The organism is Pseudomonas sp. DW-iso3, assembly GCF_058725305.1.
In genome coordinates this window covers 4467-59125 of sequence record NZ_JBZXDZ010000005.1, presented here as the reverse complement: position 1 = coordinate 59125, position 54659 = coordinate 4467, and the positions used below count along the sequence as shown (strand labels likewise).

Annotated in this window: 56 protein-coding genes, 4 tRNA genes and 1 pseudogene (1 of these 61 only partly in view); 18 read left to right on the top strand and 43 right to left on the bottom strand. The window is 59.6% G+C overall.

The features are described from left to right. From pheS to thrS, 5 genes are all read right to left on the bottom strand, one after another. A protein-coding gene (pheS, locus tag AC4PS7_RS15185) for a phenylalanine--tRNA ligase subunit alpha (protein ID WP_010209123.1) crosses the window boundary here: on the bottom strand, positions 1 to 557 show its 5' portion. It extends 460 nt beyond the left edge of the window; only the first 557 of its 1017 coding nucleotides appear in the window; it begins with the start codon at positions 555 to 557; its stop codon lies beyond the left edge, outside the window. Positions 558 to 665: 108 nt separating this feature from the next. Then, a complete protein-coding gene (gene rplT, locus AC4PS7_RS15180) occupies positions 666 to 1022 on the bottom strand; it encodes a 50S ribosomal protein L20 (protein WP_002553161.1) in 357 nt (118 codons plus the stop codon). 30 nt (positions 1023 to 1052) lie between these two features. Beyond that, entirely contained in the window at positions 1053 to 1247 is a 195-nt protein-coding gene (gene rpmI / locus AC4PS7_RS15175) for a 50S ribosomal protein L35 (protein WP_002553160.1), read from the bottom strand. Positions 1248 to 1307: 60 nt separating this feature from the next. Further along, positions 1308 to 1859, bottom strand: a complete 552-nt coding sequence (infC, locus tag AC4PS7_RS15170) for a translation initiation factor IF-3 (protein ID WP_169850653.1) — start codon at positions 1857 to 1859, stop codon at positions 1308 to 1310. Further along, positions 1859 to 3781, bottom strand: a complete 1923-nt coding sequence (thrS, locus tag AC4PS7_RS15165; RefSeq protein ID WP_492179543.1) for a threonine--tRNA ligase — start codon at positions 3779 to 3781, stop codon at positions 1859 to 1861. The genes infC and thrS overlap by 1 nt, the downstream gene beginning before the upstream one ends. A gap of 367 nt (positions 3782 to 4148) precedes the next feature. Between thrS and AC4PS7_RS15160 the strand changes: the two genes are divergently transcribed. Together AC4PS7_RS15160 and AC4PS7_RS15155 are read left to right on the top strand one after the other, a co-directional pair. Next, positions 4149 to 4463: a hypothetical protein gene (locus AC4PS7_RS15160; protein ID WP_010209119.1), complete on the top strand. Its 315-nt coding sequence runs from the start codon at positions 4149 to 4151 to the stop codon at positions 4461 to 4463. Between the two features lie 289 nt (positions 4464 to 4752). After that, positions 4753 to 4965 (top strand): cold-shock protein, encoded by a 213-nt coding sequence (locus tag AC4PS7_RS15155; RefSeq protein WP_003234260.1) that lies wholly within the window; start codon positions 4753 to 4755, stop codon positions 4963 to 4965. A 73-nt stretch (positions 4966 to 5038) separates the two neighbouring features. On the opposite strand, the gene AC4PS7_RS15150 is transcribed toward AC4PS7_RS15155, so the two are convergent. Both AC4PS7_RS15150 and AC4PS7_RS15145 read right to left on the bottom strand, forming a co-directional pair. After that, positions 5039 to 5356 (bottom strand): I78 family peptidase inhibitor, encoded by a 318-nt coding sequence (locus tag AC4PS7_RS15150; RefSeq protein WP_010209117.1) that lies wholly within the window; start codon positions 5354 to 5356, stop codon positions 5039 to 5041. Positions 5357 to 5500: 144 nt separating this feature from the next. Beyond that, positions 5501 to 5809 carry a hypothetical protein gene (locus tag AC4PS7_RS15145; protein ID WP_029529088.1) on the bottom strand — a complete coding sequence of 103 codons (309 nt, stop codon included), beginning with the start codon at positions 5807 to 5809 and terminating at the stop codon, positions 5501 to 5503. A 170-nt stretch (positions 5810 to 5979) separates the two neighbouring features. Here AC4PS7_RS15145 and AC4PS7_RS15140 point away from each other — a divergent pair, with 170 nt between their 5' ends. Further along, positions 5980 to 6192: a hypothetical protein gene (locus AC4PS7_RS15140; RefSeq protein ID WP_010209115.1), complete on the top strand. Its 213-nt coding sequence runs from the start codon at positions 5980 to 5982 to the stop codon at positions 6190 to 6192. A 33-nt stretch (positions 6193 to 6225) separates the two neighbouring features. Here AC4PS7_RS15140 and AC4PS7_RS15135 read toward each other — a convergent pair whose 3' ends face one another. The 7 genes from AC4PS7_RS15135 to AC4PS7_RS15105 are packed head-to-tail and all read right to left on the bottom strand — an operon-like array spanning position 6226 to position 13189. Further along, positions 6226 to 7254, bottom strand: a complete 1029-nt coding sequence (locus tag AC4PS7_RS15135; RefSeq protein WP_021491189.1) for a nucleoside hydrolase — start codon at positions 7252 to 7254, stop codon at positions 6226 to 6228. A 25-nt stretch (positions 7255 to 7279) separates the two neighbouring features. Beyond that, a complete protein-coding gene (gene rbsD, locus AC4PS7_RS15130; RefSeq protein WP_010209113.1) occupies positions 7280 to 7684 on the bottom strand; it encodes a D-ribose pyranase in 405 nt (134 codons plus the stop codon). Further along, positions 7681 to 8598, bottom strand: a complete 918-nt coding sequence (gene rbsK, locus AC4PS7_RS15125) for a ribokinase (RefSeq protein ID WP_010209111.1) — start codon at positions 8596 to 8598, stop codon at positions 7681 to 7683. Before rbsK ends, rbsD begins: the two co-directional genes overlap by 4 nt. 23 nt (positions 8599 to 8621) lie before the next feature. After that, positions 8622 to 9644: a LacI family DNA-binding transcriptional regulator gene (locus tag AC4PS7_RS15120; RefSeq protein WP_010209108.1), complete on the bottom strand. Its 1023-nt coding sequence runs from the start codon at positions 9642 to 9644 to the stop codon at positions 8622 to 8624. A gap of 3 nt (positions 9645 to 9647) precedes the next feature. Next, positions 9648 to 10625, bottom strand: coding sequence for an ABC transporter permease (locus tag AC4PS7_RS15115; RefSeq protein WP_010209107.1), 978 nt, complete (start codon positions 10623 to 10625; stop codon positions 9648 to 9650). Further along, on the bottom strand, positions 10622 to 12175 hold the full coding sequence (locus tag AC4PS7_RS15110; RefSeq protein WP_010209105.1) for a sugar ABC transporter ATP-binding protein: 1554 nt from the start codon (positions 12173 to 12175) through the stop codon (positions 10622 to 10624). Before AC4PS7_RS15110 ends, AC4PS7_RS15115 begins: the two co-directional genes overlap by 4 nt. A gap of 57 nt (positions 12176 to 12232) precedes the next feature. Further along, positions 12233 to 13189 carry a sugar ABC transporter substrate-binding protein gene (locus AC4PS7_RS15105; protein ID WP_010209103.1) on the bottom strand — a complete coding sequence of 319 codons (957 nt, stop codon included), beginning with the start codon at positions 13187 to 13189 and terminating at the stop codon, positions 12233 to 12235. Positions 13190 to 13742: 553 nt separating this feature from the next. Between AC4PS7_RS15105 and AC4PS7_RS15100 the strand changes: the two genes are divergently transcribed. The 3 genes from AC4PS7_RS15100 to AC4PS7_RS15090 all read left to right on the top strand — a co-directional run bounded on the left by AC4PS7_RS15100 (position 13743) and on the right by AC4PS7_RS15090 (position 15948). Continuing rightward, positions 13743 to 14831, top strand: coding sequence for an asparaginase (locus AC4PS7_RS15100; RefSeq protein WP_010209102.1), 1089 nt, complete (start codon positions 13743 to 13745; stop codon positions 14829 to 14831). A gap of 171 nt (positions 14832 to 15002) precedes the next feature. Continuing rightward, a complete protein-coding gene (locus AC4PS7_RS15095; protein ID WP_010209101.1) occupies positions 15003 to 15254 on the top strand; it encodes a DUF1654 domain-containing protein in 252 nt (83 codons plus the stop codon). Between the two features lie 4 nt (positions 15255 to 15258). Next, positions 15259 to 15948: an endonuclease gene (locus tag AC4PS7_RS15090; RefSeq protein WP_492179542.1), complete on the top strand. Its 690-nt coding sequence runs from the start codon at positions 15259 to 15261 to the stop codon at positions 15946 to 15948. A gap of 30 nt (positions 15949 to 15978) precedes the next feature. Here the strand turns inward: AC4PS7_RS15090 and AC4PS7_RS15085 are convergent, their stop codons facing one another. Further along, positions 15979 to 16344 carry an SPOR domain-containing protein gene (locus AC4PS7_RS15085; protein ID WP_021491190.1) on the bottom strand — a complete coding sequence of 122 codons (366 nt, stop codon included), beginning with the start codon at positions 16342 to 16344 and terminating at the stop codon, positions 15979 to 15981. Positions 16345 to 16606: 262 nt separating this feature from the next. Between AC4PS7_RS15085 and csrA the strand changes: the two genes are divergently transcribed. The 3 genes from csrA (at position 16607) to AC4PS7_RS15070 (ending at position 17641) form a co-directional block, all read left to right on the top strand. Further along, the gene (gene csrA / locus AC4PS7_RS15080; protein ID WP_003192511.1) at positions 16607 to 16801 is read left to right on the top strand and encodes a carbon storage regulator CsrA; all 195 of its coding nucleotides are present in this window, start codon (positions 16607 to 16609) and stop codon (positions 16799 to 16801) included. A 211-nt stretch (positions 16802 to 17012) separates the two neighbouring features. Further along, entirely contained in the window at positions 17013 to 17252 is a 240-nt protein-coding gene (locus AC4PS7_RS15075) for a hypothetical protein (RefSeq protein ID WP_029529087.1), read from the top strand. Between the two features lie 95 nt (positions 17253 to 17347). Continuing rightward, entirely contained in the window at positions 17348 to 17641 is a 294-nt protein-coding gene (locus AC4PS7_RS15070) for a DUF1652 domain-containing protein (RefSeq protein WP_010209097.1), read from the top strand. Positions 17642 to 17660: 19 nt separating this feature from the next. On the opposite strand, the gene AC4PS7_RS15065 is transcribed toward AC4PS7_RS15070, so the two are convergent. Further along, the gene (locus AC4PS7_RS15065) at positions 17661 to 18338 is read right to left on the bottom strand and encodes an HAD family hydrolase (RefSeq protein ID WP_044287547.1); all 678 of its coding nucleotides are present in this window, start codon (positions 18336 to 18338) and stop codon (positions 17661 to 17663) included. Between the two features lie 207 nt (positions 18339 to 18545). Here AC4PS7_RS15065 and AC4PS7_RS15060 point away from each other — a divergent pair, with 207 nt between their 5' ends. The 5 genes from AC4PS7_RS15060 to AC4PS7_RS15040 all read left to right on the top strand — a co-directional run bounded on the left by AC4PS7_RS15060 (position 18546) and on the right by AC4PS7_RS15040 (position 22135). Further along, complete coding sequence (locus AC4PS7_RS15060; RefSeq protein ID WP_042571791.1) at positions 18546 to 19316, top strand: alpha/beta fold hydrolase; 771 nt, start codon at positions 18546 to 18548, stop codon at positions 19314 to 19316. A 111-nt stretch (positions 19317 to 19427) separates the two neighbouring features. Then, positions 19428 to 19673, top strand: coding sequence for a DUF2790 domain-containing protein (locus AC4PS7_RS15055; protein WP_045791833.1), 246 nt, complete (start codon positions 19428 to 19430; stop codon positions 19671 to 19673). A gap of 42 nt (positions 19674 to 19715) precedes the next feature. After that, positions 19716 to 20387 (top strand): heavy metal response regulator transcription factor, encoded by a 672-nt coding sequence (locus tag AC4PS7_RS15050; RefSeq protein WP_010209090.1) that lies wholly within the window; start codon positions 19716 to 19718, stop codon positions 20385 to 20387. Next, the gene (locus tag AC4PS7_RS15045) at positions 20384 to 21784 is read left to right on the top strand and encodes a heavy metal sensor histidine kinase (protein WP_042571792.1); all 1401 of its coding nucleotides are present in this window, start codon (positions 20384 to 20386) and stop codon (positions 21782 to 21784) included. The genes AC4PS7_RS15050 and AC4PS7_RS15045 overlap by 4 nt, the downstream gene beginning before the upstream one ends. 126 nt (positions 21785 to 21910) lie before the next feature. Then, positions 21911 to 22135 (top strand): hypothetical protein, encoded by a 225-nt coding sequence (locus AC4PS7_RS15040; RefSeq protein ID WP_042571793.1) that lies wholly within the window; start codon positions 21911 to 21913, stop codon positions 22133 to 22135. Positions 22136 to 22150: 15 nt separating this feature from the next. Here AC4PS7_RS15040 and pcp read toward each other — a convergent pair whose 3' ends face one another. Genes pcp through AC4PS7_RS15025 form a run of 3 tightly spaced genes read right to left on the bottom strand, consistent with a single transcriptional unit; the run spans position 22151 to position 24463 of the window. After that, positions 22151 to 22792: a pyroglutamyl-peptidase I gene (gene pcp, locus AC4PS7_RS15035; RefSeq protein WP_047540622.1), complete on the bottom strand. Its 642-nt coding sequence runs from the start codon at positions 22790 to 22792 to the stop codon at positions 22151 to 22153. A 7-nt stretch (positions 22793 to 22799) separates the two neighbouring features. Further along, a complete protein-coding gene (locus AC4PS7_RS15030) occupies positions 22800 to 23750 on the bottom strand; it encodes a DUF979 domain-containing protein (RefSeq protein WP_042571795.1) in 951 nt (316 codons plus the stop codon). Continuing rightward, positions 23747 to 24463: a DUF969 domain-containing protein gene (locus AC4PS7_RS15025; protein ID WP_010209084.1), complete on the bottom strand. Its 717-nt coding sequence runs from the start codon at positions 24461 to 24463 to the stop codon at positions 23747 to 23749. Before AC4PS7_RS15025 ends, AC4PS7_RS15030 begins: the two co-directional genes overlap by 4 nt. A gap of 303 nt (positions 24464 to 24766) precedes the next feature. On the opposite strand from AC4PS7_RS15025, the gene AC4PS7_RS15020 reads away from it, so the two are divergent. Further along, positions 24767 to 24928 (top strand): hypothetical protein, encoded by a 162-nt coding sequence (locus AC4PS7_RS15020; protein WP_156149811.1) that lies wholly within the window; start codon positions 24767 to 24769, stop codon positions 24926 to 24928. Here AC4PS7_RS15020 and AC4PS7_RS15015 read toward each other — a convergent pair. Both AC4PS7_RS15015 and AC4PS7_RS15010 read right to left on the bottom strand, forming a co-directional pair. After that, positions 24925 to 25386, bottom strand: a complete 462-nt coding sequence (locus AC4PS7_RS15015; protein ID WP_010209082.1) for an anti-virulence regulator CigR family protein — start codon at positions 25384 to 25386, stop codon at positions 24925 to 24927. The two genes, AC4PS7_RS15020 and AC4PS7_RS15015, sit on opposite strands and share 4 nt — an antisense overlap. 258 nt (positions 25387 to 25644) lie before the next feature. Then, a tRNA-Val gene (locus tag AC4PS7_RS15010) sits at positions 25645 to 25721 on the bottom strand. Positions 25722 to 25905: 184 nt separating this feature from the next. Between AC4PS7_RS15010 and AC4PS7_RS15005 the strand changes: the two genes are divergently transcribed. Continuing rightward, the gene (locus AC4PS7_RS15005; protein WP_010209080.1) at positions 25906 to 27189 is read left to right on the top strand and encodes an NAD(P)/FAD-dependent oxidoreductase; all 1284 of its coding nucleotides are present in this window, start codon (positions 25906 to 25908) and stop codon (positions 27187 to 27189) included. Positions 27190 to 27386: 197 nt separating this feature from the next. On the opposite strand, the gene AC4PS7_RS15000 is transcribed toward AC4PS7_RS15005, so the two are convergent. The 19 genes from AC4PS7_RS15000 to leuC form a co-directional block, all read right to left on the bottom strand. After that, positions 27387 to 27463, bottom strand: a tRNA-Asp gene (locus tag AC4PS7_RS15000). A gap of 105 nt (positions 27464 to 27568) precedes the next feature. Continuing rightward, a tRNA-Asp gene (locus AC4PS7_RS14995) sits at positions 27569 to 27645 on the bottom strand. 55 nt (positions 27646 to 27700) lie between these two features. After that, positions 27701 to 27776, bottom strand: a tRNA-Val gene (locus tag AC4PS7_RS14990). 107 nt (positions 27777 to 27883) lie between these two features. Continuing rightward, positions 27884 to 28648, bottom strand: coding sequence for an SDR family oxidoreductase (locus AC4PS7_RS14985; RefSeq protein WP_010209079.1), 765 nt, complete (start codon positions 28646 to 28648; stop codon positions 27884 to 27886). An 11-nt stretch (positions 28649 to 28659) separates the two neighbouring features. Further along, complete coding sequence (locus AC4PS7_RS14980; protein ID WP_010566994.1) at positions 28660 to 29871, bottom strand: O-succinylhomoserine sulfhydrylase; 1212 nt, start codon at positions 29869 to 29871, stop codon at positions 28660 to 28662. Between the two features lie 65 nt (positions 29872 to 29936). Further along, a complete protein-coding gene (gene purF, locus AC4PS7_RS14975) occupies positions 29937 to 31442 on the bottom strand; it encodes an amidophosphoribosyltransferase (RefSeq protein ID WP_021491193.1) in 1506 nt (501 codons plus the stop codon). Positions 31443 to 31483: 41 nt separating this feature from the next. Beyond that, positions 31484 to 32041: a CvpA family protein gene (locus tag AC4PS7_RS14970; RefSeq protein ID WP_003192538.1), complete on the bottom strand. Its 558-nt coding sequence runs from the start codon at positions 32039 to 32041 to the stop codon at positions 31484 to 31486. Positions 32042 to 32298: 257 nt separating this feature from the next. Next, the gene (locus AC4PS7_RS14965) at positions 32299 to 32961 is read right to left on the bottom strand and encodes an SPOR domain-containing protein (RefSeq protein ID WP_010209072.1); all 663 of its coding nucleotides are present in this window, start codon (positions 32959 to 32961) and stop codon (positions 32299 to 32301) included. Then, positions 32945 to 34252 (bottom strand): bifunctional tetrahydrofolate synthase/dihydrofolate synthase, encoded by a 1308-nt coding sequence (gene folC, locus AC4PS7_RS14960; RefSeq protein WP_492179541.1) that lies wholly within the window; start codon positions 34250 to 34252, stop codon positions 32945 to 32947. The genes AC4PS7_RS14965 and folC overlap by 17 nt, the downstream gene beginning before the upstream one ends. Next, positions 34249 to 35169 (bottom strand): acetyl-CoA carboxylase, carboxyltransferase subunit beta, encoded by a 921-nt coding sequence (gene accD, locus AC4PS7_RS14955; protein ID WP_010209070.1) that lies wholly within the window; start codon positions 35167 to 35169, stop codon positions 34249 to 34251. Before accD ends, folC begins: the two co-directional genes overlap by 4 nt. Before the next feature lie 244 nt (positions 35170 to 35413). Next, a complete protein-coding gene (locus AC4PS7_RS14950; RefSeq protein ID WP_492179540.1) occupies positions 35414 to 36046 on the bottom strand; it encodes a phosphoribosylanthranilate isomerase in 633 nt (210 codons plus the stop codon). 64 nt (positions 36047 to 36110) lie between these two features. Then, positions 36111 to 36935: a tRNA pseudouridine(38-40) synthase TruA gene (truA, locus tag AC4PS7_RS14945; RefSeq protein WP_010209068.1), complete on the bottom strand. Its 825-nt coding sequence runs from the start codon at positions 36933 to 36935 to the stop codon at positions 36111 to 36113. Between the two features lie 141 nt (positions 36936 to 37076). Further along, entirely contained in the window at positions 37077 to 39638 is a 2562-nt protein-coding gene (locus AC4PS7_RS14940; protein ID WP_492179539.1) for a FimV/HubP family polar landmark protein, read from the bottom strand. Between the two features lie 162 nt (positions 39639 to 39800). Further along, positions 39801 to 40811, bottom strand: coding sequence for an aspartate-semialdehyde dehydrogenase (locus AC4PS7_RS14935; protein ID WP_010209066.1), 1011 nt, complete (start codon positions 40809 to 40811; stop codon positions 39801 to 39803). Positions 40812 to 41061: 250 nt separating this feature from the next. Then, a complete protein-coding gene (gene asd, locus AC4PS7_RS14930; RefSeq protein ID WP_021491198.1) occupies positions 41062 to 42174 on the bottom strand; it encodes an aspartate-semialdehyde dehydrogenase in 1113 nt (370 codons plus the stop codon). Between the two features lie 64 nt (positions 42175 to 42238). Then, positions 42239 to 43321: a 3-isopropylmalate dehydrogenase gene (gene leuB / locus AC4PS7_RS14925; RefSeq protein ID WP_187517141.1), complete on the bottom strand. Its 1083-nt coding sequence runs from the start codon at positions 43319 to 43321 to the stop codon at positions 42239 to 42241. Between the two features lie 53 nt (positions 43322 to 43374). Beyond that, entirely contained in the window at positions 43375 to 44139 is a 765-nt protein-coding gene (locus tag AC4PS7_RS14920; protein WP_010209062.1) for a class I SAM-dependent methyltransferase, read from the bottom strand. A 162-nt stretch (positions 44140 to 44301) separates the two neighbouring features. After that, entirely contained in the window at positions 44302 to 44946 is a 645-nt protein-coding gene (gene leuD / locus AC4PS7_RS14915; RefSeq protein ID WP_010209061.1) for a 3-isopropylmalate dehydratase small subunit, read from the bottom strand. A 10-nt stretch (positions 44947 to 44956) separates the two neighbouring features. Continuing rightward, positions 44957 to 46375 (bottom strand): 3-isopropylmalate dehydratase large subunit, encoded by a 1419-nt coding sequence (gene leuC, locus AC4PS7_RS14910; RefSeq protein ID WP_010209060.1) that lies wholly within the window; start codon positions 46373 to 46375, stop codon positions 44957 to 44959. A 140-nt stretch (positions 46376 to 46515) separates the two neighbouring features. Here leuC and AC4PS7_RS14905 point away from each other — a divergent pair, with 140 nt between their 5' ends. Both AC4PS7_RS14905 and AC4PS7_RS14900 read left to right on the top strand, forming a co-directional pair. After that, positions 46516 to 47406 carry a LysR family transcriptional regulator gene (locus AC4PS7_RS14905; protein ID WP_010209059.1) on the top strand — a complete coding sequence of 297 codons (891 nt, stop codon included), beginning with the start codon at positions 46516 to 46518 and terminating at the stop codon, positions 47404 to 47406. A gap of 66 nt (positions 47407 to 47472) precedes the next feature. Beyond that, complete coding sequence (locus AC4PS7_RS14900) at positions 47473 to 50769, top strand: EAL domain-containing protein (RefSeq protein ID WP_010209058.1); 3297 nt, start codon at positions 47473 to 47475, stop codon at positions 50767 to 50769. On the opposite strand, the gene AC4PS7_RS14895 is transcribed toward AC4PS7_RS14900, so the two are convergent. The 3 genes and pseudogenes from AC4PS7_RS14895 to AC4PS7_RS14885 all read right to left on the bottom strand — a co-directional run. After that, entirely contained in the window at positions 50766 to 52691 is a 1926-nt protein-coding gene (locus AC4PS7_RS14895; RefSeq protein ID WP_492179538.1) for a hypothetical protein, read from the bottom strand. The genes AC4PS7_RS14900 and AC4PS7_RS14895 overlap by 4 nt on opposite strands. Before the next feature lie 64 nt (positions 52692 to 52755). After that, on the bottom strand, positions 52756 to 53517 hold the full coding sequence (locus AC4PS7_RS14890; protein WP_241912507.1) for a hypothetical protein: 762 nt from the start codon (positions 53515 to 53517) through the stop codon (positions 52756 to 52758). A 269-nt stretch (positions 53518 to 53786) separates the two neighbouring features. After that, positions 53787 to 54659 (bottom strand): annotated as a pseudogene (locus AC4PS7_RS14885) (hypothetical protein); the annotation flags it as partial.

Here is a 54659-nt window from a genome sequence, read left to right as displayed (position 1 = left end):
CGGATCGGCGGCTTGTTCGCTTCCATGGTGCGGACCTGTACCGGCGAGGTATGGGTGCGCAACAGCATGTTCGCGTTGAAATAGAAGGTGTCGTGCATCGACCGGGCCGGGTGGTGGCCTGGGATGTTGAGCGCCTCGAAGTTGTGATAATCGTCTTCGACCTCAGGGCCTTCGGCAATGCCGTAGCCGATGTGGGTGAAGAACTGCTCGATACGTTCCAGAGTCCGGGTGATCGGATGCAGACCGCCCGAGGCCTGGCCGCGACCAGGCAGGGTTACATCAATGGACTCGGCGGCGAGTTTGGCCGCGAGATCGGCCTCCTCCATGGTCGCCTTGCGCGCATTGAGCACCTCTGTGACACGCTCCTTGGCGACGTTGATCAGCGCACCGACTTGCGGACGCTCTTCAGCCGGCAAATTCCCCAGGGTCTTCATCACCTGAGTCAATTCACCTTTTTTGCCAAGGTAGTGAACCCGGATTTGCTCCAGGGCATTTACATCTTCAGCGCTTTGCACAGCCTCAAGGGCTTGGGCGACGAGCGCGTCCAGGTTTTCCATGTACAGACTCCAGATACAAAATAGGGGAAGAGCTTGAAGGCTCTTCCCCTATTTATGACGTTTAACACCTTGGGCTACAGCGTAACCCAAGGTGACTGTCGGGGGTACTTAAGCCAAGGTGGCTTTAGCTTTCTCGACAATCGCAGCAAACGCCGCTTTTTCGTTCACTGCCAGATCAGCCAGAACCTTACGGTCGATCTCAATGGACGCTTTTTTCAGGCCAGCGATGAAACGGCTGTAGGACAGACCGTTAACACGTGCACCAGCGTTGATACGAGCGATCCACAGAGCGCGGAACTGACGTTTTTTCTGACGACGGTCACGGTAGGCGTACTGGCCTGCCTTGATTACCGCTTGCTTGGCAACACGGAATACGCGTGAACGCGCGCCGTAGTAGCCTTTAGCAAGTTTCAGAATTTTTTTGTGACGTTTACGGGCAATGACGCCACGCTTTACACGAGCCATGAGTTACTTCCTCTATTCTTGATCCAAAAATTAACGAAGGCGCAGCATGCGCTCGACTTTTGCCACGTCAGACGGATGCAGCAAGCTGCTACCGCGCAGTTGACGCTTACGCTTGGTCGACATTTTGGTCAGGATGTGGCTCTTGAAAGCGTGCTTGTGCTTGATACCGTTAGCAGTTTTCAGAAACCGCTTAGCAGCACCACTTTTAGTCTTCATCTTTGGCATGTTCGGATACTCCGCATTCAGTTGATAAACATAATCAGAAGGCCTGCCGTGCCCTGTTGATTACTTCTTCTTTTTCGGGGCGATGACCATAATCAGCTGGCGTCCTTCCATCTTAGGATGCTGCTCGACGGAACCGTACTCCAGCAGGTCAGCTTCAACCCGCTTGAGGAGTTCCATCCCCAGCTCCTGGTGGGCCATCTCACGGCCGCGGAATCGCAAGGATACCTTGGCCCTGTCCCCATCACTCAGGAAACGTACCAGGTTGCGCAGTTTTACCTGGTAATCCCCTTCCTCCGTCCCTGGACGAAACTTGATTTCTTTTACTTGAATCTGCTTCTGGTTCTTCTTCGCCGCAGCAATCTGCTTCTTCTTTTCGAAGATCGACTTGCCGTAGTCCATCACCCGGCAAACAGGCGGGACTGCGTCGGCGGAGATTTCCACCAGGTCCAATTTGGACTCTTCAGCGATACGAAGCGCTTCATCAATCGAGACGATGCCAATCTGCTCGCCGTCAGCGCCAATTAACCGAACCTCGCGTGCCGAGATATTCTCGTTGATCGGGGCTTTCGGTGCAGCTCGTTTATCTTGTCTCATTTCACGCTTAATAATAATTACTCCGAATCTGGGCGACCACGCCGGGAAACCGCTTGCGCGAGGAACTCAGCGAACTGGGCGACGGGCATCGAGCCCAGGTCAGCACCTTCACGAGTACGCACAGCGACAGTCTGCATCTCGACTTCCCGATCTCCGATAACCAAAAGATAGGGAACCTTGAGCAAAGTATGCTCGCGGATTTTAAAGCCGATCTTTTCATTTCTCAAGTCGGACTTGGCACGAAATCCGCTTTCGTTGAGTGTTTTTTCAACTTCAGCGGCAAAATCTGCCTGTTTATCAGTGATATTCATGATCACTGCCTGGGTCGGAGCCAGCCACGCAGGGAATGCACCCTCGTAGTGCTCGATCAGGATCCCGACGAACCGTTCGAACGAGCCGAGGATCGCCCGGTGCAGCATGACCGGGTGTTTACGGCTGTTGTCTTCGGACACGTATTCGGCGCCCAGACGGATCGGCAGGTTAAAATCGAGCTGCAGGGTACCACACTGCCAGACGCGGCCAAGGCAATCTTTCAGTGAGAACTCGATCTTCGGACCGTAGAAAGCGCCCTCGCCCGGCTGCAGGTCGTACGCAAGGCCCGCGCTGTCGAGCGCAGCGGCCAGTGCAGCTTCGGCGCGATCCCACAGCTCATCGGAACCGACGCGTTTTTCCGGACGAGTGGACAGCTTCATCTCGACGTCGGTAAAGCCGAAATCGCGATAAACGTCCATGGTCAGCTTGATGAACGCGGCGGATTCAGCCTGCATCTGCTCTTCGGTGCAGAAGATGTGGGCGTCGTCCTGGGTAAAGCCACGCACGCGCATGATGCCGTGTAGCGCACCCGATGGCTCGTTACGGTGGCAGGCACCGAACTCGGCCAGGCGCATCGGCAACTCGCGGTAGCTTTTCAGGCCCTGGTTGAACACCTGCACGTGGCAAGGGCAGTTCATCGGCTTGATGGCGTAGTCGCGGTTTTCCGACTGCGTGGTGAACATGTTGTCGGCGTAGTTGGCCCAGTGCCCGGACTTTTCCCAGAGGCTACGGTCAACGACCTGGGGAGTCTTGATCTCCAGGTAACCGTTCTCGCGCTGTACTTTGCGCATGTACTGCTCAAGCACCTGGTACAGGGTCCAGCCGTTCGGATGCCAGAACACCATGCCCGGCGCTTCTTCCTGGAGGTGGAACAGGTTCAGGCGCTTGCCGATCTTGCGGTGATCGCGCTTCTCGGCTTCTTCGATGCGCTGGATATAGGCCGCCAGCTGCTTCTTGTCAGCCCAGGCAGTGCCGTAGATCCGTTGCAGTTGCTCGTTCTTCGCGTCGCCACGCCAGTAGGCGCCAGACAGCTTGGTCAGCTTGAACGACTTGAGGAAGCGCGTGTTCGGCACGTGCGGGCCACGGCACATGTCGACGTATTCTTCGTGGTAGTACAGGCCCATGGCCTGCTCGTCCGGCATGTCTTCCACCAGGCGCAGCTTGTAGTCTTCGCCACGGGCGGTGAACACGTCGATCACTTCGGCGCGCGGCGTGACTTTCTTGATCACGTCGTAATCTTTTTCGATCAGCGCATGCATGCGCTGCTCGATGGCAGCAAGGTCGTCCGGAGTGAAAGGACGTTCGTAGGCGATGTCGTAATAGAAGCCTTCTTCAATGACCGGACCGATCACCATCTTCGCCGTTGGGTACAGCTGCTTGACCGCATGGCCAATCAGGTGCGCGCAAGAGTGGCGAATGATCTCCAGCCCCTCTTGATCCTTGGGCGTGATGATTTTCAGGCTGGCATCGCGAGTGATCAGGTCGCTGGCGTCGACGAGCTTGCCGTCAACCTTGCCGGCCACGGTGGCCTTGGCCAGGCCAGCACCAATGGATGCGGCGACCTCGGCTACGGAAACCGAATGATCGAATGAACGTTGACTGCCGTCGGGAAGAGTAATAGTTGGCATGGCGCCTCCTCTCCTAGTGGTGACCCCTACCAAAGGTCACGTGGGTTGGGATGAGCCAGTACAAGATCCAACACCAGGCCGCTCAGTAATGAACGCCTGCCTTACAGCGGCAGGAGCCTTTCGGCCAACCGATAATCGAACCAGAGTGACTGGAGTGAGCTAAAAAGAATATGGCAAGGCGGCAATTGGCGCGCCTGGAAATAGCCAAGCGCAAGATCCTAGCACAGATGAACGGTCATCGCGGCGCTGCTATCTTGCGTAACGACAAAATCCGGCCTTTATAGCTGCAAAAGTGAACTTGAGCTGTACGCACTACCTCAAACCCACTGAGAATCGCCGTTCGTCCTCGACCCAAAGGAGCATCCTCATGATGCGTTTTACCTCTACTCTCGCTCTCGCCGCTTCCCTGACTGTTCTTTCCCTTGGCGCGCACGCAGCAGCCCCGTCCAACTGGCCAGCCGGTGCTCGCGATAGCTTCGTCAGCGATTGCAGCGCAGCTGCCAGCCAGAACGTAGACGTCAAAACTGCCAAAGCCCACTGCGAATGTGGCGCCGACAAGATCAACGCCGAATTGAGCACTGCCGAAATCAAGGAACTGATGACCAATCAGAACGCCAGCCCGGAGCTTAAAAACAAAGCGGTCGCGGCTATTTCGTCCTGCAAAGTGGTGAAGAAAAAGTAAGATTTGCGGCTGATCACACAGCTGTTTTGCCGAAAAAATGGCCCGAAAACTGCCATTTCGCACAAATTACACAGCTTTTACGGCTTTTTTTACTAGCTGATATTTCGAGCCAAAGCCCCGTAATTCGGGGCTTTCAGCCGACCAAAGCACTTAATGCGACGCTATTGATTAGCAAACAATGCCTTGGGGGGGCTCCCAAGTCGAACATTTCGACTATGATAGCCCGGTGTGCCCAGTTGGCCTGAGCAGCACAGCACTACTGAAAATATATGTTTCTTGGAGATACACCATGTCTAATCGCCAAACCGGCACCGTTAAATGGTTCAACGATGAAAAAGGCTTCGGCTTCATCACTCCTCAAGGTGGCGGTGACGACCTGTTCGTACACTTCAAAGCTATCGAAAGCGACGGTTTCAAAAGCCTGAAAGAAGGCCAAACCGTTTCCTTCGTGGCTGAGAAAGGCCAAAAGGGTATGCAAGCTGCACAGGTTCGCGGCGAGTAATTCTCCGCTGAGCTAAAAAAACCCCGTCCATGTGACGGGGTTTTTTATGGGCGCTGCTAAAGCCTGGAGCGGTTTACCCGCAATTGACCCGCGTGATCACCAGGTTATCGTCGGTGTTCAGATTCAAGCGGTCGGAGCGGTACTCCAGCGTGATCATATCGTTAGGCTTGAGGATGCGTGCGTTCTGGGCACCGGCACGGGTACGGGCCTGCTCCAGCAACTGGGGCGAGGCTTTCTGGCCGATGGTGAATTCGGCGGCCTTCGACTCACAGCGGCTATGACCGGCATCGGCCACGGCGTCTTTGGCTGGCTCAGAGGCGCCCTGGGTGCTGCAACCCGCCAACGCGAGCGCTGCCAACAAAGTACCGAATGATGCGAGCTTCCAAGGCATGAAGCCTCCTATGATAAAAAATGGACAGAGATCGTGCGACAGCGATTGGGCGGATTGGTTTCAAGACGTAAACCGCCGCTGGGCAAGTCTGCCTGACTCTGGGCAGGCATTCGCCCGGTCAATCGTGACCAGATATGAATGTGTTCAGTAGATGTCGATGTAGTCGAACGCCGGCTTCGGCCAGTTTTCCTTCAGCGCATTGAAAATCTGCGTCACCCAGACTTCATCGCTGGCGGCCACATTACCTACGTATCCAGAGCCTTTTGCCCAGGTCTCCAGGCGGAACAGCAGCCCGTCGATATCCACACCACCTACCACCCTCCCAGAGGAGATATAGGCGATTCCGGCCTTGGTCACGCGCAACTGGGTATGTTCGTCGTCGCTGGCACTGGCGAGCAGCAGGCGCACATTTCCCAATGTCAGGTTCTCGGGATTGTTCAAATCGATCTGCACGTGGTGTCCCCGGCAATTAAACAGGCGAACAGTGTCGCACAGCGTCGCCGTCATTCCGAATCGCCTCATGCCTAAGTATCAGTGCCAAACGCGGTACAAAATGGTTAACTGGCCCGGTAAGAACCGCGTTCCAGCGCATTGCCCAGTACTCTCAACCCCGCGAGACAGTCATGACCACCGTAACGCTCCAAGCCGACATCAAAGCCAAGTGGCCACAAGGACAAAGCTCCTACAGTCCTGGCAGCCCAGAGGAATTGGCAATCATTGGTATCGACCTACTGGTCAAGGAACTGGGCACGCAGGCGGCGCAAGCGTTTATCGGCCAGATATTCGAAAAGTATCCGGCCGATCACATGGGGGCACACGACCCCGAGCGCGAATAAGAACCGGCCAGCGAACGCCGACCGGTCAACCCCTTACTTCAGGCGCGCCAGGCGCTCAGTCAACAGATCGAAGAAGCCCTGCGCGTCGCCATTCTCAACCCAGAACACATTCTTGTCCTGCTTCAGGCCGTCGTACCAATCGACGATGGTCTGGCCGAAGGTCGGGCCTTCACGGCTATCCACCACCATATTGGCCTGACGACCACTGAACAGGGAAGGCTTGAGCAGGTAGGCGATGACGGTAGCGTCATGCACCGGGCCGCCAGGAATGCCGTAGTGCTCCATGTCGCCCTTGACGTATTCGTTAAGAATATCGCCCACCACCTTGCTCGCGTTGTTCTTGATGTCGGCGATCTTTTTCAAGCGTGCTTCGCTGGTCAGTACCTTGTGGGTCACGTCCAGCGGCAGATAGGTCAGCTTTACGCCGCTCTTGAGCACAATCTCGGCTGCAACCGGGTCGGCGAACAGGTTGAACTCCGCCACCGGGGTGATATTGCCGCCATTGAAGTGCGCACCGCCCATCACCACCACTTCCTTGATGCCTTGGGTGATTTCCGGCGCCTGGGTCAATGCCAGCGCCAGGTTGGTCTGCGGGCCAAGCATGGCGATGGTGATACTGTGAGGCTTGGCGGTGCTGAGGGTCTTGATCAGGTAATCAACGGCATTGCCGTCCGCCAGGCCCTTTTTGGGCTCATGCACGGTGACACCGGAAATACCTTCCTTGCCATGGATGTTCTCGGCGTAGATCGGTTTGCGCAGAAGAGGTGCCGGCGCACCGGCGTACACCGGGATTTCTTCCCGCCCTGCCCACTCACGGGCCAGCCGGGCGTTACGGGAGGTCTTGTCCAGGCGAACGTTGCCGGCGACGGTGGTCAGCGCGCGGATGTTCAGCTCATCCGGAGAGGCCATGGCGAACAGCAAGGCCACCACGTCATCAGCGCCGGGGTCGGTGTCGATGATCAGATCGATCTTTTCCGCCGCCTGGGCGCTTGCAGCAGTGAGTGCGGACAAAAGCAGAACACTCCGGAACAGGTTTTTCAGGGTTGGAAGACTACATTGCATAAAACACTCCTTGTCGTTGAGAACGCTAGAACGTTACGCCGGACACCAGCGCGATATTGCAGTAAGGCTGGCATTCGCCAGTGCGCACCACGGCGCGTGCCTTGCGGCTGAGCTGTTTGAATTCTTCATGGCTGACCAGGCGCCGCTCACCGAGGGCGGTCTGTTCTGTGAGTGCGTTGAGTTCAGCCAGTGCCGGCGGTTGCTTGAGCAGGATTTCTTCGGCCAACACATGGCTCTCCACTTGCATTTCACTGAGCACGATACGCAAGGTGCTGATGAAATCCGGGATGCCCTGGGTCAACGCCAGGTCAATCAGCTCGACGCCCGGCGGCACCGGCAGGCCGGCATCACCGATCACCAGGATGTCACCGTGCCCCAGAGAGGCGATCACGCGCGACAGGGCGATATTGAGCAGAGGTGTCTTTTTCATGAGGGCACAAAACCTTGTACGTCGTGCAGCGTTGGAATAGAGGGCTGTGCACCGGCACGGGTGACCGACAGTGCCGCCGCGACCTGGCCAAAACGGATGGCCTCGGCCTCGCTTTTGCCGTTGGCCAACGCCGCGGCAAAGCCACCAACAAAGGTGTCCCCCGCAGCCGTGGTGTCGACTGCCTTGACCTTCGGCGCCTGCAAATGCTCAAAGCGCTGGCCGTCGGTAAACAGCGCGCCCTGAGCCCCCAGGGTGACGATGACTTTGCCGGCGCCCGCCTGAATCAATTGGGTCGCAGCCACTTTGGCAGCGTCAATCGAATCGACTGTCACGCCGCTGAGTGCGGAGGCCTCACTTTCATTGGGGATCAAATAGTCGATCGATGCATACCACTCAGCCGGTAATGGACCGCTGGCCGGAGCCGGGTTGAGGATCACCGTCTTACCCAGCTCACGGCCGCGCTTGAGCGCATAGCCCACCGTATTCATCGGGACTTCCAGCTGGCAGACGATCACGTCAGCCGCCTGCAATACTGCGTCGAACGCCTGCAACGACGCAGGCGTCAGTTCGCCGTTACTGCCCGCCACGATCACAATCGCGTTCTGGCTACTGTCATCGACCACGATCAGGGCCACGCCACTGGAGCCGTCCACGGTGCTCACGGCCTGGCAATCGATGCCTTCCACCAGCAATGCCTCGCGCAACTGACTGCCATAGGCATCGCTGCCAACGCAGCCAATCATTGAAACATCGGCCCCCAAGCGTGCCGAAGCTACAGCCTGGTTCGCGCCCTTACCGCCAGGCACCGTGGAAAACGTTTGGCCGATCAGCGTTTCACCGGCACGCGGCAGCCGGCTGGCGCGGGTCACCAGGTCCATGTTCAAGCTGCCTACTACCACTACTTTTGCTGGCATACATCAGTACTCATCAATTCGATTCAGCGGTATTGGGCAAATGTACCGGCGACGGGCGCCGTCGACTCGCGCAACACAATGCTCGGCGTCACGATACGTTGATCGATCGGCATGTGGGGTGTTGCAATTCTTCGCAGCAAGAGTTCGGCCGCCGTCTCGCCGAGTTGCACGATCGATTGCCCGACCGTGGTCAACGCCGGGTAGACATAACGGCCCATTTGAATGTCATCAAAACCGATCACCGACAGCTCGCCCGGCACGCGGATGTTACGCTCCGCTGCTGCGCGCAACACGCCGAAACCAATCATATCGTTGCTGGCAAAAATCGCGCTGGGCGGATTTTCCGTCAACAATTGCACGGCGGCGGTATAACCGCCCGTGCTGGTGAAGTCACTTTCCTGGGTGCGATTGGCTGCCACCGTTACGCCTGCCTCTCGCAGCGCACGGTGATAGCCCGCCAAGCGCATTTGCGCGACACGGGTATGGGCAGGTCCGCCGATGCAGGCGATGTCTCGATGGCCCAGTTCGAGCAAGTGTCGGGTCGCCAGGTAGGCGCCCTCCTCGTGGTCAATACGCACCAAATCCACGTCGATGCCATCCAGCGCCCGGTCGACAATCACCATGGGCGTACGTACCGCGCTCAATCCAGCGGCAAGGCCGCTGTCATCGCCGCCCACCGAAGTTACGATCAAGCCGTCGATGCGTTTTTCCAGCAACACGCGCAAATAGTTGCGCTGCTTTTCGGCATTGTCGTCGGAGTTGCACAGGATCACGCAATAGCCGTTACGCTCGCAGTAATCCTCGATGCCCCTGGCCAACTCGGCAAAATACGGGTTGAGGCTGTTGGGCACCAACAAACCGATGGTGGCTGTGGTCTTGGCCTTGAGCGAACGCGCGACGGCACTGGGCACGTAGTCGAGCTGTTTGATCGCCGCTTCGACCTTGATGCGCACCGGCTCACTGACCGGGCGCGTCTTGTTCACCACATGAGACACCGTCGTGTAGGAAATACCTGCAAGCGCTGCCACATCCTTGATCGTTGCCATGGTTCAGCCTCGCCGACTGGCGCGCTGACTGCGGTAGGTATCGAGGACCACGGCAATCACGATCACGGCACCGGTAATGATGCGCTTCGTGGGTTCCGTGGCGCCGATCTGCGCCAGGCCTGCCGCCAATACCGAAATAATCAATACACCAAAAAAGGTACTGATCACCGAACCGCGCCCGCCCATCAGGCTGGTACCGCCGATCACCACCGCCGCGATCACTTGCAGCTCAAGGCCGGAGCCGGCATTCGGGTCCGCCGCTTCCAGGCGCGAGATCTGGAACAGCGCAGCCACACCTGCCAACAGGCCCATGAGGCTGAAGACCAGGATCTTGTAGGGCTTGGGATTGATCCCCGCCAGGCGTACGGCCTCTTCGTTGGTGCCGATACCGATCAGGTAACGACCAAATACGGTGCGCGTTAGTACAAGCTGTGCGGCGATGATCACCAGCAAGGCGATGATGAACGACGGCGAAATACCAAAGGCAATCGGATTGGACAGCCAGGCAAACGAATCACCAATGTAGGCAGTGCGCGAGCCGGTCATCTGGTACGCGACGCCACGGGCCATCTCCAGCACGCCGAGGGACACGATAAACGACGGAATGCGCCAGGCCACGGTGATCGAGCCGGTGATGGTACCGGCCAAGGCTGCACAGCCCATACCCAGCACGGCAGCCGGCAACACACTCCAGCCCCAGCCGAGGATCGCCACGCTGACGGCCGACGCCGCCAGTGCCAGTACCGACCCCACCGACAGGTCAATGCCGCCGATGATGAGGATGAAGGTCATGCCCACCGCCAGTACCATCAAGTCTGGAATCTGGTTGGCCAGGGTGCTGAAGGTGTCATAGGACAGGAAGTGGTCGCTGAGCACCGAGAACAGCGCGATCATCGCCAGCAAGGCGCCCGCCAGGCCCAGGTAGGTGCCGAGGCCGTAGAAGTTGCCGCCAGTCTTGCCGGGGGAAGTTGTGGTTTTCATGGGGTATCCCTAAGCACTGCATCGTTGAGCAGCGCATCACGTTTCTGATAGCCGGCAAAGGCGGCGGCGAGCAATTCGTCCTGGGTCCAGCTGTCGCGCTCGAAGGTCTCGATCAAGCGACCGGCGGACAACACGCCGATGCGGTCGCAGATCAGCATGAGTTCACGCAGATCACTGGACACCACCACCAGCGCTTTGCCCTGGCGGGTCAATTCGCCAAGCAAGGCATAAATATCGAATTTGGCACCGACGTCGATGCCACGGGTCGGCTCATCGAACAGCATTACCGAGCAATCGCGCTCCAGCCAGCGGCCGATCACCACTTTCTGCTGGTTACCGCCGGACAGCTCGGAGACCAACTGCGCCGGGCTGGAACTGCGGATGCGCATGGCGTCGATCTGACGCTTGGCCAAGGCGGTTTCGTCGCGGCTGTTGACTACGCCCCCGCCAGAGATCTCCGGCATGTTGCCCAAGGCAATGTTGGCACTGATGGACTGGGTCAGCAGTAAGCCTTCCCCCTTGCGGTCTTCGGTGATCAGGGCAATGCCATGACCTACCGCGTCCACGGGCGAGCGGATGCTCACGACCTGGGCCGGCGAACCGAGCGCCACAGTGCCGCTGTCGGCCAGGTCGGCGCCGAAGATCAGGCGCAACAATTCAGTCCGCCCCGCGCCGATCAGGCCGGAGATACCATAGATCTCGCCTGCGCGCACTTCGAAGGAGACGTCGCGGACCTTGTCCGAGCGGGTCAAGCCTTTCACCGTCAGGGCCGGGCCGCCGATGGTGCGTGGGCCCAGGTCAATGTGCTCGCCCAGCTCACGCCCCACCATCAGGGTGACCAGTTGCTCGCTGTTGTAGTTGGCCATCGGCTCGACACAGACCAGCTTGCCGTCGCGCAACACCGCAATGCGCTGGGCCACACGCGCCAGCTCTTCCAGCCGGTGTGAAATGTAGATAATCGCCACGCCCCGGGCCTGCAGGCGGGTGATTTGCTCAAAAAGCATCTCGACTTCGCGGGCAGTGAGCATGGCCGTGGGTTCGTCGAGGATCAGTACATGGCAGTCGCCGATCAGGTTGCGGGCGATTTCGACCATCTGCTGATGGCCAATCCCCAAGCTGCCGACCAGTGTATCCGGGTCGATAGCATCCAGGCCGACCTGGGCCATGGCCTCGATCGCAGCCTTGCGCAGTTGCTTGCGGCTGATCCAGCCACAGTGGCTGGGCAGGTTATCCAGGAACAGGTTCTCGGCGACGGTCAGGGTCGGCAGCAGGTTGAGCTCCTGCATGACCATGCGCACGCCCAGCTCTTCGGCCTGGGTGCGGCTGCCAGGGCGGAAATCCTGGCCATTGAACTGCATGTGCCCGGTGGTCGGTGTGACCAGCCCGCCGATGATCTTCGACAAGGTGCTTTTGCCTGCGCCGTTCTCACCGGTCAGCGCCAACACTTCCCCGCGATTGAGCGTCAGGGTGATGTCGGACAGAACCGGCTGGGCATAGGTCTTGCCGATACCGCTGACCGAGAGGACAGCGTTCGGGGCGGAAGATGACATAGGAAAATCTCCAGGCGCCCGCTCAGGACGAGCGGGCGCTGTTGGGTACTGCCAGGATTACTTCTTGAGGACGAGTTCGACCGGGGTTTCGATCACGCCGTCTTTGGAGTCGACTTTCTCACCCTTGACCAGCTTGAGCGCGTTCTGGATACCGAACACGGCTTGCTGGGCAGCTGCCTGGTCAGCGGTGGCGAGCACACGACCGTCTTGCAGCATCGGCTTGATGGCCTCGATGTTGTCGTAGCCGACCACCAGTACTTTGCCGGCCTTGCCTGCCGCTCGCACAGCGGAGACGGCGCCCAGCGCCATGTTGTCGTTACCGGCCAACAGCGCCTTGAGGTCCGGGTATTCACTCAGCATGGCGGAGGCAACCTTCTGACCCTGGTCAATTTCCCAGTTGCCGGATTGAGTGGAAACGATCTTCATGCCTGCAGCGTCCATCGCGTCCTTGTAGCCTGCGGTGCGCTGCTGGGCGTTGGTGGTCGTCGGCACACCTTCGATGATGCCAACCTTGTCACCCGAAGCCAGTTGCTTGGCCAGGTAGTCGCCCACCAGCTTTGAGCCCTTGCGGTTGTCCGGACCTACGAACGGGATATCGAGATTCTTGCTTTTGAGCACGTCCGGGTCCAGGCGATTGTCGATGTTGACGACTTTGATACCCGCATCGGACGCCTTCTTCAGCACGGTGACCAGCGCCTTGGAGTCAGCGGGTGCGATGACGATCGCGTTGACCTTGGCGAGGATCATCTGGTTGACGATATCGATCTGCGCGCTGGTGTCGGTTTCGTTCTTGATCCCGTTGGTGATCATGTCGAAATCGGCGGCGTGTTCTTTCTGGTACGTCTTGGCACCGTCTTGCATGGTGACAAAGAATTCATTGGCGAGGGATTTCATGACCAGGCCGACCTTGGGTTTGGCGGCGTCATCAGCGAATGCAGAGGAGAGAGGCAGGGCAGCGGATGCGGCGGCAAGCACAGCGACAGCAAGAAGACGTCCAGCGAATGGCAGCTTCATGGGTTCACTCCGATCTTATGATTATTGTGAGCAACGCTTGCACCGAAGGGCACTTCGGCAGCCTTCCCACCCGGGTGGCTGAAACGAGCTGTCACGATACTCCAGGAGTGTTCCGTGAAACATCTCGCAAACGTTTGCGTTATTCAAACTATGAGAACCTTGTCGAGATTTGTCAACGGTTGAAAATAGCCTTTCATCTCACCCTTCCCCCGCGACAAACAATCACGTCTGTAAACATAGTGCGCGCTTGATCGTTCTCTAAAACGACAGACTGTGCTGCGTCACGCCTGCAAACCTTCACGCGGCGAGCGCCAGCTCTTTCGGACAACCGAACGCAATGTCGTCTGATGTTCGGAAAGCCGGACGCCCACCGGGTCAATCGCCATTAAATTTCAATATAATTTGTTATAAATCAAAGATTTAATTTGTAAATGGATTCACGCTCAGCCTGGTACAAATCCTGCTCTACCCCGTTACCTCGCGGCATTCAGTATCGCCCGGGTGTTCTAGATGAACCTGCTACAGCACTCATCAAAAACCAGAGAGAAAAATAATGAAATCTGCACTGAAAAACTTTGTTCCGGGCGCGTTAGCCCTCCTGCTGCTGTTCCCCGTTGCCGCCCAGGCAAAGGAAGTTGAATCCAAGACCAAACTGTCCAACGTGGTGATCCTCGCCACCGGCGGCACCATTGCCGGCGCCGGCGCCAGCGCGGCCAACAGTGCCACCTACCAGGCGGCCAAGGTCGGCATCGAGCAATTGATCGCCGGTGTTCCTGAGCTTAGCCAGATCGCCAACGTGCGCGGCGAGCAAGTGATGCAAATTGCGTCCGAAAGCATCAACAACGAAAACCTGCTGCAGCTGGGTCGCCGCGTCGCCGAATTGGCCGACAGCAAGGACGTGGACGGCATCGTGATCACCCACGGTACCGACACCCTGGAAGAAACCGCCTACTTCCTGAACCTGGTGGAAAAAACCGACAAGCCAATCGTGGTGGTCGGCTCCATGCGCCCAGGCACCGCCATGTCGGCAGACGGCATGCTCAATCTGTACAACGCCGTGGCCGTGGCCGGCAGCAAAGATGCACGCGGCAAGGGCGTGCTGGTCACCATGAACGACGAGATCCAGTCGGGTCGCGACGTCAGCAAGATGATCAATATCAAGACCGAAGCGTTCAAGAGCCCATGGGGCCCACTGGGCATGGTGGTTGAAGGCAAGTCCTACTGGTTCCGCTTGCCTGCCAAGCGCCACACCATGGATTCGGAATTCGACATCAAGAACATCAAGAGCCTGCCCGATGTCGAGATTGCCTATGGCTATGGCAATGTGAGCGATACCGCCTACAAGGCACTGGCTCAAGCCGGCGCCAAAGCGATCATCCACGCTGGCACCGGCAATGGCTCTGTGTCCTCCAAAGTCGTGCCCGCACTGGTAGAACTGCGCAAACAAGGTGTGCAGATCATTCGTTCTTCCCACGTGAATGCCGGCGGCATGGTGTTGCGTAACGCCGAACAGCCTGACGACAAATACGATTGGGTCGCGGCCCTCGACCTGAACCCACAGAAAGCCCGCATCCTGGCAATGGTCGCCCTGACCAAGACCCAGGACAGCAAAGAGCTGCAACGGATGTTCTGGGAATACTGATTCCTAGCCGCGTCCTGTAGGAGCGAGCTTGCTCGCTCCTACAAATCCCCGCCCCCGCCCTACACGAAATTGCCTGATTTGCTGTCAGACGGACTTCTTGAAGTTTAAGCAGTTGCGAAAACGCCTACAGTTAAATACTGTATTTGCGTACAGCATATTAAGGAATACTCCGTGGCAAAGTCCTCTTCCGCAGCGCCAACCCCGCCCGATGCCTACGAACGCCTGGCTGTTCGTGTGCAAAAGATCATCAATTCGACCAACGCGCAGAAAGCCAAGGCGGCCTTGATCTTCCGTTTGCCGGAAGAGCCTGAGGATGAGTGGGCGCGCTTGCTGGAGGAAATCGCTGAAAACGACAACGTCACCCTCGCCTATCGGGACGACGGCGGTGTACAGATTTTCTGGGTTGTACCGAAGGAAGATTGATTCAATGAGTGTCCGTTTTATCGCTGTGTGTTGCCTGTTTCTCACCTTCACCGCCCACGCCCAGGCGCCCCGAACCTTCAGTGAAGCCAAGAAAGTCGCCTGGAAGCTCTACGCCCCACAATCCACCGAGTTCTATTGCGGTTGCAAATACACCGGCAACCGTGTGGATTTGAAGGGCTGCGGCTACATCCCACGCAAAAACGCCAACCGCGCCGCACGCATCGAATGGGAGCACATCGTTCCAGCGTGGCAGATCGGGCATCAGCGTCAGTGCTGGCAGGATGGCGGGCGCAAGAACTGCACGCGTCACGACGACGTGTTCAAGCGCGCCGAAGCCGACCTGCACAACCTGGTGCCGAGCATCGGCGAGGTCAATGGGGACCGTAACAACTTCAGCTTTGGTTGGCTGCCGGTGCAAAACGGGCAATACGGCTCTTGTCTGACCCAGGTGGACTTCAAGGCCAAGAAGGTCATGCCGCGCCCTTCCATTCGGGGGATGATCGCCCGCACGTATTTCTACATGAGCAAGCAGTACGGCTTGCGCCTGTCAAAACAGGATCGCCAGCTATATGAAGCCTGGAACAAGACTTACCCGGTGCAGGCCTGGGAGAGTCAACGCAACCAGACCGTGGCGTGCGTGATGGGGCGTGGCAATGAGTTTGTCGGCCCGGTAAACCTCAAAGCCTGCGGTTGAACGTGGGCGGGGCGCCCGCCCACGTGGCCCTTATTGGGCGGCACTGTGCTCAATGATTTCTGACACAGTGTCGGTTTTTTTGGCGCGGGCCATTTTCTCGTTGAGCAGGGTCTGTTTCGCCTCGGCTTCAGCCTTGGTTGCGAAAGGCCCCAGCAGGACTTCGTCCTTGCCATCCACTTTCACGATGTAAAAATTGAAACCATGCTCCAGCAGCCAGGCCGTGAGGTCGGTGATCGCCTGCAACTTGTGGTCCGGCGGGCCTACCCGAACGTCCCATTCCTGGGCGGCAATCGCGCCGGTCTGGGGCTGGCTTTCGGTCACGGCAGGCTTGGGCTTGGGCGCATCGACGCTTTTGCCTTCACCGCAACCGGCCAATGCCAACACCGCAATTGCCATCGCTACTTTACGCACTGCCCTGCTCCTTAAAAGATAAAGAGGCGACTTTATCATTCACTGTCTATTCTGGCCGTCATAAACGTTGGCTTAAACAATGCGAATCATGTATCGCAGACCTGTATGATGCCGCCATGGGAATTAATGTCGCCTCTATGCGTCCTAAAAGAGGCAGTCACAGGGAAGCGCTTAGCAGTAAGCTACACACATCCGACACCTGCCCTGTCTGAAACATGTGTCCTTAAAAGTAATCAAGGAGAAGTCCATGCTTATACTCACCCGCAAAGTCGGTGAAAGCATAAACATCGGTGATGACATAACGATCACCATCCTGGGCGTAAGCGGCCAGCAAGTACGAATCGGCATCAACGCCCCCAAAGATGTTGCCGTGCATCGCGAGGAGATCTACCAGCGCATCCAGGCTGGCCTGACTGCACCGGACAAAAACCAGACGCCTTGAAGCGCCCTCAGTAGCCAGCCTTTTCGTTCACTGTAATGGCTGGCGAAAACTTCTTCGGATTGCTCTGATCTTTGTTGCGTGATAGACGTCGCCAACGTGTTCATCTTCGTGGAAAGATGAAACTGTCTTCACGCCTGGAACTAGTTGTTTCATTCGCGGCCGAATCCCCTGACTGACACTCAGCCATCCATGTGCATTCAGGAGCACGTCGATGAGGCCCACGACCGCACCGCCTTTTTCTTACATTTCTTGGATAATTGCCCTATTGATCGGGTTGATCGTTGTGGGCCTGGCGTATGGCGTGAGGCATGCAATCGAAGGCACCGACTCCAACACCCCCCACTCCTGGCTGAACCTGACACTGCTGCTCGGCGGCTACCTGCTGCTGTTCTGCCTCCAACCCATCCAGAAAGCCGTGCAGCGTAAGTTGTGCCGGCAAGCGGCCCGTTGAAGCGGCACCATTCGCTATCAGATCGCCGGTATTTACAGCACCACAACACGACCTATGCTTGGGCGTGCATGATCAGGAAAAGGCACTGACGCAAGATGGATACCCTGAGCAAATCCCAGATCGAATCCGCACTGGCAGCACGGCTGCCCAGCTATCAGGTGACCTGTACGTTACATGCGGATGGAACCCTTTCGGTCGTGCTCAGCGGGCCGGAAACCGACCATTTTGCAATTACCGGGATCGTGCGCGCGCATTACCGCGGAGCCGAAGCGATCGCAGGGCTGGCCAATGAAATACTCAGGGAGATGGTGCAGTCACGCAAGAGCATGAGGAATGACCGGATGCAGCCGCCCGATCCATCCAGCGCAGAACACGGCCGAGACCGTTAACGGGCTCGGCCTTTTCGCGTCAGCCCGCCGCGTTCTGCACGTACAACAATCCTTGTGCGTCACGCCGTACGTTTAGCTGCTCGTACCCGTCAATCGATGGATGCTCGGTAACCATTGGCGTGTGATGTGTCGAGGTCACGACCATCACATCCGCCTCTGCGGCCTCTCCCGCACGGATGCCTACCGTCGCATCTTCAAACACCAGGCACTCTTGCACCGGCACGCCCAGGCGTTGCGCGCCCAGCACGTAGCAGGCGGGGTTCGGCTTGCCGATGGCAACATCTTCGGCCGTCACCAGTACCGCCGGCGGCGCAATGCCCGCCGCTTGCAGGCGACGCAAGGCCAGCTCCCTGGGTGCTGAAGTAACCAGTGCCCATTGATCGCCCGGTAGGCTGTTCAGAAACGTGACAGCACCGGGAATCGCGACAACGCCCTCGACATCATTGAGCTCCGCCTCGGTGATCCACCGCGCCTCAGCCTCGGGATCGACGCCGGGGAGTGCCTGGCGGGTGATGGTATCGATCGCGCGGGCACCGTGAATGGTCTTCAAAAACGCCGGCACATCCAGACCATGGCGTTCAGCCCAGATGCTCCACACTCGCTCGGCGGCAGCAATGGAGTTGAGCAACGTCCCATCCATATCGAACAGAAAGGCACGGTAACGGCGGTTGTATACGGCTGAACCTCGGATGGACACTGCGCGGCTTCCTCATGGACGGAGACAAATGATGGGCCCAACGCAATCTACGGATCACCTCGTCGCTTGTAAACGCTCCCGACCCGATTGCATTACAGCTTTGTAATCAAACGGTAAGTCTTGTCACCACCCTCACTTCATACAGTGGAGTCGTCAGTCACCCACACCGGATGACGCCACTTCCTACTGATGAAAAGGGTCTTCACCATGAAACCTGCAAGCAAACTCTGCCTGATCGCCGCCACGCTGCTGATGCTGGGCACTGGCACCGCCATGGCCGGCACTGTCGCGCCGGTCAAAGCCAATAATGTGGTACTGGTGCACGGTTCCTGGGCTGACGGCTCAAGTTGGTCCGAGGTGATTACCCGCCTCCAGGCCGCTGGGCTGCACGTCACTGCCGTGCAGAACCCACTGACCTCGGTGGCCGACGATGTCGCCGCCACCAACCGTGTGCTGGATCAGCAAGACGGCCCTACCGTGTTGGTCGGCCATTCCTACGCAGGCACCGTGGTCAGCGACGCCGGAGTCAACCCGAACGTCAGCGCCCTGGTCTACGTGGCCGCCCGGGCTCCAGATGCCAACGAAGACTTCGTTGCACTCTCGGCCAAGTACCCGACCATGCCTGTGCGCGCCGGCGTCGAAGATCACGGCGGCTACCTCACCCTGAACCAGGACGCCTTCCTCAAGTATTTCGCCGCCGACGTGCCGCGCGCCAAAGCCATGCAGCTGTATGCCGTGCAGCAACCCATCACCAAGACGCTTTTCAGCGGCCGCACCGTCAATGCCGCCTGGCACACCAAGCCGTCTTGGTACGCGGTGTCGGCGAATGACCAGACTATCAACCCGGACCTGGAGCGCTTCCTTGCCAAACGCATGAACGCCACCACCATCGAGTTGCCATCAAGCCACTTGTCGCTGGTATCCCACGCCAAGGAAATCACCGACCTGATCCTCGAAGCCTCGGGCCGCCAGCCTTAAGCCTTGCATTACACACTTGTCATCATCCTGTTGGTTGGCTGTTCGGGCCCCCTGGTTACTGTGAACTCACTGCCATGATCTGGCAGCCAACCCATTAAGAGAGATACCGCCATGAAACTGTTTATCTTCGGCTTTACCGCGTTACTCGCTACCGGTTCCGTGTTTGCCGCCGAGCCCGTGATCCACGATAAAACCGGCTTTTTCGTCCACCTGGACGTGGCAAAAGTCCTGTCGAGCACCGACACCTACGGCCAATGCGGCATCGTCCCCGCACGCCTCAACTACCTCGACAGCCAAGGCCGCGAACACGTGCTGGACTACCAGGTGCAGGGCATCGGTTGCGCCAGTGACAATTGATCGGGCTACACTTGCGCCACGCATTGAGACAGGGCATTTCCCATGAACATTCTCGTAGTCGAAGACGAACCCAAGGCCGGCAATTACCTGCTCAATGGCCTGCAGGAACTGGGCTATTCCGTGAGTCTCGCCCGCGACGGCGTGGACGGTCTGCACCAGGCCCTGGAAACCCCGTTCGACGTGATCGTGCTGGATGTGATGATGCCAAAAATGGACGGCTGGGAAGTGCTGCGCCGCCTACGCAAGGAAGCTGACACGCCAGTACTTTTTCTGACTGCACGCGATGACATTGCCGATCGTATCAAGGGACTCGAACTGGGCGCCGACGATTACCTGATCAAGCCGTTCTCCTTCGCCGAACTGGTAGCACGCTTGCGTACCCTGACCCGTCGCGGCCCGAGCCGGGACGAGGAACAGCTGCAGATCGCCGACCTGCAAATCGACGTGCTGAAGCGCCGCGTTACCCGCGCCGGCACGCGCATTACCCTGACCAATAAAGAGTTCGCCCTGCTGCATCTGTTCGCAACCCACCAGGACCAGGTACTGTCCCGCTCGCTGATCGCCTCGCGGGTGTGGGACATGAACTTCGACAGCGACACCAACGTGGTGGACGTCGCCGTGCGGCGCCTACGCTTGAAAATCGACGACCCGTTCCAACTCAAGCTGATCCACAGCGTGCGCGGCATCGGCTACCGTTTCGATACCCAGCCATGAACACACGTCGCCATTACTCCCTGACCCTGCGCCTGGCGCTGATCTTTGCCCTGCTCGCCTTCGCCTTGCTGGCAACCCTGGGTGTGGCGTTGTACCGCGAGCTGGAGCGCGAGCTGATCATGCGTGACGATGCCGCCTTGATCTATCGCATCGACCAACTGCGCAACCTGCTCAATGACAGCAACACCCTGGACCTGATCAAGACCAAGCCGGAACTGTTCCAGAACATGCTGGGCAACCGTGAATCAGTGCTGAGCATCGCCGCGCCAGGGCAACAACCGTTGCTGACGGTCAACCCCGGCAATATCAACCTGCCCTCCGTGCCCCCCGTCCCGAAGAACCACAAGCTGACGTTTGCCGATGTGCACCACTTTCCCGGCATCAATGGCGTGCCCTTCGCGACCGTCGCCGCGTCCATCGACTCCGGCGACCTGGGCAGCCTGCAGGTCACCACGGGGCGCCTGATGACCGAGCGCACCGCCGTGCTCGCCAGCTACCGCTTGAGCGTTTATATCCTGGCGAGCATTGCCGCAATCATCCTGGCCGTGGTCGGTTACCTGCTGGTTCATCGTGGGCTTTTGCCGCTGCGCCGTCTGGCCCGACACGCCCAGGGCATCGGCGTCGGCAACCTCGCCGAACGCCTCGACAGTCACGGCGCGCCAAAAGAACTGCTGCCGATGATTGATTCGTTCAACACCATGCTGGAACGGCTGGCCAAGGGCTTTGTACAGCTGGGCCAGGTGTCCACCGACATGGCCCACGAACTGCGCACGCCGATCAACAACCTGCTGGGAGAAACCCAGGTCGCCCTGCAACAAAACCGCAGCATCGAGAGCTATCAGCAACTGTTGGCGTCCAACGTCGAAGAACTTGAACGCCTGGCACGGATGCTCGACAACATGCTGTTCCTGGCCCGCACTGACCCCGCCAGTGCCCTGCGTCAACGCCAGGAACTGAATGCCGCGGACGAAGTGGAACGCATCGCCGAGTACTTTGAAGGCCTGGCGGGGGATGTGGATATCAGCATTCATGCTGAAGGCGACGGGGTAATCTGGGCGGAGCCGATGCTGCTGCGCAGGGCCCTGGCGAACTTGTGCGCCAACGCCATCAAATATGGTGCGCCGGGTACTGTGCTGCAGATCCGTGCGGTTCCAAGTGCCGAGGGCATTCACCTGAGGGTCAGCAATCGAGGCGAAACCATCGCCGCCGAGCACTTACTGCGACTGTTCGAACGGTTTTACCGGGTGGATGAGTCACGAGAACGTTCGGCGCAGTCCAATGGGCTGGGCTTGTCGATCGTGGCGACCATCATGCAGCTGCACAATGGACGTTACGACGTGAGCAGCGAGGCAGGGGTGACGTGTTTTGAGTTATTCTTTCCGAAACGGGAAGACTGAGCGTCAAAACGCCCGGTGTTATTTTGCAAAAGTTTGTCGCTTACTGTTTGACTGAAGCCGCACTAATCTTTCTTCCCAAGGGGCTCAAGGCAGAGCCGGCAACCGCCAAAAAATGGAGATTCGGGAATGGAAATACGATTAGGTTTACTGGAAAAGGGGCTGGCTGAAATGAATGAAAAGCTGATCAGCGTTTCGAGCAAGGCAGACGCCATGGATAAGCACTTCGCGTCCAAGGCAGACCTGGCAACCACTGAAACGAACCTTATCAAATGGTACGTGGCCACCGCATGCGCAATGACAGGCCTAGCCTGCACGATCACCTTCGGGCTCACCCGACTGTTTGCAATGTGAGACGCGTCGGGCCGGTCAGCTGACCTGCCCGCCCGCTTCTTTGACATCCACCGGTGTATGCCAAGCTGTCAGTACAGCCGCCTGCAATCCCGCAACCATTGCATCCAGTGCCATCGAGGGCCGCTGCGAACCCGCCACCTGTTCCGGCAGAAACGGTACGTGGATAAACCCACTGCGTACCCCAGACCCTGCGAGCGCATGCTGCAGCAGATAAAAAACCTGATTACACACGAACGTCCCTGCCGTCTGCGATACCGAGGCCGCGATTCCCGCTTCACGCACGGCCTTGACCATCGCCTTGATCGGCAGCGTCGTGAAAAAAGCCGCCGGGCCGTCAGCCACGACTGCCGTATCGATAGGCTGCTCACCCAGATTATCGGGGATGCGTGCATCATTGATGTTGATCGCCACCCGTTCGACTGAGATATCGCTACGCCCCGGCCCCAATCCGGTGGCGATCACCATCGCCGGGTGCAACTCGTCGATCAGCCGGGTCAGGCATTCACCCGCCGTGGCAAATGCACAAGGCAGCCGGCGCGCAACAATCTTCACGTCGCTTCCCAACTGCACGCCATCCAGTTGGCGCACAGCTTCCCAGGAGGGGTTCACCTGGTCTTGATCAAAGGGTTCGAAACCCGTCAGCAGTACAATTCGCATCCTGGCCTCACATCAACAGGTAGAGCAGTACAATATTGACCACCAGCATCATCAACGCAGTCGGCAACTGCGCCTTGATCACCGCGTTCTTGTCCGGCAGCTCGAGCAATGCCGCCGGCACGATATTGAAGTTGGCGGCCATCGGCGTCATGAGGGTACCGCAATAGCCGGAAAACATGCCGATCGCCGCCATCACCGCCGGGTTACCGCCGTAGATACCGACCAGCACCGGCACGCCGACGCCGCCCGTCATCACCGGGAAAGCCGCAAAGCCATTCCCCATGATCACCGTAAACAACGCCATGCCCAATACATAGACCATCACCGCCACCAACTTGAAATCCAGGTTGATATAGGTGGTGGTGACGTGCGCGACTGCCGTACCGACTCCAGCTTCGTTAAATAGTAAGCCCAACATTGCCAGCATTTGCGGAAGCACCATGGCCCAGCCAAGTGCTTCAGTCAGGCGACGGGATTCACGCAAGGCTTGCACCGGCGTATCACGGGTCAGCCAGCAGGCCAGGCCGAGAGCGATCAGGCAGCCGATGCCGAGTGACACAAAGGTGGTGTTTTTCGGGTCCAGCAGCGGGACACCGCCGATCTCTGTGTGCTTGAGCAACACCGAACCGATGACGGTGGTCAGGGGAATGGCCAACGCCGGGATAAACAGCTTATGACCCAGGCGACCGGCACTGGCACGGGATGCCTTGTCATGCAGTTCGACAGGTTTGCCACGACCGACGCCGCCCATGCCGGCGATCAGTGCCATTACCACGATGCCTGCGCCGATAGCCACCGACGGCAGACGCTCACCGATCAGGAACGGAATGGCGAACAACAGCCAGAACAGCGCAGTGGACCAGCGCTTTGGATGGGTTCGGTCCATCACAATCATGCCCGCCGTGATCAGTAGCAGAACGCCAGCCAGCCAGTACAGGTATTGAATGGAAATAATCATTGCACAGCCTCCACCGAGGCGGCGGCAGGCGTCATCTCACGGGTGAGTCTTCGGTCGAACCGATGCAGGCGGATTGCGTGGATGATGAAAGCGCAGATTGCCGTCGGAATCCCCCATACCGCAATGTGCAGTGGCTCCACATCAATCCCCGAGCCAAGCAGGAAGGTGTGCATCAAGGCAATCGCGCCAAAGGCGACAAAGATGTCTTCACCAAAGAACAGGCCGACGTTGTCCGTCGCGGCGCACATGGCCAACACCTTGTGACGCAACTTGTCCGGCAGCTTGCCGTAGCGTTTTTCCGCCGCGCCCTCGGCCATCGGAGCCAACAGTGGCCGCACCATCTGCGGGTGTCCACCCAGGCTGGTCAAGCCCATGGCGGCCGTGGACTCGCGCACAAACAGATAGATGATCAACAAACGCCCCACCGTGGCGCGCTCGAACCGCGCAATCCAGTTCTGCGCATGCAGGCGCAGCCCATGACGCTCCAGCAGGCCGATGACCGCCAGGGGCAACAGGAGGATCAATTGCAGGGCACGGGTCTGAAGGAAGCCATCGCCCATGGTCGCGAGAATTTTTTCTAGAGGGAAATGGGCAGCAAGCCCGGTAGCGATAGCGGCGGCGGTGACCACCAACAGCGGGTTGAAGCGCAAGACAAAGCCAACCACGATCACAAGTACGCCGATCAACGGCCATAAGTTCACAACAGTTTGCATGGCGTGAGGTCCTTAAATGCGCGCTGCGGCGCCATTACAGCAGGATGTGAACAACGGGTTCACAGCAAGAATGGGCGTGCAGTCGGCTCGGTTTTTTATTGTTGACCCGAAAGGTCGAGCGTCAGTGGCGGCAACTTTGCTGCCTGGGGGCGGGAGGTGTCCAACAAGAAAAATTGTTGCTGCGAACCAATAAATTTTGTCGGGGATTGAAGCGTTATGGATTGTTCTCGAGGGTAGCGGCTGGGGCTGCCGCCCCACCAAAAGGGGCCTCGACCTTCGGGGTGCGTCGGCATCACTGCCCGCATGCTTGCCGTGGCAATCTTCAAACCGCTGTCCAGCTGGCTCAAGCCCCCGCGCCACGAAGGTGAGACACCCGACAACGTGGCGCGGGAATTCCGTAATAAAAGCCTGCTCGCCATCCAGAAAGACCCTGGCGAGGAGAGAATCGAACCCTTATCGACTTAATCGAATGCTCCGTTGAGCACCTCGTAAATGATGCCTGAGGCGATGGCTACCAGTATCAAATCAGTGCCCGCTTGTTGCCACTCGTAGCCGTCGTAATGGGGCAACCTGCCCAGCAACCGGCCATCCAGCTTTTTGGCGATGCCAGGTGGAAGCGGCTTTCCTCTAGCGAGATTCTTCTGTATTCCGGGTGGCAGTGAAGGGCCTGGGCGCCAATAGTCACGATAGCCACCGATCACGCCCAGCACACCGCCCCGGTCAATGCTGGGCCCGTGATCCCAATCACTTGCGCTGGAACCTTTCCCCTTGTTGCCCTGGTTGCCATGGCCTTGGCCGCCTTGTGAATTGCCTTTCCCATTGCCTTGGCCTTTTCCGTTGCCAGGATCGGCCAGGGCCGTCACCGAACCCACGGCCAATACAAGACAGGTAACCGCGGATACAAGCGAGCGAGCTTTAAACATGATCGTCTTCTCCGAAAGGGAACTCCCCCTTGAAATGTAGACGGGATTGCCGATTTTAGTTCCGCATTTCCGACCCTATTCGCTGCGTCCGGCAACCGGAGGGCAGCGCCTGACTGCAGATCATCCTGCACGTCGTGTTCTTTACTTTGGCGTTCTGAGAGGGGTGTCTTGCAAACGTTCTGAAGAAATCCAAGACAACAAAAAAGGGCCCACCTTTCGGTGAGCCCTTCTAGACCGCCCAGCAGAGCGGATTTTGTTTGGTAGGCGCGATTGGACTCGAACCAACGACCCCCACCATGTCAAGGTGGTGCTCTAACCAACTGAGCTACGTGCCTGCTGTGAGGCGGCATTCTACGGAATTCCGGAGGGGTGTCAACATCTTTTTTGCAGCTAACCCTATGAATATGCGAATTTTTTATTTGCGGGAAGCACACCCGTGAATTTCGGGTGGCTGGCAGGCAATTTTCAACTCAGGTAGGATCGACGCACTCGTAAAAAATATAAAACAGAGGTTCCAGGATGGCGAACACCCCCTACCCCCAGTCGTATTACGCCGCTTCCGCGAATGCCGTTCCGCCTCGCCCGGTACTTCAAGGCGAAGTCGAAACCGATGTGTGTGTGATCGGTGCCGGCTATACCGGCCTCTCCAGTGCCCTGTTTCTGCTGGAGAACGGTTTTCGCGTCACCGTGCTGGAAGCCGCCAAGGTGGGGTTTGGCGCCTCGGGCCGCAACGGTGGGCAGATCGTCAACAGCTACAGCCGTGATATCGATGTGATCGAGCGCAGCGTCGGGCCCAAGCAAGCGCAACTGTTGGGCCAAATGGCGTTTGAAGGCGGCAAGATCATCCGCGAGCGAGTAGCCAAATATCAGATCCAGTGCGACCTGAAGGACGGCGGCGTATTCGCCGCGCTCAACAGCAAGCACATGGGCCACCTGGAGTCGCAGAAGCGTCTGTGGGAGCGTTACGGCCACACTCAACTGGAGCTGCTGGACGAACGCCGTATCCGCGAAGTGGTGGCCTGTGACAACTATGTAGGTGGCTTGCTGGACATGAGCGGCGGGCATATCCACCCGCTCAACCTGGCACTCGGCGAAGCTGCGGCCGTGGAATCCCTGGGTGGCACGATCTACGAACAATCGGCGGCAGTGCGGATCGAGCGCGGCGCAAATCCAGTGGTACACACCGCGCAGGGCAAGGTCAGGGCCAAGTTCATCATCGTCGCGGGCAATGCCTACCTGGGCAACCTGGTGCCGGAGCTGGCGGCCAAGTCGATGCCCTGCGGCACGCAAGTGATCACTACCGCTCCTCTGGGTGACGAACTGGCAAAAACCCTGCTGCCGCAGGATTACTGCGTCGAAGACTGCAACTATTTGCTCGACTACTACCGACTCACCAGCGACAAGCGCCTGATCTTCGGCGGTGGCGTGGTGTACGGCGCGCGCGACCCGGCCAATATCGAGGCGATCATCCGTCCGAAGATGCTCAAGGCTTTTCCGCAACTCAAGGATGTGAAGATCGACTACGCCTGGACCGGCAATTTCCTGCTGACCCTGTCGCGCTTGCCGCAAGTGGGACGCCTGGGCGACAACATCTACTACTCACAGGGCTGCAGTGGTCATGGCGTAACGTACACACACCTGGCGGGCAAGGTACTGGCCGAAGCGCTCAGAGGCCAGGCAGAGCGCTTTGATGCGTTTGCCGACCTGCCGCACTACCCGTTCCCGGGCGGGCAACTGCTGCGCACGCCCTTTGCGGCAATGGGTGCCTGGTATTACGGGCTACGCGACAAATTGGGATTCTGACTCGGAACCGGTAGCCCGCTTGCGGTCGATGGCGATTTAACTGACGCCATCGCCCGCAATCAGGATCCCACGGGTCGCATTATCAAATCGCAGGCACAAAAAACCCCGGTCTTTCGACCAGGGTCTTTGCTATCGGATCAAAGTAGCCAGAGGCTTGCTTTGTGCTTCAAGGCGTTCAGTGGGCCTTGAGGCAGATATGGCGCAGCGGACGGGACTCGAACCCGCGACCCCCGGCGTGACAGGCCGGTATTCTAACCGACTGAACTACCGCTGCGTATCGCTTGACCGGCTGTGCGTAAAGCCTCAACCGTCTTTAAACATCTGATCGTTCAGCCTTGACTGTTCAATCTCAAGCCTGACGAATCAGACCTGGAAAATATGGCGCAGCGGACGGGACTCGAACCCGCGACCCCCGGCGTGACAGGCCGGTATTCTAACCGACTGAACTACCGCTGCGCGTCGGTGCAACCTTTAACGTTGCGTCTTGCCCTGAGGCAAAACTCTCAAGAAGTGGTGGGTGATGACGGGATCGAACCGCCGACCCTCTGCTTGTAAGGCAGATGCTCTCCCAGCTGAGCTAATCACCCTTTGCTTCGTTGAGGCCGCGAAATTTACGCAGGTAACGGACCTAAGTCAATAGCCTGCTTGAAGTTTTTCTGAAAAAGACAAAATTGCTTCAAGACGGCTACCCACCCTACTCGCTGTAAATCATCTTCTTGCTCATGCCACCGTCCACGACAAACTCTTGCCCGGTGACAAACCCCGCCTGGCGCGACAGCAGCCACGCCACCATCGCCGCCACGTCTTCTACAGTCCCCACCCTGCCCGCCGGATGCTGAGCGTGATCGGCATCACTCAACGGCGCAGCGCGGCGCGCAGCAGGGTCGCGCGCATCGATCCAGCCGGGACTGACCGCATTGACCCGCACTTCCGGCCCCAGACTCATCGCCAAGGCATGCGTGAGCGCCAGCAGGCCACCTTTGCTCGCCGCATAGGCCTCAGTGTCCGGCTCAGACTGGCCAGCCCGGGTCGATGCCAAGTTGACGATGGCACCACCATGGGCACGCAGGTAAGGCGCGCAATGCTTGGCCAGCAACATGGGCCCACTGAGGTTCACGGCGAGCACCCGATTCCAGTAAGCCAGGTCGAGGCTTTCCAAGGTGATGTTGCGAGGGTCAGCCACCGCGGCATTGCAGACCAGCGCATCCAGGCGCCCAAACTGCCCCAATACCTCGGCGACCCCCTGGGCCACCTGTTTTTCGTCGGCCACGTCCATGCTGATGAACCAGGCGTTTTCGCCCAGCACCTTGGACACCTTGGAGCCGCGCTCGCGGTCCAGGTCGGTCAACACCACCTGCCAGCCTTCGCTGATCAGCCACGCGGCAATGCCGAGGCCAATGCCCCGCGCCGCACCCGTCACCAGCGCGACGCGCCCATTGCTGGCTGCCGCGGCGTCCATGGACCACTCGATCACAAGGCCGCCAGCCCACGAGCCAGGTCAGCTTGCAGGTCAGCGACGTCTTCCAGGCCCACTGCAATGCGGATCAGGCTGTCACGGATACCGGCCGCTTCACGCTCCTGCGGCGCCAGGCGCCCGTGGGAGGTGGTGCTCGGGTGGGTAATAGTGGTCTTGCTATCACCCAGGTTAGCGGTGATGGAAATCAGACGGGTCGCATCGATAAAGCGCCAGGCGCCCTCTTTGCCGCCCTTCACTTCAAAGCTCACGACGGCACCGAAACCACGCTGCTGGCGCTGGGCCAACTCATGTTGCGGGTGGCTCTTGAGGCCGGCGTAATGCACCTTCTCGATACCGTCCTGCTGCTCCAGCCACTCGGCCAGGGCCTGAGCGTTGGCGCAGTGGGCCTTCATCCGCAGGCTGAGGGTTTCCAGGCCCTTCAGGAAGATCCAGGCGTTGAACGGGCTCAAGGTCGGGCCAGCCGTGCGCAGGAAGCCGACGACTTCTTTCATCTGCTCGCTGCGCCCCGCAACCACGCCGCCCATGCAACGGCCCTGGCCGTCGATGAACTTGGTGGCCGAGTGCACGACGATGTCCGCGCCCAGCTTCAACGGCTGTTGCAGCGCCGGAGTGCAGAAGCAGTTGTCGACCACCAGCATGGCGCCCTTGGCATGTGCCACTTCGGACAATGCGGCGATATCCACCAGCTCGGCCAATGGGTTGGACGGCGATTCGACGAACAGCAACTTGGTGTTGGCCTTGATCGCCGCATCCCAGCCAGACAGGTCCGCCAGGGGCACGTAGTCCACTTCGATGCCGAAACGCTTGAAGTACTTTTCGAACAGACTGATGGTCGAACCGAACACGCTGCGCGACACCAGCACGTGGTCGCCGGCACTGCACAGGCTCATCACCACCGCCAGGATGGCCGCCATGCCGGTGGCCGTGGCCACTGCCTGCTCAGCGCCTTCCAGCGCTGCGATACGCTCTTCAAACGCGCGCACAGTCGGGTTGGTATAACGCGAATACACGTTGCCCGGCACTTCGCCAGCAAAGCGCGCAGCGGCGTCGGCAGCGGTACGAAACACGTAGCTGGAGGTGAAGAACATCGGATCACCGTGCTCACCTTCCGGGGTGCGATGCTGGCCAGCGCGCACAGCCAGGGTATCGAAAGCTACGCCATCGAGGTCGCTGTCCAACCGACCGGCATCCCATTCCTGACTCATGCTGCGACTCCTTACTCAATTCTTTATTTAAGATACAAAACCGGCCCCTCAGGGCCGGTTGTCACTCAGTTGTTGTACAAGTCGATGATCGCGCTGACCGCCTGGGTCTTGATCTTCGAGGAGTCGTTGCGCGCCTGCTCGATCTTGTTCAGGTAGGTCTCGTCGACATCACCGGTCACGTACTTGCCGTCGAACACGGCGCAGTCGAACTGGTCGATCTTGATCTTGCCACCGCCAACCGCCTCGATCAGGTCCGGCAGGTCCTGGTAGATCAGCCAATCGGCGCCGATCAGGTCGGCCACGTCCTGGGTCGAACGGTTGTGAGCGATCAGTTCATGGGCGCTCGGCATGTCGATGCCGTAGACGTTCGGGTAACGCACGGCAGGCGCTGCGGAACAGAAGTACACGTTTTTAGCACCGGCTTCGCGGGCCATCTGGATGATCTGCTTGCAGGTAGTACCGCGCACAATGGAGTCATCCACCAGCATCACGTTCTTGCCGCGGAACTCCAGCTCGATGGCGTTGAGCTTCTGGCGCACCGACTTCTTACGCGCAGCCTGGCCCGGCATGATGAAGGTACGGCCGATGTAGCGGTTCTTCACGAAGCCTTCGCGGAACTTGACGCCCAAGTGGTTGGCCAACTCCAGCGCAGCGGTGCGGCTGGTATCCGGGATCGGGATCACCACGTCGATGTCGTGTTCAGGACGCTCGCGCAGGATCTTCTCGGCCAGCTTCTCGCCCATGCGCAGACGCGCCTTGTACACCGAAACACCGTCGATGATCGAATCCGGACGCGCCAGGTAGACGTGTTCGAAGATGCACGGGGTGAGTTTCGGCGCCACGGCGCACTGACGGGTGTGCAGCTTTCCGTCTTCGGTGATGTAAACCGCTTCGCCTGGCGCGAGGTCGCGGATCAGCGTGAAGCCCAGCACGTCCAGCGACACGCTTTCGGACGCGATCATGTACTCGACGCCTTCGTCGGTATGACGCTGGCCGAACACGATCGGACGAATGCCGTGGGGGTCACGGAAGCCGACGATGCCATAACCGGTGACCATGGCCACTACCGCATAACCACCGACGCAACGGTTATGCACGTCGGTGACGGCGGCGAACACATCTTCTTCGGTCGGCTGCAGCTTGCCGCGCTGGGCCAGCTCGTGGGCGAACACGTTGAGCAGCACTTCCGAGTCGGAGTTGGTGTTGACGTGGCGCAGGTCAGATTCGTAAATCTCCTTGGCCAGCTGTTCAACGTTGGTCAGGTTACCGTTGTGCGCCAAGGTGATGCCGTAAGGCGAGTTGACGTAAAACGGTTGAGCTTCGGCCGACGTCGAGCTACCGGCAGTCGGGTAACGCACATGGCCAATGCCCATGTGCCCGACGAGGCGCTGCATGTGACGTTGGTGGAACACGTCACGCACCAGACCATTGTCCTTGCGCAGGAATAACCGGCCGTCGTGGCTGGTCACAATACCGGCAGCGTCCTGGCCGCGGTGCTGGAGGACGGTTAGCGCGTCATACAGCGCCTGATTGACGTTCGACTTACCGACGATACCGACGATGCCACACATGCGACGCAACCCCTACTTAATGAATCTTGACTGAACACAGCTTACTGAGGCGTTTTGGCCGGTAAGAGGTGTTCCTTGAACGGAAGATCAGCGGGTACGCTGATTCCGCTGGCCAGCCACTGACTGCTCCACCCCAGAATGAGGTTCTTGGACCAATCTGCAACCAATAGAAATTTTGGCACGAGTACCGACTCCTGCCACCACGAATCCTGCTGTACCGGCCCCAGGCTCAACAGCCCGACCGCCACGACCACCAGCAACGCGCCACGCGCGGCGCCGAAGGCCATGCCGAGAAATCGATCGGTCCCGGAGAGGCCGGTGACACGTATCAACTCGCCAATAAGATAATTGACCATTGCTCCCACCAGCAGCGTGGCGATGAACATGATGGCGCAGCCCGCGATGACGCGAGCCGAAGGTGTCTCGATGTATCCGGCCAGGTAGACCGACAATGAACCGCCGAACATCCAGGCTACGACTCCTGCGATGATCCAGGTCAGCAACGACAGTGCTTCTTTGACGAAGCCGCGGCTTAGACTGATCAAAGCGGAGATGGCGACGATTGCAACGATCGCCCAGTCAACCCAGGTAAATGGCACGTTTGAGCCTACGGACAGATAAGGCGGCGCATTTTAGCAGAGCGTCGGGCTGTCGGTAAGCTGTGATTGTCAGTGCCTTGCAAATCAGTCAGTTGGGGCGAGCGAATCCGATCTCAAGCCCACCACAAAACAAATGTGGGAGCTGGCTCGCCTACGATGGGGCGGGCACATTCAACATCCCTGTTGATTGGCCCACCGTCATCGCAGGCAAGCCAGCTCCCACACTTGGCCTGCATTCCAACCAGAGGCTGGCGGTATCAGCCGCGCTCAGGCTGGAAGCGGGTGACAAACCCCTTCAGGTTCTGCTGGCGATCCAGCAGGTCCCGCAGGCGATCCGCCTCGGCACGCTCGATCAGCGGACCGATAAACACCCTGTTCTTGCCGTCAGCGCTACGGATGTAAGCGTTATAGCCCTGGCTACGCAGCTTTTTCTGCAAGGCATCAGCGCCTTCGCGATTACCCAGGCTGGCCACCTGGATCGACCAACTGATCGGCAACCCATTCGGATCGATACGGCTTTGCCCCACGTCCGGCTTGCCCGGCGCGGCAGGTTGCGGCGCTACCGGCTTGGGTGCAGGTGCGGGCGCAGCGGGCTTGGCGGCAGCAACCGGTGCAGCGGGTGCCGGCTTGACCACCGGTACGCTCGGCTGAACCGGCATCGACGGGGCTTGCTGGGCAGCCACTTCAGCATCGGTCGGCACCGGCTCTTCTTCCGGCAAGGCCTGGGGCTCAGGCACCACCACCGGCTCAACCTGTACTTGCGGCACCGCCGGGGCCTGTGGGGCAGCCGGCGCCTCGACGACCACTTGACGCTCTTCATCCTGGCGAGAAAACAGCATCGGCAGGAAAATCACCGCCAACGCCACCAGAACCAGGGCTCCGACCATTCGCTGCTTGTATGCGCTATCCAGTAATGCCATGTGCAGCTTCCTCCGTGGAGCGCCGGGCCAACCACTCGAGCGCCTCGGCAACACAATAAAATGACCCGAACAACAGAATCTCATCGTCGGGGGTGGCAACGGCGCACTGTGCTTCAAGGGCATCGGTCACGCTTGCATACGACGCTACCGGCGCACCAAGGTTCTGCAAGGCCACTTCCAGTTCGGCGGCCGGACGGCTGCGCGAGGTATCCAATGGCGCTACCGCCCAAGCCTGGACGCTGCCCAGCAACGGCGCGACGACACCGTCCAGGTCCTTATCGGCCAGCAAGCCAAAGACTGCAAGACGACGACCGACCGGCGGCGTACGCGACAGGCGTTGCGCCAGGTACTCGGCCGCATGGGGGTTATGGCCCACATCCAGCAACAGGTTCAGGCGCTTGCCTTGCCATTGGAACTCACGACGATCCAATCGCCCGACCACACGTGTCGACAACAAGGTGGCGGCAATCTGCTCGGCATTCCACGGCAGGTCCAGCAACAGATAGGCCTGCAGCGCAAGCGCAGCGTTTTCCATCGGCAGATTCAGCAGCGGCAGGTCGCACAGCTCTACAACCTGGCCGCGGGCATCGCGCCCACGCCATTGCCAGTGCTGCGCACCGATCTCGAGATTGAAGTCGCGACCGCGCAGGAAAAACGGGCAATCCAGCTCGCGCACCTTGTCGAGCAAGGTGTGCGGCGGATCCAGGTCACCACACAGCGCAGGCTTGCCCTGGCGGAAGATCCCGGCTTTTTCATAGGCAACGGATTCGCGCGTATTGCCCAGGTAGTCGGCATGGTCCACGCCAATGCTGGTGACCAATGCCAGATCGGCATCCACCACATTGACCGTGTCCAGACGCCCGCCCAGGCCGACTTCCAGCACCACCACATCCAGTTGCGCACGCTCGAACAGCCAGAACGCCGCCAGGGTGCCCATCTCGAAGTAAGTCAGGGAAATCTCGCCACGGCCGGCATCGAGTGCGGCGAAGGCTTCGCAGAGTTGCTCATCCGTGGCTTCGACGCCATTGAGCTGCACCCGCTCGTTGTAACGCAGCAGGTGCGGGGAATTGTAGACGCCGACTTTCAGCCCTTGGGCATGCAGTAGCGCCGCGACAAAGGCACAGGTAGAGCCTTTGCCGTTGGTACCGGTCACCGTGATCACACGCGGTGCCGGACGGCCCAACCCGAGGCGGGCCGCTACCTGTTGCGAGCGCTCCAGGCCCATGTCGATGGCGGACGGATGCAACTGCTCAAGGTAAGCGAGCCATTCGCCCAGGGTACGCTGGGTCATAGGTTTGCAGGCACCGGCGGCACGACGATCGGTTCAACTTTAGGCGCGACGTACACAGGGGTAGGCAGGCCCATCATTTGTGCCAGGAGGTTACCCAGGCGTGGACGCAGCTCACCGCGCGGGATGATCAGGTCGATAGCACCGTGCTCCAGCAGGAATTCGCTGCGCTGGAAACCTTCCGGCAGCTTCTCACGCACGGTCTGCTCGATCACACGTGGGCCGGCAAAGCCGATCAATGCCTTTGGCTCGCCGACAATCACGTCACCCAGCATCGCCAGGCTGGCGGAAACGCCGCCGTAGACCGGGTCAGTGAGTACGGAGATGAACGGAATGCCTTCTTCGCGCAGACGCGCCAATACCGCAGAGGTCTTGGCCATTTGCATCAGGGAGATCAACGCTTCCTGCATGCGCGCACCACCGGAGGCGGCGAAGCAGATCATCGGGCAGCGGTTCTCCAGGGCGTAGTTGGCGGCGCGAACGAAGCGCTCACCGACGATGGCACCCATGGAGCCGCCCATGAAGGAGAACTCGAAGGCCGACACCACGACCGGCATGCCCAGCAGCTTACCGCTGACGGAAATCAGCGCGTCCTTCTCGCCAGTCTGCTTCTGCGCGCCGACCAGACGGTCCTTGTACTTCTTGCTGTCGCGGAACTTGAGACGGTCAACCGGCTCCAGGTCGGCACCCAGCTCGTTACGACCTTCGGCATCCAGGAAGATGTTGATGCGAGCGCGAGCGCCGATACGCATGTGGTGGTTGCACTTGGGGCAAACGTCCAGGGTCTTTTCCAGCTCCGGGCGGTACAGCACCGCGTCGCAGGATGGGCACTTGTGCCACAGACCTTCAGGAACCGAGCTTTTTTTCACCTCGGAACGCATGATCGAAGGGATCAGTTTGTCTACTAACCAGTTGCTCATGCTTTCTTTCTCCAGTACCGGTGGCTTGAACACAGCCCCGCGTATGCCCTTGAGCTAAATTCATATGTGGCGATGACACAAGCTGGACGGGGTCAGACGTTCGACCGGCCTTTTCCCGCCTGTATCCTCAGCCTTCCAGACAACCTGCCAGCGCAGGGTTGCCACTTCGTTTCCGGGCCACCCTCAGGCGGCGCCGGGCTGTTTTACACAGTGGTAGTTATGGACGGCGGCAGACTGCCAGCCGTCACATCCCGTCACTGCTGTTGCGCACGGCCTGCATGAATGCGCGAATCTTGCTGTGATCCTTGATGCCCTTGCCCTGCTCCACGCCGCCGCTGACATCCACGGCATAAGGCCGGACTTGCTCTATCGCCGCCCCGACATTACCGGGGTTGAGCCCGCCGGCCAGGATGATCGGCTTGCTCAGGCCCTCGGGAATCAGCGACCAATCGAACGCTTCGCCGGTACCGCCGGGCACGCCTTCGACATAGGTGTCGAGCAGGATTGCGCGGGCGCTGCCATAGGCCGCACACGCCGCAGCGATATCGTCCCCCGCCTTGACACGCAACGCCTTGAGGTACGGACGCTGGTAGCTTTCACATTCGTCCGGCGTTTCGTCGCCGTGGAACTGCAGCATATCCAGCGGTACGGCATCCAGGGTTTCGTTGAGCTCGCAGCGGCTGGCATTGACGAACAAACCCACAGTGGTCACGAATGGCGGCAACGCAGCGATGATCGCCCGCGCCTGCACCACACTCACCGCCCGCGGGCTCTTGGCATAGAACACGAAACCGATAGCATCCGCGCCCGCCTCGACCGCCGCCAGCGCGTCTTCTATGCGGGTAATCCCGCAAATCTTGCTGCGAACGGCTGACATGTCGTGGAAACCCCAGGGATTGGACCGAGAAAGTCCCGGATGGTAACAAAAGCTTTTCCGGGCGTCAGCCGCCAAGTTCGCTGAAACCTGTGAGGAAGTGTGGCCCGATGAAACGTTCCGGCAATTCGAACTCGTCACGGTACTCCACATCCACCAGGTACAAGCCAAACGGATGCGCCGTGACCCCGCCCGTACGACGGACGCGGCTCTCCAGTACTTCCTTGGCCCACTCCACCGGACGCTCGCCGGTGCCGATGGTCATCAGCACCCCGGCAATGTTTCGAACCATATGGTGGAGGAACGCCCCTGCACGGATATCCAGCACGATCATCTTGCCGTGACGGGTCACCCGCAGGTGATGGACTTCCTTGATCGGCGACTTGGCCTGGCACTGGCCGGCACGAAAGGCGCTGAAATCATGCACGCCGACCAGATGCTGTGCGGCTTCGGCCATGCGCTCGGCGTCGAGCGGGCGATGGTTCCAGGTGATTTCTTCGTTAAGGTGCGCCGGACGGATCTGGTCGTTGTAGATCACGTAGCGATAACGCCGGGCGATGGCCTTGAAGCGCGCGTGAAAGTGCGCTGGCATGACCTTGGCCCAAGTGACGCTGACGTCATGGGGCAAGTTGATATTAGCGCCCATCACCCACGCCTTCATCGACCGTTCAGCCTGAGTGTCGAAGTGCACCACCTGGCCACAGGCGTGCACGCCCGCGTCGGTACGCCCGGCGCACATCAGCGACACCGGCGAATCAGCCACTTTCGACAGTGCGTTCTCCAGGGTTTCCTGCACCGTCAGCACGCCGGACGCCTGACGCTGCCAGCCGCGATAGCGCGAGCCTTTGTATTCCACGCCCAGGGCGATGCGGTAAAAGCCTGCGGCCGCCATTTCGGCGGCCGCGTTATCTATATTTGCCAAGAACTGAGAGCCTGATGAGTTGCGCAAAGGCGGCCATTATGCCGATTTGTGTGAGTGCCCACAAAAGCAAAACGGCGACCCGAAGGTCGCCGCTGCCTTGACGATTGACGGTCAGACCAGCCTGCCGAGCATTTCCTTGGCCTCGCCACGCTGAGCTTCATCACCTTCGGTCAGCACTTCGCTGAGGATATCCCGCGCGCCGTCCGCATCGCCCATGTCGATATAGGCCTGGGCCAGGTCGAGCTTGGTCGCCACTTCGTCCGTACCGGAGAGGAAGTCGAATTCCGGCTCATCGTCGCCCTGCGCCGCGTCTTCTGCAGTGAAGGATGGCTCGATGGAAGGATGCTCCAGGCTCTGGGACAAACGGTCCAGCTCGGCGTTGACATCGTCCAGCTCGGACGCAAATGCATCAGGCTTGGCCGCCGCTTCCGGCTCATCGGCCAAGGACAAGTCGAAATCTTCCGGCAGGTCGAAGTCATCCAGCGCCGTCGGGGCCAGGGTGGGCGGCTCGACGGCCGGCACATCCTTCATCTGCTCTTCCAGGCCGGAGAGGAAGTCGTCATCGGATTGCGCCGAAGCCGGGCCATCCAATTGCAGGTCCAGGTCGAAGTCCGAGAGGGCATCCGGCGCGGCCTTGGCTTCGGTCTGCTGTTGCAGCAGCGATTCGAAGGTCTGCTGATCGTCCTTGGCTTCAGCCGGGGAGGCTTCTTCTAGGTCGTCCAGGCTCAGGTCGAAATCGGTGCCGAACGCTTCCGGCTCTGTAGCCGCAGGCGCTGGCTTGTCTTCCAGCAAATCCTTGACGTACTGAGCGTCCAAGGCAGCCGCGGCCACCGCAGCACTGACACCCGCCGCCAGCACGGCCATGGCCGGGAAGCGACTCTTGAGCTGTTCGACCTGGGCATGGTTCTCACCATTGGCCACCAGTTGACGCTCCTGGGTCACGAAGCCGTCCTTGTTGTTTTGCAGGCCGTAGACCTCCATCAGCTTCAAACGCAGGTCGCTGCGCTTGGGCTCCTGTTTGATCGCCTGCTCCAGCACATCGGCGGCCTGGTTCAGGTGACCACGGTCGACAAGGGACTGCGCTTGGGCCAGGGCATCGCTGGCGTTCACCGGAGCCACGGCAACCGCCAGCGGCGCCAGCACCGAGGCGACAGTCGGCACAGCGACTGCCGGCTCAACCGTAGGCGTTGGAGTTGGAGCTGCGGCCAATTTGACGTTCGGCGGCGGCACTTCCAAGCCTTCGAAGCTGTCTGGTGGCAGATCCTGGTCGATGTTCGAGGTAAATACCGGCTCTTCAGCCAGCGCGCGCGCCATGCGCAGGTGTTTTTCCTCCTCGCGGCGCGCATTGCGGTGGCGCACCCACAACAGCAGGAGCAACAGCACCAGCAGGCCTGCGGCACCGCCGATCACACCGAGCACGACCGGGTTGGTCAGCAGGTCATTGAACTTGCCTTCGGCGCTGGCCGGCGTTGCATCCGCCTTGACCGGCTCAGGCGCCGGCGCGGCAGGTGCGGGGGTAGCAGTGGCGGCGTCGGGCACTGCCGGAGCGGCCACCGGCTCACCTGCCAACTGCGCGGGCATCGCCGCCGTGGCCGGAGCGGCCGGGGTGCCCTTTTCGGCCTGCAGACGTGCGAGCTGATCGTTTTTCAGTTGAATCAGCTTTTGCAGCTTGTCCAACTGGCTTTGCAGGTCTGCCGCGCGACTTTTCAACTCTTCGTTGTCGCCACGGGTAGTGTCCAGTTGCTCCTGGGTCATCGCCAGTTTGTCGCTCAACGCCGCACTATCGCCCGCCTTGCCTTTGACGCCTTTCTTGGCCGCCTCAGCGGAAACCAGGCTCAGGTTGTCCTTGGCGCCGGTGCTCGCTGGCGCATTGCCGGCCTGGGTGCGCTTGGTGGCGTCCAGTTGCTGCTTGCCCGCGGCGGGATTGTTGGCGGCGCGTCGGCCTTGGCGCCAGGCCGCATTCTGCGCGCTGACTTCGGCGATCGCCTGGGGTTGTGGCAGCGAGGTGCTTTGCACGGGATCCGGCAGGCGCAGGACCTGGCCGGTTTTCAAACGGTTGATGTTGCCGTCGATAAATGCGTCGGGATTCAGCGCCTGGATTGCCAGCATGGTCTGCTGTACCGAACCGCCATTGCGGTTCTTCGCGGCAATTTCCCACAACGTGTCGCGGGATGTCGTGGTGTGTTGTGCCGGCTTGCTCACGGCCGGCGCGGTGCTGGCCGGTGCCGCCAATCGCGGCGCAGGCGCGGCGGTCGTCGGTGCCGGCTGGTCGAACTTGGCCGGGTCAAGCAATACACTGTAGTCGCGCATCAAACGGCCATTGGGCCATTGCACTTGCAACAGGAAGCGGACATAGGAATCCGGCAATGGCTTGCTGGAGGTCACACGCACCACGCTGCGGCCGCTGGGATTGACCACCGGGGTAAACGTCAGGTCGTCGAGGAACGCCTGGCGATCAACGCCGGCATCCACGAAGGCTTGGGACGAAGCCAGGCTTGGCGTGATCTCGGAGGCGGTGAGCCCACCGACATCGAGCAATTCGATTTCCACCGCCAACGGCTGGTTCAACTTCGACTTGAGGGTCATCTCCCCCAGCTGCAGCGCCTGCGCCATACCGGAGGACAGCGCCGAGGCGGCCGCTATTGCTAACACCAGTTTGCGAACTTGAACCATAGCCTCATCCTTTGTCTGAACACTCCCCGGCCTGCGAGAAGGTTGGTAACCGCTGCCATAAGGCATGGCGAGCCGATAGGTCACCGACGCGCAACTTTTCCTGCCTGGGGCCAAGCATAGCGCTTGGCTAGAATCAATCTACAAATTGCCGCCAAGTATCTTTTACGCAAGGCCTTTTATCAACAACTGCGCCAGCTGTACGGCGTTCAGTGCCGCGCCTTTGCGTACGTTATCTGACGTCAGCCACAGATTTAGTTCCGCGGGGTCATCCACACCTGCGCGGACCCGTCCTACATAGACCACGTCCTGGCCAACCGCGTCGCCCACCGCCGTTGGGTAGTCCCCCTCCTCAACCCGCTCTATTCCCGGCGCTGCGTCGAGCAGGCGGTTCACGGCGGCGAGGTCGACCGGTGCGCCCAGTTGCAGAGACACTGTCAGGCTATCGCCAAAAAACACCGGGGCTTGAACGCAGGTTGCGGAAATCTTTAGCAAAGGTAATTCCAGCACTGCGCGCAGCTCGTGTACGAGGCGCTTCTCCAGAGCTGTATGACCTTGGGCGTCCGGCGTACCGACCTGAGCCAGTAGGTTGAAGGCAACCTGCCGATCAAACACCTTCGGTTCCAGTGGGCGCATATTCAGCAGCTCGGCGGTTTGCCGGGCCAATTCGCTGACGGCTTCACGCCCCTGGGACGACATTGCCAGGTTGGCGGTGACGCTCACGCGCTGGATATCCAACAGGCCCCGCAATGGCGCCAGGACGACTGCCAGGTGGGTCGCCGATGGACTTGGGCTGCCGAGCTGGAAGGGTCTTTCCAGGCCGTCGAGCACATGGGCATTGGCTTCCGGCACCACCTGCGGTGCCTGTTCGACCGACAGCGCGCCCGACAAGTCGATCACCGAGCAGCCCACCGCCGTGGCACGCGGCGCAAAACTCAAGGTCACCGCCGGCCCCGCCGCAAAGAATGCCAGCTGGACTTTGCTGAAGTCGAACTCATCGACCTCCCTCACCCGCACGTTCTTGCCGCGAAACGGCACCGATGCACCGGCAGAGTTACTGCCCGCCAGCAGGTGCAGGGTGCCCACCGGGAAGCCCAGTTCTTCTAGGATCTGCACCAGGGTTTCGCCAACGGTGCCGGTGGCGCCAATCACGGCGATATCAAAGGTCTGGGTCATGGGGGCTGCCTCGGGCATTGCGGGGGGAGCGGCACTTTACCGGGTGGTGGGGGGTGAGGCAATTAACCCAGCTTTTGTGGTGTGGCTGATGGCCTCTTCGCGAGCAAGCCCGCTCCCACATTCGACCGAGTTTCGTCAGTTGGAATGCAATCAAATGTGGGAGCTGGCTTGCCTGCGATAGCGCCCGAAAGAACAATAAAAAACCCGCGCCTGTCACCAGAACGCGGGTTTCTCATCTTGCCTTACGCGATCAACGCTCCAGCAGAATCCGCAGCATGCGACGCAGTGGTTCGGCCGCGCCCCACAGCAGTTGGTCGCCCACGGTGAACGCGCCCAGGTACTGGGTGCCCATGTTCAGCTTGCGCAAGCGGCCCACCGGTACATTCAGGGTGCCGGTGACCTTGGTCGGGCTCAGCTCCTGCATGCTGATGTCGCGGTTGTTCGGCACCAGCTTGACCCAAGGGTTGTGCTGGCTGATCAACGCTTCGATATCGGCGATCGGCACGTCTTTGTTCAGTTTGATGGTCAGCGCCTGGCTGTGGCAGCGCATCGCGCCGATACGCACGCAGATGCCGTCCACCGGGATCGGGCTCTTGAAGCGACCGAGGATCTTGTTGGTCTCGGCCTGGGCCTTCCATTCTTCACGGCTCTGGCCGTTCGGCAGTTCCTTGTCAATCCAGGGGATCAGGCTGCCGGCCAAAGGCACGCCGAAGTTCTCGGTCGGGTAGGCCTCGCTGCGCATGGCCTCGGCCACACGGCGGTCGATGTCGAGGATCGCGCTGGCCGGGTCAGCCAGTTGATCGGCCACAGCCGCGTGGGTCGCGCCCATCTGCTTGATCAGTTCACGCATGTTCTGCGCGCCGGCACCGGAGGCCGCCTGATAGGTCATGGCGCTCATCCACTCGACCAGGCCCGCTTCGAAAAGGCCACCCAGGCCCATCAGCATCAGGCTGACGGTGCAGTTGCCGCCGACATAGTTCTTGGTGCCCGCGTCCAGCTGCTGGTCGATGACCTTGCGGTTCACCGGGTCTAGGATGATGACGGCATCGTCCTGCATGCGCAGGCTCGACGCGGCGTCGATCCAGTAACCCTGCCAACCGGCTTCACGCAGCTTGGGGAAGACTTCGCTGGTGTAGTCGCCACCCTGACAGGTCAGAATCACGTCGAGGGTTTTCAGCTCTTCAATGTTGTAGGCGTCCTTGAGCGGGGCAATGTCCTTGCCCACGGACGGCCCTTGGCCACCCACGTTCGAAGTGGTGAAAAACACCGGCTCAATAAGATCGAAATCCTGCTCTTCCAGCATCCGCTGCATGAGCACGGAACCGACCATACCGCGCCAACCGATCAGACCTACACGTTTCATCGCAACTACACCTTGTTAAAAAGTGGGCCGCCTTGCAGCAAGAACTGCAAGCGGGCCCGAGAGATTACAGATTCCGCAGCGCGGCGACTACTGCGTCGCCCATTTCTTGCGTACCGACCTTGGTGCAACCCTGCGACCAGATGTCGCCGGTGCGCAAACCCTGATCCAGCACCAGGCTCACAGCTTTCTCGATCGCGTCGGCTGCGTCGCTCAGGTTGAAGCTGTAACGCAGCATCATCGAGACCGACAAAATCGTCGCCAGCGGGTTGGCAATGCCCTGGCCCGCGATGTCCGGCGCCGAACCGTGGCAAGGCTCGTACATGCCCTTGTTATTGGTGTCCAGGGACGCCGACGGCAGCATGCCGATGGAACCGGTGAGCATCGACGCCTGGTCGGACAGGATGTCGCCGAACAGGTTGTCGGTGACGATCACGTCGAACTGCTTGGGTGCGCGCACCAGTTGCATCGCAGCGTTGTCGACGTACATGTGGCTGAGCTCGACATCCGGATAGTCCCTGGCCACTTCCTCGACGATTTCGCGCCACAGTTGGCTGGAGGCCAGGACGTTAGCCTTGTCCACCGAACAGACTTTCTTGCCGCGCACGCGGGCCATGTCAAAACCGACACGGGCGATACGGCGGATTTCGCTCTCGCTGTACGGCAGGGTGTCGTAGGCCTGGCGCTCGCCATTTTCCAACTCACGCACACCGCGTGGCGAGCCGAAGTAGATGCCGCCGGTCAGCTCACGCACGATGAGGATATCCAGGCCCGCGACCACTTCCGGCTTGAGGCTCGACGCGTCAGCCAGTTGCGGGTAGAGGATCGCCGGACGCAGGTTGCCGAACAGGCCCAGTTGGGCGCGAATTTTCAGCAGGCCGCGCTCAGGACGGATGTCACGTTCGATCTTGTCCCATTTCGGGCCACCCACGGCGCCGAGCAGCACGGCATCGGCCGCACGGGCACGGTCCAGGGTTTCATCGGCCAGGGGCACGCCGTGCTTGTCGATGGCCGCGCCGCCGATTACGTCGTGGCTCAGCTCGAAGCCCAGGCTGTACTTGGAGTTGGCCAGTTCCAGCACCTTGACCGCTTCGGCCATGATTTCCGGACCAATACCGTCGCCAGGGAGAATCAGAATCTGCTTGCTCATGCGTTCCTCATTTCATCAAGCGACCCGCCCGTGGGCAGGTCGGGAAAAATCGATCAGCGTTCGGCGAAGACCACCAGTACGTCGGTGCTGAAGGTGCCGTCGGCCTGAATTTCGTAATAATCGCGCACTTCCTGGCCCATGGCCTTCTGCAGCTCAAGGATTGCAGCGCGCAATACCTCTGGCGTGCGCATGCGCTCGACCCAGGAGGTGTATTCCAGGCGCAAGCGTTGGCGGCTGCTAGTGCGCACGTGCAGACCGGACTCGCTGAGCTGTTGCATCCACTCCGCGGCGGAATAATCGCGCACGTGGCTGGTGTCGCGCAGCACTTCGACGGTTTGCAGGTAAGTGTCCAACAGCGGGCTGCCCGGTGACAAGACGTCGACGAACGCCGCCACGCCGCCCGGCTTGAGTACGCGGCGCACTTCGCGCAGCGCCAGGCCGAGGTCGCTCCAGTGGTGAGCCGAATAACGGCTGAACACGAAATCGAACTCGCCATCGGCGAACGGCAGACGTTCGGCAGCGCCGTGCACGGTGGTGATGTTGCCCAGGCCACGATCCTTGGCAGCGGCTGCAACCACGTCGAGCATCTGCTGGGACAGGTCATACGCCACCACGTCCTTGACCAGCGGCGCCACATGGAAACTCACATGACCGGCACCGCAGCCCAGATCCAGCAGCCGTGCAGTGCCCTGCCCGGCCAGTTCGGCCTGGAGCAGCGCGAATTCGGTGCCTTGGGCGTGCACGGCACTGCTCAGGTAGGCAGACGCCTGTTCGCCGAATTGTTTTTGCACGACGTGGGTGTGGGCGGTGGTGGTCATGGTGGCTTTCCTTGGGACGTGTGTTGTTTTTGCTGCCGCCTTCGCGAGCAAGCCCGCTCCCACATTTGACCGAGTTTCTTCAGTTGAAATGCAATCAAAAGTGGGAGCGGCGGTGCGACGATTCGACTTGCTCGCGAAGGGGCCTGTCCGGCTTACATAAAATCAAGCATCGCGAAACAACCAAGGCTGGCTCGCCCGGTGCTTGGCTTCAAACGCTGCAATCGCATCGCCGTCCTGCAAGGTCAGGCCGATGTCGTCCAAGCCGTTGATCAGGCAGTGCTTACGGAACGCATCGACTTCAAAGTGATACACCTTGCCATCCGGACGGGTCACGGTTTGCGCGGCCAGGTCGACGGTCAGTTGGTAGCCCTCTTCGGCCTCCACCTGCTTGAACAGCTCGTCGACTTCTTCGTCGGTCAGGATGATCGGCAACAGGCCGTTCTTGAAGCTGTTGTTGAAGAAGATGTCGGCATAGCTCGGCGCGATGATGCTGCGAAAGCCATATTCTTCCAGGGCCCACGGCGCGTGTTCACGGCTGGAGCCGCAACCGAAGTTTTCCCGGGCCAGCAGTACGCTGGCGCCTTGGTAACGCTCGGCGTTGAGCACGAAGTCCTTGTTCAGCGGGCGCTTGGAGTTGTCCTGGTAGGCGTAGCCCACGTCCAGGTAACGCCACTCGTCGAACAGGTTCGGGCCAAAACCGGTGCGCTTGATCGACTTCAAGAACTGCTTGGGGATGATCTGGTCGGTGTCGACGTTGGCACGGTCCAATGGGGCGACAAGGCCGGTGTGTTGGGTAAAAGCACGCATCGGGTATTCCTCAGATCAATTCGCGAACGTCGATGAAACGACCGTTGACGGCAGCCGCAGCAGCCATGGCCGGGCTGACCAAGTGGGTACGCCCACCGGCGCCCTGACGCCCTTCGAAGTTACGGTTGGAGGTGGAGGCGCAATGCTCGCCCGATTCCAAACGGTCCGGGTTCATCGCCAGGCACATCGAGCAGCCTGGCTCACGCCATTCAAAACCGGCTTCAAGAAAGATCTTGTCCAGGCCTTCGGCTTCGGCTTGCGCTTTGACCAGGCCCGAACCCGGCACCACGATGGCTTGTTTGATGGTCGACGCCACTTTGCGGCCCTTGGCGATCACCGCCGCAGCGCGCAGGTCTTCGATCCGCGAGTTGGTGCAGGACCCGATGAACACGCGGTCCAACTGGATGTCGGTGATCGCTTGGTTGGCCTGCAAGCCCATGTACTTCAAGGCGCGCTCGATGGAGCCGCGCTTGACCAGGTCGGTTTCTTTAGCCGGGTCCGGCACGTTCTGGTCGACGGCCAGGACCATTTCCGGCGAAGTGCCCCAGCTGACTTGTGGCTTGATCTGGGCAGCGTCGAGCTCGACCACGGTGTCGAACACCGCGTCGGCGTCGGAGACCAGGTCCTTCCAGGCTTCAACAGCGGCGTCCCAATCCGCACCTTGCGGAGCAAATGGGCGACCCTTGACGTATTCGACGGTTTTTTCGTCGGCCGCGACCATGCCGACGCGGGCACCGGCTTCGATGGACATGTTGCAGATGGTCATGCGGCCTTCGATAGACAGGTCGCGAATCGCACTGCCGGCGAACTCGATGGCATGGCCGTTACCGCCAGCGGTGCCGATCTTGCCGATCACCGCAAGGACGATGTCCTTGGCAGTCACGCCAAATGGCAATGTGCCTTCGACCTTGACCAGCATGTTCTTCATTTTCTTGGCGACCAGGCACTGGGTGGCGAACACATGTTCCACCTCGGAGGTGCCGATGCCGTGGGCCAAGGCGCCGAATGCACCGTGGGTGGAGGTGTGGGAATCACCGCACACCACGGTCATGCCCGGCAAGGTGGCGCCCTGCTCCGGGCCGATCACGTGCACGATGCCTTGACGCACGTCATTCATCTTGAATTCGGTAATGCCATATTCGTCGCAGTAATCGTCGAGGGTCTGAACCTGCAAACGCGAAACCTGGTCGGCAATCGCGTCGATGCCACCTTTGCGCTCGGGAGTGGTCGGCACGTTGTGGTCGGGGGTGGCGATGATGGAGTCGACGCGCCAAGGCTTGCGCCCGGCCAGACGCAGGCCTTCGAACGCTTGGGGCGAGGTCACTTCATGGATGATGTGACGGTCGATATAGATCAGCGACGAACCATCGTCGCGCCGTTTCACTTCATGGGAATCCCAAAGCTTGTCGTAAAGCGTTTTGCCGGCCATCAGTCGGTCCTCATCAGCGGTATTTCTTTATGCCGGGCTTTTCAATAACCCTTTGGCTTGTGAGGCTGATGGTATGGCGCTACATTAAATAACTCAAATTCATATTTTTTATGCTTTGGATTACCAACTGGAATACATCCATGGATCTGGCCAACCTCAATGCCTTCATTGCCATCGCCGAGACCGGGAGCTTCTCCGGCGCCGGCGAGCGCCTGCACCTGACCCAACCGGCCATCAGCAAACGCATCGCCGGTCTGGAGCAACAATTAAAGGTGCGCCTGTTCGATCGCCTGGGCCGTGAAGTCGGCTTGACCGAAGCCGGACGGGCCTTGCTGCCGCGCGCCTATCAGATCCTCAACGTGCTGGACGACACCCGCCGCGCACTCACCAACCTCACCGGCGAAGTCAGCGGCCGGCTGACCCTGGCCACCAGTCACCACATCGGCCTGCATCGCTTGCCGCCGGTGCTACGTACTTTTACCCGGGAATACCCGAATGTGGCGCTGGATATTCAGTTCCTCGATTCGGAAGTGGCCTACGAAGAAATCCTCCATGGCCGCGCCGAAGTGGCGGTGATTACCCTGGCGCCCGATCCTCACAACCTGGTACGCGCCACCCCGGTCTGGGATGACCCGCTGGATTTCGTGGTGGCGCCGGAACACAGCCTGATCAGCAACGGCAGCGTCAGCCTGGCCGATATTGCCGGCCACCCGGCGGTTTTCCCTGGAGGTAATACCTTTACCCACCATATCGTCAGCCGCCTGTTCGAGGCCCAGGGCCTCACCCCGAACATCGCGATGAGCACTAACTATCTGGAAACTATCAAGATGATGGTGTCCATCGGCCTGGCCTGGAGCGTGCTGCCACGCACCATGCTCGATGAGCAGGTGGCAAGTATCGCTTTACCGGGCATACAGCTCAGTCGCCAGCTAGGCTATATCGTGCACACCGAAAGGACGCTGTCGAACGCTGCGCGGGCTTTCATGAGCCTATTGGATGCACAGGTCGATCTGCCAGGGATACCGGCATGAAGCCGTGCGGCCTCAAGGTCTGAACAGAACCGCGCTGAACGCCCATTGAGCCAAGGCCCTTTGATAATGCGCAACCCCGTCGATTCCGTGCCACCCCTGCCCCGCATCTACGCCCTGGATCCCCAAGCGGCGGAACAAAGCTGGGACAGCGCCCCGCAATTGCTGGCAGCGCTCAATGCTGCCCGGCTAGGGGCTTGGTGTTGGGAAATCGACAGCGGACGTATCAGCTGGTCACGGGGCACCCAGGCACTGTTTGGCTTTGACCCACGCCAGCCGCTGCCCAACGACCTGGACTACCTGGACCTGCTGGCCCCCGAAGACAGCGCCCGCGTAGTGCGGGCATTCCATGCGGTGCTGGCGGGCGAGCCGTTCGAACAGGCCATGCATCACCATATCCAATGGCCAGATGGCAGCCTGCACTGGCTGGAAATCAACGGCAGCCTGGCGCCGGACAAGGCCGGACGGCGCCGCATGATCGGGGTGATCCGCGAAATCACCCACCAGCGCGACCGCGAAAACGCCCTCAGCCACTCCGAGAAACGCTTCGCCACGCTGTTCCACCTGTGCCCGAACATGGTCCTGCTGACCCGCCAGGCCGACGGCCTGATCAGCGAAGCCAACCAGTATTTTGAAATGCTGTTCGGCTGGCCGCTCGCCGACGCCATCGGCCGCACCACCCTGGACCTCGGCCTGTGGCGCCACCCGGAGCAACGCGCGCAGCTGGTAAAAGCCACCCAGCGCAAGGGCGAGCCGATCACCATGGAGGTGCAGTTTTGCGCCAGTAATGGCCAAATCCACGATGGTACCCTCAGTGCACAGAAGGTCGAGCTGGAGGGCGAGGCCTACCTGATCAGCACCTTTCTCGACACCACCGAGCGCAAAAACGCCGAGCAGGCCCTCAAGGACAGCCAGGAGCGCCTCGACCTGGCCCTGGATTCGGCGCAACTGGGTACCTGGGACTGGCACATCCCCACCGGCATGCTCTATGGCTCGGCCCGCGCCGCCCAATTGCACGGGCTGCCGCCGGAACCCTTCCATGAGTCGTTCGACGCCTTCTTCGAAGGCATGCCCGATGACGAGCGCGAAAGCATGCGCAACGCCTATCGGACCCTGCGCGAAGGCCCAGCCGGCAACTATCAACTGACTTACCGCGTGCCGATGGAAGACGGCAGTTCGCGCTACCTCGAAAGCCGCGCGCGCCTGTACCGTGACGAACAGGGCGCACCGCTGCGCATGGCCGGCACCTTGCTGGATATCACTGACCAGGTGGAACGCGAACAGCGCCTGACCGCCTCCGAGGAAAAATTCGCCAGCCTGTTCCAGGTCAGCCCCGACCCGATCTGCGTCACCTGTCTGGACGGCGGCACGTTTATCGAGATCAACCCCGCGTTTACCCAGACGTTTGGCTGGACGGCCGCCGAAGTCATCGACAAGAGCGCCGAACAGATCGGCCTGTGGGACGAATCCAGCAAGCGTCTGCAACGGATCGAGCGGGTGATCCGCGAGCAGGCGTTGAGCAATGTGGCGATCGTGGCGCATCACAAGAACGGTCAGGCGCTGACCTGCGTGATTTCCAGCCGACTGATCAAAGTGGGTGACCAGCCGTGTATCGTCACCACCTTGCGCGACATCACTCAGCAGCAACGCTCGGAAGCGGCGCTCAAGGCCAGCGAAGAGAAGTTCGCCAAAGCCTTCCATTCCAGCCCCGATGCCATTTCCATCACCGAGCGCGACACCGGCCGTTATGTGGAGGTCAACGACGGCTTCTGCCGCCTGACCGGCTATCGCGCCGAGGAGGCCATCGGCCTGACCCTTTACCAGATCGGCATCTGGGCCGACGAGAACCAACGCGCCGCGCTCCTGGCCGAATTGCAGATCAAGGGCCGTATCAATTACTTGGAAATGCTCTGGCACAACAAGCGCGGTGAGTTACTGGCAGTGGAAGTCTCGGTAGAGCCCATCACCTTGAACGAAACCCCGTGCTTGCTGCTGACCGCACGAGACGTGAGCCTGCTGAAAAACGCCCAGGCACAGATCCGCCACCTCGCCTACCACGACCCACTGACCAACCTGCCCAACCGCGCCCTGCTGATGGACCGCCTGAGCCAGCAGATCGCCCTGCTCAAGCGGCATAACCTGCGCGGCGCACTGTTGTTCCTCGACCTCGACCACTTCAAGCACATCAACGATTCCCTGGGCCATCCGGTGGGCGATACCGTGCTGAAGATCGTCACGGCCCGCCTGGAAGCCAGCGTGCGCATGGAAGACACCGTGGCGCGCCTGGGTGGCGATGAGTTCGTGGTGTTGCTCAGCGGCCTGGATGGCACGCGCACGGAGGTCAGCAACCAGGTACAGGAGCTGGCCGACACGTTGCGTGAGCTGCTTTCCGAGCCGATGTTTCTGGACGGCCATCGTTTACAGGTCACACCGAGCATTGGCGTGGCATTGATTCCCGATCACGGCTCCACGCCGGCGGACCTGCTCAAGCGTGCCGATATCGCCCTGTACCGCGCCAAGGATTCAGGACGCAATACCACCCAGATGTTCCACAACAGCATGCAAAAAACCGCCAGCGAACGCCTGCGCATGGAGACTGACCTGCGCCTGGCCCTGTCGCGCGGTGAATTCAGCGTGCATTACCAACCGCAAGTGGATGCGCGCGGCAACCGCATCGTCGGCGCCGAGGCCCTGGTGCGTTGGCAGCATCCGCAATTGGGCGCGCAGTCACCCTCCGAATTCATCAAGGTGCTGGAGGACAGCGGCCTCATTCTTGAAGTCGGCACCTGGATCCTGGATGAAGCCTGTGCGGCCTTCCAACAACTGATTGCGGAAGGCCTGGTCGACCCGCTGAATTTCAGTCTGTGCGTGAACATCAGCCCTCGGCAGTTCCGCCAGAACGACTTCGTGGAGCGGGTGGAGCGCAGTCTCAAGCAGCACAAATTGCCGTTCAGCCTGTTGAAACTGGAAATTACCGAAGGCATCGTGATCCAGAACCTGGACGACACCATCAGCAAAATGCGTCGCTTGAAAAAACTCGGCGTGAGCTTTGCGATGGATGACTTCGGCACCGGCTATTCATCGCTCACTTACCTCAAACGCCTGCCGGTGGATGCCCTGAAGATTGACCAGTCGTTTGTGCGTGACGCCACCCATGACCCCAACGATGCCGAGATCATCCGCGCCATTGTCGCCATGGCCCGCAGCCTGAACCTGGAGGTGATTGCCGAAGGGGTGGAAACCCAGGACCAACTGGCCTTCCTGCAGGGCCTGGGCTGCCATTTGTACCAAGGGTATTTGCATAGCCGACCGCTGCCCATGATCGGATTCCGCGAGCGTTTACTCGCGGGAGAAGGCCGGGGTTAAACCAGTTTCAAGGCGTGACCTTCCTTTTGCATCCAGTCCGAACCTTGCAACTCGCGCTTGATGCCATATTCATCAATGGCCCCCTCCACAACGACCACCGAATGCCCGAAGTTCGCCAAGGTGCCTGGCACGCCTGATGCCAGCTCCTGCACGCTACTGGGGCGGGTAAAAGCGTATAAGCCGAGGCGACGCAACGCATCGCCCGGAATCTCACCGTCGTTCAGCGTTTTCAGGGCGGCGTCAAAACTTGCACTGGCGCGGAACTCATGATTTTCCAGCTGGGCACGCTTGGCGCTCGCCGCGTAGAGGAATACCGCATCGTCAACCAGGCCCTTGTCCTCGCCATGGAAGTTGGCAGCCGCTCGCGCCCTTTGCAACTCGACGTGAGTGAAGCGCACCGTGCAACCATCACGCATGATGGTGGTGAAACCTTCGGGCGTTTCGGTGACATGCTTGAAGATCCCCATAGGGTTCTGCCCATACTTCATCATCGCAGCCTTGATTGCCGACACCGTGACACAGTTACCCTCGACGCCTTGATAGAAACCGTTCCAGATATCGACAGGCTTTGTGCCGACGGGCACCGCCGAGAACTGCGCAGGCTTACCGTTGGGTTCGACCGGTACGTCTGCGGCAAGCTGGTAGCCATAATCCTTGCTGACAGCCGCTTGCCCACCGTTATCATGCTTGATGCCATCCGCGACCAATGCACCCGAATAGTTAAAGGTGCTGATAACGCCGACGCTGCCTGGCTCACGCAATTTATCGGGGGGCACAACGCGTATGAAGCCGATCAGGCCCATGCCTTTCAACACGCGATAGGTGTGCTCCCCACGCAAGGTGCTCGATAGCGCTGCATCAAACTCAACATTGCCCTCGACCTGCTTGCGCTTGGCAAAGGCGGCCAGCATGAAATTGGCATCGGCGCCCATTGGCGCGTCAGGGCCGGTCAATCGTGAGGCTCCACAGGTGCGTTGCAACTCCTGCGCTGACAGCGTCACTTCAAACCCATCTTTCATGGTGATGCGGTAACCCGTTTTCGTGGCCTCGACCGTTTCAAACATGTCGGAGGGCGAGCGGCCAAACCGCAGCATCATCATCTTGATGACAGCAGCATGGCTGCTCAGGTCAAACACTTCGCCGAAATTACGCGAAACCGGCGCGAATCCCTGCAACACCTCTGCAACGTCGGGAGGGGCACTTTTATTGCGGCGTTCAAACTCGGGGACGACCGTCGGCGGTTCGGGGGCAGGGGCAACGCGGCGCGTTGGCGCACTGTCGCTCACCAACGTATACATATAGCTTCGATCGGGAGAACGTTGCCGGCCAAACTGATGCGCCTTGTCAGCGTAAATTAACGACGAGCCAGAGTCATAGCTGTCTGCAACCCCCGCCAGCCCCTCCGAGATAGCCGTTGCAGTGGGGCGGTATTGGAGATGGCCGGACAACCCCATGCCTTTGAGCATGTTGAACGCCGTTTCACCCTGCAACGACTGGGTCAAGACCGACTCAAAACCAGGCCGATCAGCCGCATTACCGCTGGCTGATTGTTTGCGCTTGATAAACACAGCCAACGCAAAATGGGCACTGCTCAGTGCATCGTTGTGATGGCCGGTAAAACGCGACGCGGACGCCGCCTGCTGCAACTCCTGTTTGGAAACATGCAGCGTGTAACCATCTTTCATGGTCACGTCATACCCATCGTTACTGCCCTTTACTTCGTTGAAAAAATCCGCAGGACGCGGGCCAAACGTGAGCATCATCAGATTAATGACGGCGCTGTGCGAACTGGCATTGAAATGCTCACCGAAGCCACGCTCCGGCACATCAACAGGGGGAGTGCGAGATATTCCTAAAGCACTCGACAACTGCGCAGCCATGGGGTTAGAACGCACGAAAGATCCAATTGCAAACGTACTCATATCGTTAACTCTTTTATTAATTAGTTGGACGAGTTCGTGACAAGAAAATCAGATCAAACGTTGTTCACATCAACGCGATGGCTTGGCCGCCTGCGGGCCGGCCGCCTTTGCGCCCATAGTTCTCTTCAATTCCGTCCACGATAGCCACTGAGTGCCCGCGCCGGTTGACCATGCCAATCAATGACTTGTCAGCGAATTCACGCACCGATACACGCTTCATATGGTCTTTTAGCCCCAGACGTTTGAACCCCTCCCCAGGGCCCCATTCATCTTCACCATCGTTGAGGCTTCTTATGGCGGCTTCATAACTTTTGCCTGCCCGTCCGTCGTTGTTCTCCATTTGCGCCCGCTTGGCAGAAACTGCAAACAGGAAATGTGCATCCTTGAGCATGCCAGGATCATTTATTCCAACAAAGTTGGAGCCGCGGATGGCACTGTCCAACTCCGCCTTGCTGAGTTCTACCGTCATGCCGTCACGCATGACAACTTTAAATCCATCCACGCCTTTCTCGACAGACTTGTAAATATCCTTAGGGCTTTGGCCAAACTTTGCCATCGCCGCCTTGATAGCGGAGATTGTCACACAGTTACCATTTCTGCCCTGACGAAAACCACTGAAGATATCTTTGGGCTTTGCACCTCGACGCTGAGTGGAAAGCTCGGGGATAGGTTCGTTTTGTTTATCGGTGAGCCTCGTATCGGGAGTGGGTTGTACGCGTGGCGACGGTGCAGGTACATCGTTGTTTTTCGGTTCAACCGGATGCACGTCTCCACGCAAAAGGCTTTGCAATTGAGTGAAAAACTGCTTGAACACTTCTCCCAACATGCTGAGCAAGGCCGAAGTGTCCGCGTTATTACTGAAACTATCGGACTTTACCTCTGAGCGAGGAACAGCTGTTGCAGTACGAACGTTTTCTCTGGGCACAGAGTGGAGCGATGCACGAACTGAATGGTCTGGTGTCCGGCAAGGCTCAATAGTTGGCGATACAACACGGTTATGGCTTATCGATAACATGTTTTAAGTCTCATTGAGTGCCCCCTGGCCGAAACGACCAGAGGACCAGCATTTATGTTCAACGCGTCAAGATAACGGGCTCAAAAACGTGGACGGAGGCCAGGCTTGTTAGCTCGGTGGTTGTCGAAACGCTTATGGGATTGGCTGCTGCAATCATCAACCAAGTCATCCGGTGCGGGGGATGTAAGGTCCGTATTGGGTGGGGTATTAGGCTTTGGATTCACAGGGGCCGGGGTATCAGGCTTTGGATTCACGTTGGTCGGGGTAACAGGCCTTGGATTCACATGGATCGGGGTATCAGGCTTTGGATTCACGTTGGTCGGGATGTCCGGCCTTGGATTCACATTGGTCGGGGTAACAGGCTTGGGATTCACGTTGGTCGGGGTAACAGGCTTGGGATTCACATGGGTCGGAATGACCGGAGGCTGTGGCGACGGCTGTCCGTCGGGCTTCGGCATTACCGGGGGTTGTGGAGACGGCTGCTTATCAAGCCTCGGCGTCACCGGAGGTTGTGGCGCTACTTTTTCATCTGTATGCGGGCAATGACAGTTTTGGACCTGCACCGTCACGTTGATATCAGACGACAGCTTATTTTTATAATCCACAGGGGTGAGAGGAGGCTTTGCCTGCTGAGTATCGAGTTTGCCGTCAGGCCTAATGCTCACCTGGGTACGACCATCCGGCATGACTTTAACCTCCGGGTCCGGCTTCACCCGTGCCTTGGTATCCGCTTCGGGTGCAACCTTGTCCTGCGCCTTCGCATCCACAACGGTCTTGGCATCGGTGCCAGGCAGCACGGTCTTCTTGGTATCCGCCCCCGGTGCGACCTTGTGCTCGACCTTCCCATCCGGCACGTTCTTGGTATCGGTGCCAGGTAGCACGGTCTTCTTGGTATCCACCCCCGGTGCGACCTTGTGCTCGACCTTCCCATCCGGCACGTTCTTGGTATCGGT

What these genes read in the sequence shown, in the direction of transcription:
- AC4PS7_RS14950 (WP_492179540.1), bottom strand. Translation starts at nt 36,046, where the DNA reads ATGTCAGCCGTTCGCAGCAAGATTTGCGGGATTACCCGCATAGAAGAC.
- AC4PS7_RS14940 (WP_492179539.1), bottom strand. Translation starts at nt 39,638, where the DNA reads ATGGTTCAAGTTCGCAAACTGGTGTTAGCAATAGCGGCCGCCTCGGCG.
- rpmI (WP_002553160.1), bottom strand. Translation starts at nt 1,247, where the DNA reads ATGCCAAAGATGAAGACTAAAAGTGGTGCTGCTAAGCGGTTTCTGAAA.
- AC4PS7_RS15060 (WP_042571791.1), top strand. Translation starts at nt 18,546, where the DNA reads ATGAAACCTGCAAGCAAACTCTGCCTGATCGCCGCCACGCTGCTGATG.
- AC4PS7_RS15120 (WP_010209108.1), bottom strand. Translation starts at nt 9,644, where the DNA reads ATGGCAACGATCAAGGATGTGGCAGCGCTTGCAGGTATTTCCTACACG.
- AC4PS7_RS15045 (WP_042571792.1), top strand. Translation starts at nt 20,384, where the DNA reads ATGAACACACGTCGCCATTACTCCCTGACCCTGCGCCTGGCGCTGATC.
- AC4PS7_RS15055 (WP_045791833.1), top strand. Translation starts at nt 19,428, where the DNA reads ATGAAACTGTTTATCTTCGGCTTTACCGCGTTACTCGCTACCGGTTCC.
- leuB (WP_187517141.1), bottom strand. Translation starts at nt 43,321, where the DNA reads ATGAGCAAGCAGATTCTGATTCTCCCTGGCGACGGTATTGGTCCGGAA.
- AC4PS7_RS15160 (WP_010209119.1), top strand. Translation starts at nt 4,149, where the DNA reads ATGATGCGTTTTACCTCTACTCTCGCTCTCGCCGCTTCCCTGACTGTT.
- rbsK (WP_010209111.1), bottom strand. Translation starts at nt 8,598, where the DNA reads ATGCCAGCAAAAGTAGTGGTAGTAGGCAGCTTGAACATGGACCTGGTG.
- AC4PS7_RS15105 (WP_010209103.1), bottom strand. Translation starts at nt 13,189, where the DNA reads ATGAAGCTGCCATTCGCTGGACGTCTTCTTGCTGTCGCTGTGCTTGCC.
- AC4PS7_RS15085 (WP_021491190.1), bottom strand. Translation starts at nt 16,344, where the DNA reads ATGGCAATTGCGGTGTTGGCATTGGCCGGTTGCGGTGAAGGCAAAAGC.
- rbsD (WP_010209113.1), bottom strand. Translation starts at nt 7,684, where the DNA reads ATGAAAAAGACACCTCTGCTCAATATCGCCCTGTCGCGCGTGATCGCC.
- AC4PS7_RS15100 (WP_010209102.1), top strand. Translation starts at nt 13,743, where the DNA reads ATGAAATCTGCACTGAAAAACTTTGTTCCGGGCGCGTTAGCCCTCCTG.
- AC4PS7_RS14895 (WP_492179538.1), bottom strand. Translation starts at nt 52,691, where the DNA reads ATGAGTACGTTTGCAATTGGATCTTTCGTGCGTTCTAACCCCATGGCT.
- AC4PS7_RS15155 (WP_003234260.1), top strand. Translation starts at nt 4,753, where the DNA reads ATGTCTAATCGCCAAACCGGCACCGTTAAATGGTTCAACGATGAAAAA.
- folC (WP_492179541.1), bottom strand. Translation starts at nt 34,252, where the DNA reads ATGACCCAGCGTACCCTGGGCGAATGGCTCGCTTACCTTGAGCAGTTG.
- AC4PS7_RS14980 (WP_010566994.1), bottom strand. Translation starts at nt 29,871, where the DNA reads ATGAGTCAGGAATGGGATGCCGGTCGGTTGGACAGCGACCTCGATGGC.
- rplT (WP_002553161.1), bottom strand. Translation starts at nt 1,022, where the DNA reads ATGGCTCGTGTAAAGCGTGGCGTCATTGCCCGTAAACGTCACAAAAAA.
- AC4PS7_RS15110 (WP_010209105.1), bottom strand. Translation starts at nt 12,175, where the DNA reads ATGTCATCTTCCGCCCCGAACGCTGTCCTCTCGGTCAGCGGTATCGGC.
- AC4PS7_RS15150 (WP_010209117.1), bottom strand. Translation starts at nt 5,356, where the DNA reads ATGCCTTGGAAGCTCGCATCATTCGGTACTTTGTTGGCAGCGCTCGCG.
- leuD (WP_010209061.1), bottom strand. Translation starts at nt 44,946, where the DNA reads ATGCGTGCTTTTACCCAACACACCGGCCTTGTCGCCCCATTGGACCGT.
- thrS (WP_492179543.1), bottom strand. Translation starts at nt 3,781, where the DNA reads ATGCCAACTATTACTCTTCCCGACGGCAGTCAACGTTCATTCGATCAT.
- AC4PS7_RS15020 (WP_156149811.1), top strand. Translation starts at nt 24,767, where the DNA reads ATGCTTGCCGTGGCAATCTTCAAACCGCTGTCCAGCTGGCTCAAGCCC.
- AC4PS7_RS15015 (WP_010209082.1), bottom strand. Translation starts at nt 25,386, where the DNA reads ATGTTTAAAGCTCGCTCGCTTGTATCCGCGGTTACCTGTCTTGTATTG.
- AC4PS7_RS15135 (WP_021491189.1), bottom strand. Translation starts at nt 7,254, where the DNA reads ATGCAATGTAGTCTTCCAACCCTGAAAAACCTGTTCCGGAGTGTTCTG.
- AC4PS7_RS15030 (WP_042571795.1), bottom strand. Translation starts at nt 23,750, where the DNA reads ATGATTATTTCCATTCAATACCTGTACTGGCTGGCTGGCGTTCTGCTA.
- AC4PS7_RS15090 (WP_492179542.1), top strand. Translation starts at nt 15,259, where the DNA reads ATGAGTGTCCGTTTTATCGCTGTGTGTTGCCTGTTTCTCACCTTCACC.
- AC4PS7_RS15140 (WP_010209115.1), top strand. Translation starts at nt 5,980, where the DNA reads ATGACCACCGTAACGCTCCAAGCCGACATCAAAGCCAAGTGGCCACAA.
- csrA (WP_003192511.1), top strand. Translation starts at nt 16,607, where the DNA reads ATGCTTATACTCACCCGCAAAGTCGGTGAAAGCATAAACATCGGTGAT.
- AC4PS7_RS14920 (WP_010209062.1), bottom strand. Translation starts at nt 44,139, where the DNA reads ATGACCACCACCGCCCACACCCACGTCGTGCAAAAACAATTCGGCGAA.
- leuC (WP_010209060.1), bottom strand. Translation starts at nt 46,375, where the DNA reads ATGGCCGGCAAAACGCTTTACGACAAGCTTTGGGATTCCCATGAAGTG.
- pcp (WP_047540622.1), bottom strand. Translation starts at nt 22,792, where the DNA reads ATGCGAATTGTACTGCTGACGGGTTTCGAACCCTTTGATCAAGACCAG.
- AC4PS7_RS15025 (WP_010209084.1), bottom strand. Translation starts at nt 24,463, where the DNA reads ATGCAAACTGTTGTGAACTTATGGCCGTTGATCGGCGTACTTGTGATC.
- AC4PS7_RS15040 (WP_042571793.1), top strand. Translation starts at nt 21,911, where the DNA reads ATGGAAATACGATTAGGTTTACTGGAAAAGGGGCTGGCTGAAATGAAT.
- AC4PS7_RS14905 (WP_010209059.1), top strand. Translation starts at nt 46,516, where the DNA reads ATGGATCTGGCCAACCTCAATGCCTTCATTGCCATCGCCGAGACCGGG.
- AC4PS7_RS15070 (WP_010209097.1), top strand. Translation starts at nt 17,348, where the DNA reads ATGGATACCCTGAGCAAATCCCAGATCGAATCCGCACTGGCAGCACGG.
- AC4PS7_RS15075 (WP_029529087.1), top strand. Translation starts at nt 17,013, where the DNA reads ATGAGGCCCACGACCGCACCGCCTTTTTCTTACATTTCTTGGATAATT.
- AC4PS7_RS14900 (WP_010209058.1), top strand. Translation starts at nt 47,473, where the DNA reads ATGCGCAACCCCGTCGATTCCGTGCCACCCCTGCCCCGCATCTACGCC.
- asd (WP_021491198.1), bottom strand. Translation starts at nt 42,174, where the DNA reads ATGAAACGTGTAGGTCTGATCGGTTGGCGCGGTATGGTCGGTTCCGTG.
- AC4PS7_RS14965 (WP_010209072.1), bottom strand. Translation starts at nt 32,961, where the DNA reads ATGGCATTACTGGATAGCGCATACAAGCAGCGAATGGTCGGAGCCCTG.
- AC4PS7_RS15050 (WP_010209090.1), top strand. Translation starts at nt 19,716, where the DNA reads ATGAACATTCTCGTAGTCGAAGACGAACCCAAGGCCGGCAATTACCTG.
- truA (WP_010209068.1), bottom strand. Translation starts at nt 36,935, where the DNA reads ATGGCGGCCGCAGGCTTTTACCGCATCGCCCTGGGCGTGGAATACAAA.
- AC4PS7_RS15005 (WP_010209080.1), top strand. Translation starts at nt 25,906, where the DNA reads ATGGCGAACACCCCCTACCCCCAGTCGTATTACGCCGCTTCCGCGAAT.
- AC4PS7_RS14935 (WP_010209066.1), bottom strand. Translation starts at nt 40,811, where the DNA reads ATGACCCAGACCTTTGATATCGCCGTGATTGGCGCCACCGGCACCGTT.
- AC4PS7_RS14890 (WP_241912507.1), bottom strand. Translation starts at nt 53,517, where the DNA reads ATGTTGGGAGAAGTGTTCAAGCAGTTTTTCACTCAATTGCAAAGCCTT.
- AC4PS7_RS14985 (WP_010209079.1), bottom strand. Translation starts at nt 28,648, where the DNA reads ATGGACGCCGCGGCAGCCAGCAATGGGCGCGTCGCGCTGGTGACGGGT.
- purF (WP_021491193.1), bottom strand. Translation starts at nt 31,442, where the DNA reads ATGTGTGGCATCGTCGGTATCGTCGGTAAGTCGAACGTCAATCAGGCG.
- accD (WP_010209070.1), bottom strand. Translation starts at nt 35,169, where the DNA reads ATGAGCAACTGGTTAGTAGACAAACTGATCCCTTCGATCATGCGTTCC.
- AC4PS7_RS15115 (WP_010209107.1), bottom strand. Translation starts at nt 10,625, where the DNA reads ATGAAAACCACAACTTCCCCCGGCAAGACTGGCGGCAACTTCTACGGC.